This window comes from Bradyrhizobium sp. Cp5.3, assembly GCF_000426265.1.
GTDB classification, from domain to species: Bacteria; Pseudomonadota; Alphaproteobacteria; order Rhizobiales; family Xanthobacteraceae; genus Bradyrhizobium; species Bradyrhizobium neotropicale.
This window is the reverse complement of sequence record NZ_AUFA01000035.1, coordinates 1-56,694: the sequence shown is the minus strand read 5'-3', so window position 1 is coordinate 56,694 and position 56,694 is coordinate 1. Positions and strand designations below refer to the sequence as shown.

Below are 56,694 nucleotides of genomic sequence, written 5' to 3'. Positions count from 1 at the left end.
TTGTCTTCCCACTTAGAGGTCTGTCTTCTCGCCAGATGGCTCTGGTCCCACTGGCGGTTGTGGCCGCTACTCCCGCAATCGTGAGCAGAGGCGCGCCTCCGGAGCGGAGCGCGCCATCTGGCTTTTGTCATGATCGCCACGTAAGGATGGGGTCCAGTCCCACGCCACAAAGGCCATGAGTGCCGTCCCCATGAGTTTTGATCGAAAGGCCGTCTGGTCCCGTGCCCGGGGCTGGCTCGCCGCAGTTCTCCTTGTCACCTCCTTTGTGGTCGTGAACGCACCGGTCCGTGCCGCCAGCTTCCAGTCGCTTGAGATCGTCACCAAGAATGGTGTCCAGGTGTTCTCGGTGGAGATGGCGACCACCGAGGAGGAGAAGCAGACCGGCCTGATGTACCGCAAGGAATTGGCCGACGGCAAAGGCATGCTGTTCGACTTCAATCCCGAGCAGGAAGTGTCGATGTGGATGAAGAACACCTACATCTCGCTCGACATGATCTTCATCCGCGCCGACGGCCGTATCCTGAGGATTGCCGAAAACACTGAGCCGTTCTCGACGAAGATCATCTCTTCCCAGGGGCTTGCGAGGGCGGTCCTGGAGGTGCCGGCGGGCACGGCACAGAAATACGGCATCCGGCCCGGCGACCGCGTCGGCCACCCGCTGTTCGGCAGCAAATAGAGCCCTTTGGCGGGCCAAAGCCAGCCTTGCTGGCGCCCCTGGAAGCGTGTATCGACGGGGCTCGCTGGACATTCGGGGTATAGCGCAGCCTGGTAGCGCGGCAGTTTTGGGTACTGCAGGTCGTTGGTTCGAATCCAGCTGCCCCGACCAGCAATTTCAGGCAAATGTGCCGCTGCATCGAATCCGGCGGTTCCAGCCCGGGTCTCGATGGCTCACGCTGCGATGTCAGATTTTTCCCGCGTCTGACGCCTGATCCGGCCGCGTGCCGCGTTGGAGGGAGAGGGCGGACCGCGCAATCGCTGCCAGCCTCCTCAGCGGCGGCGTCGACATCATCGACGTCCGAGACATCATCGACCTCCGCGACGTCGCAATCCGCCGGCGGCAGCCAGCGCAGATCGCAGGCGCCAAATGCCCGCTGCGGAGCGTCCTAAAACCGCTGGTGCGTGTTCTCTGCGCAGCGCGACTTCTGCGCGATTTTCCAGCGTGTTGGCGCAGACTTGCGGCACAAAATTCGCGGTCTTTCATCGAACCTTTGAAAGTCGCCGCAGACATATTGGTGTTGGGGATTTCAGCGCCCAATGCCTAAACGGACGCCGCCGAGCGAGGATACTCCGTTTGTGCGGCGTCGCGCTTTTGGGGCAGCGCAAGGTCAGCTCGAGGCGTACCAGCCGGCAGGAAACGGGATCAGCGGCCAGGCCGGATGATTGTCGTTGGCGGCTTTCGGCAGTTGACCAGGATTCCGCCCGACGGTCGCGGCCGGCGATGGCGGTGCGACCGCCAGATGCAAACATGCACACTGCAAATTCATCGTGATCGATCCGGGCAATATGCAGCCTCGGGAAATTCGGTCAGCTCAAATACGTCACGCCCTCAAAACGGCGCGCCTCGTCTCAAATTGCGCACGCATCTTAGGAAGGATGCGTCCGCGTTTCAACGGGCGGGGATTGGCTATTCCGGATAAGTAAGGTTGACCGGTTAGGTTAAGGACGAGCCGTAGTTGCGGCGGCTCTCGCGCGCGTTATCAGTCGTCACGGTTCGCGACGATGGGTGCCAACCCGGCTCACTCGAGATCACATTCGTCGCGGCGTTTCGTTTCGCGCGAGTTGTCAGCTATGGTTTTCGATCCGAACTCTGGAAAGCTCCGTCCCCGGTCCGGCTGGAGCGAGATCTGGCACCTCTGGACCGTGATCGTGCCGAGGCGCTCGATCAACGGGCAGCTGGTGTTCGGCAAGGTCTGGCGCCGGCACGACGGTCGCGACTGGATCTACAAGAAGTTCACCGAGTACAGCGACGAAGAGGCCGCCTGAACCGCTACGGCCGTTCGGCTGTTCGCGGGCGATTGGACCGGCGCGGCCGCGCCGGTTCGGCAGCTCAGCCGGCCTTTGCTGGCGTCGGCTTGGGGGCGGGCGGCTTCAGCGGCTTGTCCTGCCGCTTCGACCAGGAGATGTAGTAGGCGACCGTCGTCATGATCGCGATGCCGGCGACGCTGACGAAGATCTGCGCAAACAGCGAGCCCGAGCTCATCGACAGCTCGAAATGGCCGACGAAGGACAGGAACACGCCGACGCAGAACACGGCGAGCGACTGCTGGCCGCACACGATCAAGGGATCGAACACCTTCCACTCCAGGCCTGGCCAGTCCTTCGGCACGAAGCGGATCACTAGGATCACGATCACGGCGAAATGGATGAAGCGGTAGGGCGCGAGGTTGGTCTTGTCGTTCGGATTGAACGCCGAGAACAGCCATTCGGGGAACATGGCGCCGAGGCTCGGGAAGCGACCGGCCATGGTCATGATCAGCGCGAACAGGAGATAGGCAAGGCAGAGCCAGAGCGTGATCTGCGAATTGATCAGCCCCATCGAGCGCCGCGCGCCGCCCATCGCGCACCAGGCGCCGAACACGAACAGCACCTGCCAGCAATAGGGGTTGAAGTACCATTGGCCGGCCGGATAGGCGGTCAGATTCCAGCCGAAATGACGCGCGCTCAGCCACAGCACGATGGACAGCGCCATCGTCAGGTCCGGCTTGCGCAGCATGAACCAGAGCACGGGCGGAAACAGGCCCATCAGCACGATGTAGAGGGGCAGCACGTCGAGATTGAGCGGCTTGAAGCGCAGGAACAGGCCCTGCCGCAAGGTCTCGGTGGCGTTGTCGACGAGACCGGCCACGTTGAATTCGTTGATCATGTCCGAATCGCCGAAGCGCAGCGCCAGGTAGCTGATCGAGGCGATGTAGATCACGAACAGGATGATGTGGGCGACGTAGAGCTGCCAGACGCGTTTGGTGAGACGGGTGGCGCCGACGATGAAGCCGCGCTCCAGCATCATCCGTGCGTAGACGAAGGACGCGGTGTAACCGGAAATGAAGACGAACAGGTCGGCGGCGTCGCTGAAGCCATAATTGCGCGTCGTGATCCAGTTCACGACGTTGTCGGGGATGTGGTCGAGGAAGATCGCCCAGTTCGCGACGCCGCGAAACAGGTCGAGGCGCAGGTCGCGTCCCTTTTCCGGGAGCGTTGCACTGATGTTCAGGAAGGCCATGCGACGGGAGCTTTCGAAAAGGGCAGATACGCAGGCGTCGGCGGGGCGCTGATGCCGGGCGGGACCCCGACGAAGGCGGGTACGCAATTGTCACGGCGCAGCATAATGACTATACCCGTCGGCTAGGGTACCCAGGGGCGGAATCACCAATCAGTTCCCGATAGGTGTCTCTATATTATCCCCGCGGTTTCCACCAATTGCTACCGTGACGGATCGAAATCGAACGAAAATGACGCAAGGGACCCGGCCGACCAATGACCGCACGCATTTTTAAGCCTGCCAAAAACGCGATGCAATCGGGCAAGTCCAAGACCCGGGAATGGCAGCTCGACTACGAGCCGGAGCAGCCGCGGGCGGTCGAGCCGCTGATGGGCTGGACCTCGTCGGCCGACATGAAGCAGCAGATCACGCTGCGCTTCCTCACCAGGGAGGAGGCGATCGCCTATTGCGAGCGCAAGGGCATCGCCTACCAGGTGATCGAGCCCAAGGAGTCCCAGCGCCGGCCGGTCGCCTACGCCGACAACTTCTCCTTCCGCCGCGGCGAGCCCTGGACCCACTGACCTGGACCCATTAGGCCGCGTCCACCTCGGCCCGAGCTCCCTCGACAGCCCTTGGCAGCTATTTCGCCCCGTGCTTCGCTCTTGCGAGGCATGACGGGACCATGACGAGGTGGGTATGGCCGGGCGACACCAGCTCGACGGCGTCGATCTGAAGATATTATCCGAGCTGCAGCAGGACGGGCGTGTCCGCAACAACGAGCTCGCGCTTCGCGTCGGCGTGTCCGCGCCCAACTGCCTGCGGCGGTTGAAGGCCCTGTTCGGCAGCGGCGTCATTCGGGCGATCCGCGCCGTCATCGACGAGCGGCTGCTTGGCTACGAGGTCGTGTCGTTCGTCGCCATCCAGCTCGGCAGCCAGGCCCAGCCGGTGCTGGAGGCCTTCGAAGGCTCGATCGCAGCGATCCCGCGCATCCAGCAGTGCTGGCGGATTTCGGGTGACACCGACTATCTCCTGAAATGCGTCGCGCCCAGCGTCGAGAGCATGCGCCAGCAGCTGCTGCATGTCGCGGCGATGCCGAACGTGAAGACCGTCCGCAGCTTTCCGGTGCTGGGAGTGGCGAAGGATGTGCCGTTGCCGGTGCTGGAGGCCGCCGAGTTTGCGCCGGCGGGCTAGACCCAGCAGAACCCAAGGAATGGATCACCTCGTTATCGTTTACCATCGTTTACCCCGCGGCCATGTGATGTAATTACATGAGTCAGTCACCTAACTGTGACATGTGATTTGGGAAGTGCTGCAATGCAGCGCTCCCTGATTGTCGACCCTGATCGTGTCCCTACATCCGCGGTGTGAAGCTCGGCGTGCGCCGCACGCCGAGGACGCTTTGTGGGACCCTGACTCAGGAAAGACAACATGACCTCGACCTCGAAGATGTTTCTCGCCTCTGCGGCGACGCTGTTTGCGTCCGCGTTTCTCATGGTGACGGCGCCCGCCGCCCGTGCAGACGATTTCTGCATCACGAATGGCGCCCAGGCCGCTCATGGCTGCGGCTATCCGACGATGGAAGCCTGCAAGTCTGCAGCCGCCGGCATCGGCGGATCGTGTTCGCAGAGCGGCGGCGCGAAGAGCACGAACGACTCTCTCGCATATCAGCCGAAGCAGTCGCAGTCGCGCACCAAGCTTCGGTCCAACGCGAACTAACACTCGGATCGAGATCGGTTTCGAAACATTGCGGCCTCCGAGTTTGCGCTCGGAGGCCGCAAAAGCATGACGACTGCAACAATTGCCAGCGTGCGCGCGGCTCAACGATATCTGTCGCGAAACTCACGCGGCGAAGCGCCGGTCCAGGTTCGGAAGGCGCGGGAAAAGCTCTTTTCATTGCGGAAGCCGGCAAGCTCGGCGATCCGCTTGATCGGCACCCGGCCGCGCATCAACTCCTGCTTGGCGAGCTCGAGCTTGGCCTCTTCCTTCAAGTCGCGCAGCGAGGTCGATTCCTCGCGCAGGCGGCGATGCATGGTGCGGGTCGAGAGCGCCAGCTCGCTCGCGACGTCCTCCGCGCCGAGAATGCGGCCGCGCGCGTTGCGGAGAACGCGACGGACGCGTTCCACCAGGAGCCGGTCGCGCCGATAAGGCAGCACCGTCAGCCGCAGCGCGCCCTTCAGCATTGTGTCGAGGTCGCCGGCGCTGCGGGTGAGCGGCAGCGAAAGATAGTGCTTGTCGAACACGATGCTGGCGCAGTCCACGCCGAAGCGGACCGTCTTGCAGAAGATGGTCGGATAGACCGAGACGTGGAGCGGCTCGGGAAAGGGAAACTCCGCTTCGCGGAGCGCGATCGCGGAATCGACGGCCCAGCACGAAAAACCAAGCACGTAGCGCAGCAGGGTGACGAGGCAGAACTCGCGGCAGGCGCCGAGGTCGCGCAGTTCGCGTATTGAGACGGTTGCGGTCTCGGGTCCGATCAAGAGTTCGAACAGCACGTCTTCGGTCAGCAGGCGGTGATGACGGCACCAGCGCTTGAGCGCGACCTCGAGATTGGGCGCGGTGATCGAGGCGCGGCACAGCATGCCGTAGCTGCCCCAGGGCAGGCGGCGCGAGAACCAGCCGAGCGCTTCGTCGTTGAGTTCGCGCATGGCATGGCCCGCCAGCGTCTCGAACTGGGCGGCCGTCACCCTCCCATCCGCCGATTTGACGAGATCTGCCGTGACCTGGCCCTTGCCGAGGGCATCGGTTGGATCGCGTCCGTAGCGGTCGTAGGCCGCGACGACGCCGCGGACGAAGGCGGCGGGCGTCATGGCGCGGCGGGGCGTCGCGGTCGCGGCTTGAAAAGGCATGGAAAATCCTCGCCAAACTTGGCGGAAAATGCAACCTTTTAGACCGAAGCGGCGCCCGGTCGGGGGTAGGGTCGGGCCGATAAGAACGGAGGAATCGCCTTGAATATCCCGAGCATCGACTTCGATCTGGGCGAAGATGTCTCCATGCTGCGCGACACGGTGCGCGCTTTCGTGGAAGCGGAGGTCGCGCCCCGCGCCGCTGAGATCGAGAAGGCCAATCTGTTCCCGGCAGACCTCTGGAAGCGCCTGGGCGACCTCGGCCTGCTCGGCATGACGGCACCCGAGCAATATGGCGGCTCGAACATGGGCTATCTCGCCCACATCGTCGCCATGGAGGAGATTTCGCGGGGCTCGGCCGCGGTGGGGCTCTCCTACGGCGCCCATTCCAACCTCTGCGTCAACCAGATCCGCCGCAACGGCAGCGAGGCACAGCGGCAGCGCTATCTGCCGAAACTGATCTCCGGCGAGTATGTCGGCGCGCTGGCGATGTCCGAGCCCGGCGCCGGATCGGACGTGGTCTCGATGAAGCTGCGTGGCGACAAGCGCGGCGACCGCTACGTACTGAACGGCTCGAAGATGTGGATCACCAATGGCGGTGATGCCGACGTGCTCGTCGTCTACGCCAAGACCGATCCCGACGCCGGCCCGCGCGGGATGACCGCGTTTCTCATCGAGAAGGGCTTCAAAGGCTTCACCCACGGCCAGCATCTCGACAAGCTCGGCATGCGCGGCTCCAACACCTATCCGCTGTTCTTCGACGAGTGCGAGGTGCCGGAAGAGAACGTGATCGGCGGCGTGGGCGAGGGCGTCAAGGTGCTGATGTCGGGCCTCGACTATGAGCGGGCGGTGCTCTCCGGCGGCCCGCTCGGCATCATGGCGGCCTGCATGGACGCGGTCGTGCCCTACATGCACGAGCGCAAGCAGTTCGGCCAGCCGATCGGCGACTTCCAGCTCATGCAGGGCAAGCTCGCCGACATGTATTCGACCTGGCAGGCCACGCGCGCCTATGTCTACGCCGTGGGGCGCGCCTGCGATCGTGCCGAGCACGCCCGCAGTTTACGCAAGGACGCGGCTGCCGCGATCCTCTATTCCGCCGAGAAGGCAACGTGGATGGCGGGCGAGGCGATCCAGGCGCTCGGCGGCGTCGGCTATACCAGCGAATTCCCCACGGGACGGCTGTGGCGCGATGCCAAGCTCTATGAGATCGGCGCCGGCACCTCGGAGATCCGCCGCATGCTGATCGGCCGCGAGCTGATGGCGGAGACGGCTTAGGCTCCACGCAATTGGAATTGCCGCGAAACTGGTTCAACCTGTCGCGGCCTCTCACCACGTCACCAGAAGCGCGGGACCACATGCCGCTCCATTCCAGCATCGATCCATCGTCATCCGATTTCGCCCGCAATGCCGAAGCCATGCGCACGCTTGTCGCCGATCTGCGCGAAAAGCTGAGCCAAGTGGCCGGCGGCGGCGGCGAGGCCTCGCGCAACCGCCACACCGCGCGCGGCAAGATGCTGGCGCGCCAGCGCGTCGACCTGCTGGTCGACCCCGGCACATCGTTCCTGGAGCTGTCGCCGCTTGCGGCCTACGGCCTCTATGGCGGCGACGTGCATTCGGCGAGCATCGTGACCGGCGTCGGGCGTATCTCGGGCCGCGAATGCGTGATCGTCGCCAACGACGCCACCATCAAGGGCGGCACCTACTACCCGATGACCGTGAAGAAGCATCTGCGCGCGCAGGACATTGCGCGGCAGAACAATCTGCCCTGCGTCTACATGGTCGATTCCGGCGGCGCTTTCCTGCCGCTTCAGGACGAGATCTTCCCGGACGAGCGGCATTTCGGCCGCATTTTCTATAACCAGGCGCAGATGTCCTCGCAGGGCATCCCGCAGATCGCAATCGTGATGGGTTCCTGCACCGCCGGCGGTGCCTATGTGCCGGCAATGTCGGACGAGAGCATCATCGTGCGCAACCAGGGCACCATCTTCCTCGGCGGCCCGCCGCTGGTGAAGGCCGCAACCGGCGAGGTGGTGAGCGCGGAAGAACTCGGCGGCGCCGACGTGCATTCGCGCCAGTCCGGCGTGACCGATCACTACGCGCAGAACGATGCCCATGCGATCGGCATTGCCCGGCGCATCGTCGGGACGCTGAAACCGTCGACGCGCCCGAACCTCAACATGCATCCGCCGCGCGAACCGTTGTTTGCGGCCGAGGAGATTTACGGTGTCGTGCCGGTCGATGGCAGAAAGCCGTTCGATGTGCGCGACATCATCGCCCGCATCGTCGACGGCTCCGAGTTCGACGAGTTCAAGAAGCTCTACGGCACGACGCTGGTCTGCGGTTTCGCCCATATCTGGGGTTTCCCGGTCGGAATCATCGCCAACAACGGCATCCTGTTCAGCGAGAGCTCGCTGAAGGGCGCGCATTTCATCGAGCTGTGCTGCCAGCGCGGCATTCCACTGGTGTTCTTGCAGAACATCACCGGCTTCATGGTCGGCAAGAAATACGAGGCCGGCGGCATCGCGCGCGATGGCGCCAAGCTCGTCACGGCGGTTGCAACCGCATCGGTACCGAAATTCACCGTCGTGATCGGCGGCTCCTACGGCGCCGGCAATTACGGCATGTGCGGGCGCGCCTACAGCCCGCGCTTCCTCTGGATGTGGCCGAACGCGCGCATTTCCGTGATGGGCGGCGAGCAGGCGTCCATGGTGCTGAGCCAGGTCCGGCGCGACAACATCGAGGCCAAGGGCGATAGCTGGTCGAAGGAAGAGGAAGAGAAATTCCGCAGCCCCATCCGCGCGCAATATGAGAGCCAGGGCCATCCCTATTATGCCACCGCGCGGCTGTGGGACGACGGCGTGATCGATCCGGCCGATACCCGGCTCGTGCTCGGCCTCGGCCTCTCGGCGGCGTCGAACGCGCCGATCGAACCGACGAAATTTGGCCTGTTCAGGATGTGATGCGATGGACCGCTCAAACCTCTATCGGCGCTTTCGCACGCTCCTGATCGCCAATCGCGGCGAGATCGCCTGCCGCGTGATCCGCACCGCCCGGGCCATGGGGCTGCGGACCGTGGCCGTCTATTCCGAGGCCGACCGCGACGCGATGCATGTCGCGCTCGCCGACGAGGCCGTGCTGCTCGGGCCCGCGCGGGCGCGCGACAGCTATCTCAATGTCGAGCGGCTGATCGAAGCCGCGCGGAAGACCGGCGCCGAGGCCGTGCATCCCGGCTACGGCTTCCTGTCGGAAAATGCCGAGTTCGCGCGGGCCTGCCTGGACGCCGGATTGGTCTTCGTCGGCCCGACCGCCGGGATGATGACGGCGATGGGCTCGAAGTCGGGCTCCAAGGCGCTGATGGAGAAGGCCGGCGTGCCGCTGGTGCCGGGCTATCACGGCGAGGCCCAGGACGAGGCGACGCTGGCGAAGGCGGCCGAGAAGATCGGGTTCCCCGTGCTGGTCAAGGCTTCGGCCGGCGGCGGCGGCCGAGGCATGCGCATCGTGCGCTCGGCGGCTGAACTCGGCCCCGCGATCGTCAGCGCCAAGCGCGAGGCGAAAGCCGCGTTCGGCGATGACACCATGCTGATCGAGAAATATGTCGACAATCCCCGGCACATCGAGGTGCAGGTGATCGGCGACAGCCACGGTAATCTCTTGTCGCTGTTCGAGCGCGAATGCACGCTGCAGCGCCGGCACCAGAAGGTGATCGAGGAGGCTCCGTCGCCGACGCTCAACGCCGCCCAGCGCGAGACCGTCTGCGCGGCCGCGCGCAAGGCGGCCGGGGCTGTGAACTATGTCGGTGCTGGCACCATCGAATTCGTCTCCGACGGCAAGGACGTGTTCTTCATCGAGATGAACACCCGCCTCCAGGTCGAGCATCCCGTGACGGAATTGATCACCGGGATCGACCTCGTCGAGTGGCAGTTGCGCGTCGCCTTCGGCGAGGCGTTGCCGCTCAAGCAGGACGAGATCCGGCTCAACGGCCACGCCATCGAGGCGCGTGTCTACGCTGAAAACCCGACCAAGAACTTCATGCCGTCGGTCGGCAGGATCTCGACCTGGCGTTTGCCGAAAGAGACCGGGGGCCTGCGTATCGACGCCGGCTATCGGGAGGGCGACAGCGTCTCGCCCTATTACGACGCGATGCTGGCCAAGATGATCGCGTGGGCCCCGACCCGGGATGTCGCGATCGAGCGGCTGAACCGCGGGCTCGAAGATTCCGATGTCCGCGGCATCGTCACCAACATTCCGTTCCTGTCGGCGCTGATGACGCATCCGAAGGTGCGGACCAACGCGGTCGACACCGGCTTCATCGAACGCGAGCTGGCGGTTTTGACGCCGGCCGCCACCGTGCCCGGCGAGCTCGAGCTCTGTGCCGCCGTGGCCGCGATCGTCAATGAGGAACGCCAGGCCGCGCAGGCGGATGCGAGTTCGCCCTGGCAGACCTTTGGCTGGATGCCGGTCGGCCGGCGTCAGCGCAGTTTCGCCTTCCGCGTCGGCCATGGGGCCGAGCAGAAGATCGCGCTGAACTACGGCGGCGGCCCGTCGACCCTCGTCATCGGCGAGCGCGAGCTCGCCTTCGCGATCACGCCGAGAGAGGGGGGCTTCGATCTCACGCTCGACGGTGTCAAATCGCTGGTCGCGGCCGTGATCGACGGTCACGAGCTCTATTTGCGCACCCGCAACGGCCGCTTCGACCTGCACTGGGTCGACCCGTTCGGCGGCGAGAGCGAGGAGCATGTTGGCGAGGACAAGATCGCGGCGCCGTTGCCGGGCACGGTCGTTGCCGTACTCGCGGAAGAGGGGGCGAAGCTCGAGAAGGGTGCGCCGATCCTCACCCTGGAAGTGATGAAGATGGAGCAGACGCTGCGCGCGCCGTTCGCGGGCGTCTTGAAGGCGATCAAGTGCAAGGTCGGCGACATCGTGCAGGAAGGTGTCGAACTGGCCGTGGTCGAGCCGTCGGGCGAGGAAGAATGATGAGCGATCCGGTCCGCATCATCGAAATGGGGCCGCGCGACGGCCTCCAGAACGAGAAAACGCCGGTCAGCGTCGAGGCCCGCATCGCCTTTGTCGAGGCGCTGGTTGCTGCCGGGCTCACCGCCATCGAGGTTGGCGCTTTCGTCTCGCCGAAGGCCATCCCGCAGATGGCGAGCTCCGATGCCGTGCTGCGCGGCGTAAGCCACGTCGATGGCGCCGAATTCCACGTGCTGGTGCCGAACGAGAAAGGCTACGAGGCCGCGCGCGCCGCCGGCGCCAAGGTGGTCTCCGTGTTCGCGGCAGCGTCGGAGGGCTTCTCGCATGCCAACATCAACTGCTCGGTCGCCGAGTCCATCGAGCGGTTCAAGCCAGTGATGGCGCGTGCCAGGGCCGATGGCGTCAAGGTGCGCGGTTATATTTCCTGTGTTCTGGGCTGCCCGTTCGACGGCGAGATCAAGCCGAAGGCGGTCGCCGATCTCGCTGGCACGCTATGGGACCTCGGCTGCTACGAGATCTCGCTCGGCGACACCATCGGCGTCGGCACGCCGACCAAGGCGAAGGAGATGTTGCGCGCAGTCAGCGCGAGCATTCCCGCAGCCCATCTCGCAATGCATTTCCACGACACCTACGGCCAGGCGCTCGCAAATCTCTATGCCGGCATGGAGGAGGGCGTCCGCGTCATCGATTCCGCCGCCGGCGGGCTCGGCGGCTGTCCCTACGCCCCCGGCGCCACCGGCAATGTCGCCACCGAGGATGTCGTCTACATGCTCGAGGGCATGGGCATCAGCACCGGCATCGACATGGAGAAGCTGCTGGCGGCGACGAACGAGATCAGCGGGTTGCTCGGGCGGCCGCCGGCGAGCCGCGTGGCGACAGCGCTGAACGCAAAGAAGGGACGTGCAGCTTCGTAGGGTGGGCAAAGGCGCGTAGCGCCGTGCCCACCATCTCTCCACAATCGCACCGGTAAGCGGTGGGCACGCTTCGCTTTGCCGACCCTACGATACTACGCTCAAGTCACCTGCTCCCGTCTGCCCCCATCACCAGATCCGGCAGCCAGGTCGATATCTCCGGCACGAAGCAGAGCAGCAGCACTGCCGCCATCATCAAAAGCACGAAGGGCAGCGTGCCCCAGATCACCTCGCTCAAGGAGATGTCGGGCGCGACGTTGCGGATGACGAAGATGTTGAGGCCGACAGGCGGGTGGATCAGCCCCATCTCCATCACGATGGTCATGACGACGCCGAACCAGATGATGTCGAAATTGGCGGCGCGTAGCGGCGGCAGGATGATCGGTGCCGTCATCAGGATGATCGACACCGGCGGCAGGAAGAAGCCGAGCACGATCACCATGGCGAGGATGGCGAACAACAGGCCCCAGCGCGGCAGGTGCATCGCGACGATGGATTCGGCTGCCGATTGCGAGATGTGCAGGTAGCTCATCACATAGGAATAGAGCAGGGACATGCCGATAATCATCATCAGCATGGTCGATTCCCGGATCGTCGACCGCATGATGGGGCCGAGATCGCTCGGCCGCCACACGCCGTAAATCATCGCGATCAACGCGAGCGCCAGGAGGCCGCCGAGACCTGCGGTTTCCGAGGGCGTGGCGTAGCCGCCATAGAGCGCGATCATGACACCGGTGAGCAGCAGCACGAAGGGGATGACGCGCGGCAGCACGCTGAAGCGTTCGGCGAGCGTGTACTCGTCGCGGGTCAGGATCGGCGCCTCGGGCCCGCCGTTCTTGTAGATCGCTTCGGCTGCGGCATATTCCCGGCGGAATCGGATCACGGCATAGGCGCCGAACAGGCTGACCAGCAGCAGGCCCGGACCGATGCCGGCGAGGAACAGGCGGCCGAGCGATTTCTCCGCCGCCACCGCGAACAGGATCATGGTGATCGAGGGCGGCAGCAGAATGCCGAGCGTGCCGCCGGCGGCAATGATGCCGGCCGCAAACCCGCCGGAATAGCCGCGCTTGCGCATCTCGGGGATGCCAGCCGAGCCGATCGCCGAGCAGGTCGCGGGCGAGGAGCCCGCCATCGCCGCGAACAGCGCGCAGGCGAACACGTTGGCGACGCCGAGGCCACCCGGCACGCGATGCAGCCAGGCGTGCAGCGCCGAGTAGAGGTCCTGGCCGGCGCGCGACTTGCCGATCGCGGCGCCCTTCAGGATGAAGAGCGGGATCGACAAAAGCGTGATCGAGGCCATTTCCTCGTAGACGTTCTGCGTCACCGTATCGAGGGAGGCGGTCGGCATGTAGATGCCCATGAACACGACCGCGACCGCGCCGAGCGCGAACGCGATCGGCATGCCCGAGAACATCACGACCAGCGTCGCGATCCCGTAGGCGAGACCGATACCGAAAACGCTCATGTCCGCCTGGCTCCAGTGAAGGGCAGCGCAAGCTGCACGATGATCTGCACGCAGAGCAGGCTCATGCCGAGCGCCATCAGCGCGTAGGGAATGGCGAGCGGCGGCGACCACATCGAGTTCGAGACCTGGCCGTCGACATAGGCCTCGTGCGCCAGCGTCCAGGATTTCCAGGTGAAAAATGCGCAGAACAGGAATGTCGCGGCATCGACGAGCCAGAGCCGGATCCTGTTTGCCAGCGGCGACAACAGGCCGACGAAGGCTTCGATGCCGATATGGCCGCGATTCTGCTGTACATAGGCGGCCGTCATGAAGGTCGCGCCGACCAGCAGGAACACGGCGGCCTCGTCCTGCCAGTAATTGGCGGCCTTGAAGAGGGCGCGGCTCAGGACGCTGTAGCTCAGGATCGCGCAGGCCGCGACCAGTGCGACCGCCGCGGTCACCACGATGATGTTGTTGAGGATGGCGAGAGCGCGATCGAGCGCGGCCGCAGGGCTGTTGCCGGCGGCAGCGCTCGTCGGGTCGTCACGATCCGGCAGCGGACCGTGGATCATGCTGAGACGTCGGAGGCGAGCTTGAGCAGCTTCGCCGCGGTCGCGGTCTTGGCGCCGTAATCCTTCCACGCGGTATCGCGGGCGATGTCGCGCCACTTGCCGACGGTCGCGGCGTCGAGCGCGCTGACCTTGGCACCGGCCTTCTCATAGACCTTGGCGACCTCGACGTCGTCGTCCTGCGCGCCCTTGCGGCCGAAGGCCTCGAGCTCGGTGCCGACGGCGAGCAGGATGTCCTGATGGTTCTTCGGCAGCTTGTCGAAGATCGCCTTCGACATCATCAGCGGCTCGAGCATGAACCAGTAGGAGGCGCCGGCGCCGGAGGTCAGCGATTTCGCCACCTCTTCGAGGCGGAACGAGATCAGGCTGGTGGAGGAGGTGATGCCGGCATCGCACGCGCCGGTCTGCATCGCCGCGTAGATCTCGTTCGAGGGCACCGACAGCACCGAGGCGCCGGCAGTCTGGAGCACCATGTCCATCTCGCGCGAGCCGCCACGCACCTTCATGCCCTTGGCGTCCTCGGGCGCAACGATCGGCTTGGAGCGGCTGGCGACGCCGCCGGCCTGCCAGACCCAGGAGAGCAAAATGATGCCCTTGTCGGCGAGGAAGTCGGTCAGTGCCTTGCCGACCGGCTCCTTCTTCCAGCGCAGACCCTGGTCGTAGGTGGTCACGAGGCCCGGCATCAGACCGATGTTGGTCTCCGGCAGCTCGCCGCCGGCGTAAGGCATCGGATAGAGGCTGATGTCGAGCGCGCCCTTGCGCATCGCGGAGAACTGCGCATTGGTCTTGATCAGCGAGGAGTTCGGATAGATCTCGGCGGCGATGTCGCCATTGCTGCGCTTGGCCACTTCGGCTGCGAACATGCGGCAGAGCCGGTCGCGGAAATCGCCCTTGTCGATCGTGCCACCCGGGAATTGATGCGAGATCTTCAGCGTGGTCGCGGCATGCGCGGTGCCGATGCCGAAGCGGAGAATGGCGGGTGCCGCGACGGCGGTCGCGAGCAGGTGACGACGCGTGAACATGGATAAATCCCTTTGAACGGTTCTTGCTTGAATTGGTGGGTCATGAGACCGGCGCGGCCCATCCTAGCCGGTCTTTCACCCGATATTCTCTAGTCTGATAGTTCCAGATCGAATGCGGCGGCAAGTCGCGGGCAATGCTGCGCTGCACACTCACCCTTCGGTCCGGGCGGCACTAGCGCGGCTGAGCCGGGCAAAATTGTGTCAAACCGCGCGCCGAAAGCACATTCGGAAACACCGGCGCGAAAAATTCCGCGCCTTAGCGTAACACGCGCGGCCTTCGATCCGTCGAGCAGGGATAGCGGCATCCGTCGCTGGCAAACACCATCTCGAAGGGAAGTTGAACCATGACCATTCGCACCCGCATCGCGCTCGGCGCCGCCACTCTCTCGCTCAGCCTGGCCTTCGCACCCGCCTTCGCCATGGACGACATGAAGAAGGACACGATGAAGAAGGAGACGATGTCCAAGGACGGCATGAAGAAGGACACCATGTCCAAGGACGACGGTATGAAGAAGGATACGATGTCGAAGGATGGCATGAAGAAAGACGACGGCGGGATGATGAAGAAGAACTGATCCTCATTCAGTCATCCCGGGGCGATGCGACGGGACTGCGTCAGCGCAGCCCGAGCACCGAACTCCGGTGCGCGATTGCGCACCAGAGAATCCCATGATTCCGGGATCGGGCCCGTCATCGGGCCGCGCTTTCGCGTGGGCCCGGTGGGACCGTCCCGGAGCAACCGGCGCGTGAGCTGAAGCGGCGCTTCAGTTCAATTCCAGTTGAAGACTACTTCCGCTTGCCCTTGGCCTTGCGGGCAGCGTAGCGCGCGTCGCGCTTGGCCTTCTGCTCGGCTTCGAGCTCGGCCAGCTTTGCTGCGGTTTCCTCAGCCTCGCGGGCAATCCGTGCCGCTTCCGCGGCCGCGGCTTCTTCCTCGCGACGCTTCTGGTCGGCCTTTTCCGCCTCGCGCGTCGCCTTCACCTCGGCGCGCTTGGCGGCAATCGCCTCGCGCTCGGCGCGTCGTGCCGCGACCGCGGGATCGTCGGGCCCCGGCTGAGACTTGAACTTGTTCAAAAGATTTTTGCGGGCGTCCTGTGCCGCCTTTTGCCGGTCTGCGAACCCGGGTTCTCTGAATCCACTCATCGAACGAGCCTTGTCTTCCTCGCTTTCAATCCTACATCACTGACTGTGGGTACGCGGGCAAGCGCGAAGCGCTGCGTCGCGTGACGCACATGCGTGTACATCCACGCGCGCCGCGAAGCCACCCATAATCGCAGCCGATCAGGTAGACGAAAAATCGCTGGACCAGTCGATCATTCGTAGCCCGGAAAAACTGCCGAATTGTGATGTCCCGCATAGAGGGCACGGAGGCGGGTCCCTTAGCGTCCCGTCCCGCAACGAGACGGAGCACGGGCATGACTTTCTTTCGGCTGAGCCTGAAGGCGCTCGCAATCACCTTTACCGCGGTGGCGGTCGCGGGGGCCGCGCTGCTGCTGGCCCGTCCACAGCCGATCGAGAGTGCCGTTCTGGGCGGCAATTGGGAGTGCACCCAGACCGCGTACGTCCTGACCACCTGCGCGCTGCGGGCAGCCCCGGCCATCGAAACCTCGCGCAAGGATGCCGTGCGGACCAGAGGCTGACCGGGCTGTGACGCGAGGTCGCAGCGGTGATGAGCCCGTTAAACTGCGCGACAAGATAGCCATGTCCAAGCCCGAACCAGGCGAAAAGCCCAAATCCCCAGCCAAGCCCCAATCCCGGCCCCAGTCCGGTGACAGCCGCCGCGCGGCACTTGCCGGCCTGATCATTGCCGCCGTGATCCTCGGCGTCGGCCTGTGGCTCGCCCGCAGCCTCACGGCTGCGAGCAAGATGCAGGACTGCCTGATGTCGGGCCGCACCAACTGCAATGTGATCGAGCCCGCCCGCTGAGGCGGTCCCAGGCGGACCGCGCGGACGAAAAATTGCCGTGATCCTAACCATTTGTAACGAGACTTCGCCGTTCAGGCAGGTCAGCTATGTCGGCCGGCATCACCCTTGTCGCGGAAGAATCGTCTATCGCGCAGGGACCACGGCCATCGAGAAGTAGGGGTTCAAGCACCAATGAGTGCGTCCAGCCGTATGAAGATCATCATTCCCTTGGTTTCGGCCATGTCTTTGCTCGCGTTTTCGGCGCAGGCACAGGACGCGGGACCGGGGAAGGGCGCCGGCCAGCCACCGGCCGCGCCGGGCGCGGGCGCGCCGCCGACCCAGAACAATCCGCAGAACACCCGCAAGGGCCCGCCGCCGCAGCAGGCTACACGGCCGGCCCCTCAACCTGGCGGCCAAGCACATGCCGGCCCCGGTCCGCATGGCGCCGGCGGTCCGCCGCCGGGACGCTATGCCCGTGGGCCCGCGCCGGCGCGCGATTGGGGCGGGCACAGCTATCGCGGCAATCTCGCCTGGGAAGGCGGGCGCTGGCGCCATGAAGTCCACAACGGCCGCTCCGGCTGGTGGTGGGACGTCGGCGGCGTCTGGTATTATTATCCGCAGCCCATGGAGGGGCCGCCCGCCTACATCTCTGAGGATTACATCGACAACGTGCCGGTGGCCTATGCGCCGCCGCCACCTCCGGTCGCCTATGCACCCCCGCCGCCTCCGCCGCCGCCGGCTGATCCCGGCGCGAGCGCTCTTGGCGGCGCCATCGTTGGCGGCGTGCTTGGCGGTCTGATCTCGGGCAACGCAACGGGTGCGGCGGCCGGCGCCGTTCTCGGCGGCGCAACTGGCGCGATCGCGGGTGCGACGGCCGCCTCGCGTCCCGGGTACTATCTGGCCGAGGGCAATTGCTACTACCGCTACCCGAGCGGCCAGTACGTGCTCGCCGATCCCCGGGCATGCTACTGAGCGTTTGATCGAGATTTGATCCGAATGAGGCGGGCCCGTGCCCGCCTCATTTGTTTTTGCAGACGTGGCCGCTTGATGTTGTCTCGTCCCGGACGTGCCGCGTCCCGGGACGCGACAAAGTTCAGAATCGTCATTGCAAGCCAGATCAGCCCGCCGATCCAGACGGTCCATCACGATGGCGACAGTTGCGAGAAAGGTGAGGCCGAGCGGTTGTGTCTTGTATCGCGCTGTGCGGAGCGTTGCGGCGTCGCGGGCCGTGACGCAATTCACAAATCCGCCCGAACGAGATGGCTTCACCTCTTTGTGCGTGAGAACATTGAGAACTATCGCAAGCCTCGGCGCTTACTCCCTGTCACGAAGCGATCAGAAGGAGTGACTTCATGAAGCTGGCCGCGATCACTTTAGGCTTGGCGCTGGCAATCTCGTCGACGGCCGCTTTCGCACAAAGCGCAGGCGGCTCGACCGGAGGCGGCGCATCGACCGGAGCTTCACCCGGCGTCGGCACGTCGAGCGGCGTGTCCCCCGGTTCGACCGGCACCACCACCGGCACCGGCACGGGAGGATTCACTGGCGCGAGCGGAGCAAACGGCGGGATGAACACCACGATCAACCCGTCAGGCAATACGCTGTTGCCGGGCAGCCCAAACCCGTCGCAACCCGCAGCGCCTCCGAATTCGACGACGGGCCGCTGAGCTCGTCGTTCACCCCAAATGACGAAAAAGCGAAGACCGGCGGCGCGACCATCGCGCCGATCTCGTGCGACGCGAGTCATGTGGCGACGACGCATCCCGTGAAACCCTCTCCGCATTCATACGGACGAAGTTGCCACGCGCTTGTCCAGATCAAGCGGATAAACTTGGCGCCATGTGTACCAAGTACGATCCACAGCGTGAGGCTGAGGCCGCGATGAAGCGGGCCGCCGCGGCATCTGAAGGCGACGACCGGCAGAGGTTGATTCAGCTTGCCGTGGCCTGGCACCAGCTCGCGCGAGACCGACGTGACGAGCAGGCGGACTGACCGCTCCATTCGGGGCCATGCAACCAGGGGCAATCCCTCGGCGGGCCTCGCGCCGTCGGTTTCGCGTCCGAGACCTACTCCGGCACCGGCCGCATCCGTTACATCTGGTGAGACAACGGCCCGACGGCTGTTCACGAGAAAAACCCCGCGCTCGGGGGGATGAGCACGGGGTTCTTCAAAGCCGACCGGGGCTGGCGAGTCGGCATCACTCAATTTCTGGTGGTACAACGCGCTGGTCGCAGGTTCGTTCCTCGAATCTCACAAAGGGATCCTGCGTCGCGCAGGTGGCGTTTCATGCCGTTCGCAACCTCCAGCAAGGCATTGGAATTACGAGGACTTCTTCCTCTTTTTCTTCAGAACTTTGGCCTGGGCGCGGAAGGCGGAGGCTAACGTCTTCATCTGGTTGGCCACAAATTCGTCCGCCGCCTCCTGCGCGGCCTTCTCTGCAACGCGCGCCTGCTGCTTGAGCGACTTGGTCGGCTTCATGGACGTCACATTTCGGTTGAGTTGCCTGCTTTCTCCTGTCGGACTACCTGCAGCCCCCTGGAGTTGTTCCCTTGCGTTGCCGGAACATTTCCATGCGCGGCCACGTTGTGCGCCCATGACCGATCCTGAACTGCGCGCACAGTCCTTCGAGATTGCCTGGAATTTCCTCGATCAATCCGGCTTGCTCACAGGTGAGCCCAGGGACTCCGCCCGATTCATCCTGAACAGGATCGACCGCATGATGTTGCGCGGCGAAAGACGCAGGCTGCTGTTGTCGAATGCCGCGATCGATGCCTATCGGCTTCGGCCCTTCCTCGTGCTGCTCGATGCATGATCAATCCGACGGCGACGCAAACCGGGAGCACCGCCGCAGGGAGGACCCAAGCCAATCGCCAAACGTTGGTCTTCTGCCACATCCGTCAACTTCACCCACGGCCTCTATGTCACGCTCGGCGCGACACGCCCCCTCGATGAGGCAACAGCGCGACGCGCAGCCGAAGCGATGAGCGACGATCTCAGCCAGAAGGGTTTTCCCATTCGCCACGCCGGCAGCTTCGGTTTCGACTTCGCCGCGATCGAGTGGTTTCACAATTCGGCGACTGACCAGTACAGCGTTCGCGTGGCCGTCCCGGACCTGCCGACTGCGCTGTGGGACGATCTCACCGCGGCCATCGCCGGTTGGTGGGCAACGCATCAGTTGGAGCTTGTTGAGGGGTGAATGGCAAGAACCGTGCTGGACATTGTCCAGACGGTCTAGAGAGGCAACGTTGACGTAAATCCGAAGGGGTACCTCGCCATTGAAGGGTACAACACCGTGAGCTGCGGGTAAGCTCACCCTCGCTTGGCCTTCCCAAAGCGGCCAGGCCTACGGCCCCGGCCCCTCTTAGAGCCCCTAAGCCCCAAGGCCGGGGCCGACCAAACCAGAGTGCTTCTTTGCCGGCAACAATTGCCATGTATCAAAGCTACCACGTTTTGCCCAAGTCGCCAGACAAGGCCCGGTTTTCCATCGGGCGGGCGGTCGAGTCGATTGCGTATGGCATCCTGATCATTCCCTTCGCCGTCGTGGTCTGCGCGATTGTCGCATTCGCCATCCTCCCGCTGCACTCGGATTCCCGGTACAACGACGGCGACGAATACTAAAACCAAAGAGGCCGTCGAGAGCGAAATCCGCGCAATCGAAACGCAGATTAAGACAGTCGGAATAATCCGAATTAGGCGCTGGATAAGATCGGGAAACGATGGCAGCGTTTCCCGGCCCCTCGAGTGGAAAGAGGGGCAGAGTGCGAGGGCCCTGATCACGAAGCCAGCCCCCCGATCGGGGCCCTTGTCCTGTTCGGAAGTCAAAAAACGTCGCCCGCTTGAATGAGCACAGTCGGCGTTTTTCCAGCCCGAGACGCAATGCAAAATCCCGATTGCATGACCGCCGGTTCGGCACTGGCAGGGCCTGTTGCGCATACTCGCAACACCCGCGAAGAGCAGATAATGTGGGGCGTGGACGGCGACTGAACGTCTTGACAGTCACATTTGGGAGGAAATGCAAATGAAAAGGACTGCGGGTGTTTTAGCTGCTGCCGCCATCGTTGGACTCGCCGCAACATCAGGATCGGCTCTGGCCGACGGGGCACGGAGTGGGTGGGGGCTCTGGTATGGGTCTTACGGCGATGGTCCGGCCTATTACGGTGAACACGCTCTCCCGGCATATGACAGCTACGCTTTTGCCTACGAGTATCCTGTCTACACCGGCAGCAACGTGACGGCGATCGCGGTCGACCTGGTCAACTCTCGCTTTCGACATCGGCGGGTCGTGGGCCCGGGCGTTGTCTATCATCGCGGCGAGTACCCGCGCCCATATCGTATCAATCCGTACTGGTGAGAGGACGGGCAGCGGCAGGCCGCAAATTTGCCACGTCGCATTGAAGATTGGCGATCCCGGCACGGCTCAAACCTGAAGTCCACCGAGTAGAAACATTCCGGGCGTACGCGCAATTTGCGCGGCGCTACAACGGCTTAAGCCGCGTCCTCGCCGCGCTCCCGGGTTTTTCTCCGGGGATCTCGCAAGCGCGATGAACTCGCGCGCCGCCGTAATGCCGCGCGCCTGGTCGTCGCGATCGAGGAGCGCCAATGCGCGCCGCGCCCATGCGGTCGCCCGGCGTGCACGTATCAACCGACACGCCTCAAAGCAGCCATAGGCTAGCTCGATGGCCTCGCGCTCATCGCGCAGCGCGGCAGGACGCGGGCGCGATCAACGTTCGCGTTGCGTGGTGTGACTACGTCATGGCGGGCTGATCGACAGAAAGTCAGGTTGATGGTCGGTCCAATGCGCGGCGGCAAGGATGGCGAGCTCAACCTGTCCGAGCGGCTTGACCGCGAGAACGGAGTGTGGCAGGATTTTGTTTGGTTTGTGAATATACCATTAATCTTTTTTTATTGAATGGCGTGCCGCAATGCTTGCAACGAGTGCTGCGAAGGCGACCGAGGGCTTTGTACAACATCAAGAGCAGCTGGCCCATTTGGACCAAGACGGCTTTGCAGTTGTCGAAAGCATAACCGATCTTGATGATCTTGCGGTAATCAGAAACGAGATTGACGAGCTTCTCCGGCGCGGTCATGTGCCGACAAAGGAGCTCGGAGAACGAGGCGGCACACCTCAGATCATCGAGATTATGTGGCCTATGAAGTTATCGGAACGAATTGCGAGGTCTCGCTTCGTCCGGAACGCCTGCGCTGTTTCCGAGGCCTATTTTGGCCATAGAGTCACATACAACTTCGACCACGCTATTATTAAGCCCGCTTTCAATTTTAGGGAAACGGCTTGGCATCAGGATTTCGCCTATTCCACCTGGTTCAATCTTTCTGCACGAGAACGATTGCATTGGTGGTTGCCTCTTCATGATGTCTCGACCGACCAAGGATGCATGCATTTCGTGCGCGGCAGCCATCGCATCGGCCTACTCCCACACGTCCGCGTAGCGCCAACGTCTGACGCTTTGAAGACCACCCTCCCTGAGAAAGCCGACGTCGTTTCGTGCCCGTTAAAGGCCGGAAGCGCCACCGTGCATACAGAGGCCACATTGCACTATACAGGGCCCAACAAGACGAACTCGCCTCGGTATGCGTTCATTCTGCAGTTCGAACGGTCAACCTGGGCAACAGGGTTACGCACCTCGGTCAAGAGCTTGCTATGGAGATTTGGCCGTGGAGGCCACTGACCGCGCCGGCGAGTGCCTCGTGCTTGCTGGACTTTTCGGGGCAGGGCGTTCTAGAGGCGAAGACGACTGATTTCGTTTTCTGCGGCAGGGTGGACAACCGGACCGGCGAACTGGGTGGTCGCCTCCCGGCTGAAAGAGCTGGCGATCCCGGCAGGGCTCGAACCTGCAACCCGCGGAGTAGAAATCCGCTACTCTATCCAGTTGAGCTACGGGACCATGCTAGGCCGGCCTCGGTGAGGCTTGGCCGCCTTCTACCATGGCAAATATGAAAAATCCGCACGTTCGCCAAGTCTGAATCGAACCGCTTTCCTCCGGGACGCGACAAAGCGGAGCGGCGGAGTGTGTTGCGACCGGGTCGCGCGATCCGGCGGCAGCCGCCGTGTCGCGCCCGGGACATGCGCTGCCGCTACAGTTTTCACTGCCGCCTGTGTCCGCCGGCGGTTTCTTGGCGGCTTTGGGCTTGCCGTGCCATGGCGCATGCAACGTATTGCACTTCTGGTTCCATCGCCTTGAGTCCGTCACCTTTCCGCGCACTTCATCCTACCGCGGCGTTCGTCCGCGATCCCGGGAGTCCTACATGATCGGTTTGGTTCGCGCCGTCACAATCTGCGCAACGCTCGCGTTCGGCCTTACCGTGGCGCAGGCCGCGGACAAGGCCTTCAAGCGCGACGATCTCGCCGATTCCGCGATCAAGCTGGAGGCCCAGATCAAGAGCGAGGCGGGGCCGGTCGCCAAGAGCAACGCGACGCTACGCACGGATGCGGACGCGGCCTTCCGGCGCAACGATGTCCGCAGCGGCCTCTCCGTCCTCGGCCAGATCGCCGCGACGACGCCGGAGGATGCCGGCAACTGGCTGCGGCTTGCCAAGGTCATCTTGCAGATATGGCCGAAGAGCTCGAGCGAGCAGACGTTCCTCCTGGAGCGCGCCTCGACCGCCGCCTACATCGCCTATCAGCGCGCCGGCAATCCGGGAGAGGAAGCCGACGCGCTCGCAGTGCTCGGCAAATCGTTCGCCGAGCGCAAGCTCTGGCGTCCGGCCCTGGATGCGCTGCGGCTGTCGCTCGACTTGCGCGAGGTCGCCGACGTGCGCGGCCAGTATGAGAAGCTGCGCGACGAGCACGGCTTCCGGCTGCTCGACTATACCGTGGACTCGGATTCGGCGAGCCCGCGCGCCTGCTTCCAGTTCTCCGAGGAGCTTGCCAAGCGCACCGATTTCGCGCCGTTCCTGGCGCTCGCAGGGCAGGACAAGCCGGCGCTGTCAGCCGACGGCACGCAGCTCTGCGTCGACGGGCTGAAGCACGGCGAGCGCTACAACATCAACTTGCGCGCCGGCCTGCCGTCGACCGTGAAGGAAGGCCTGCCGAAATCGGCCGAGTTCAACGTCTATGTGCGCGATCGAAAACCCTTCGTGCGCTTCACCAGCCGCGCCTATGTGCTGCCGAAGACCGGCCAGCGCGGCATTCCCGTGGTCAGCGTCAACACATCCACGGTCGACATCAACGTGTTCCGGATCGGTGATCGCAACCTGATCAACACGGTCGTCGACAGCGACTTCCAGAAGACGCTGTCGAAATACCAGCTCACGGATCTCGGCGGCGAGCGCGGCGTCAAGGTCTGGTCCGGCGAGCTTGCGACTGCGATGACGCTGAACCAGGACGTCACCACCGCATTCCCGGTCGATCAGGCACTCGGCGACCTTCAGCCCGGCGTCTATGTGATGACTGCCGCGGCCAAGGGGCCGGGCTCCGACGACGGCTACCAGCTCGCCACGCAATGGTTCATCGTCTCCGATCTCGGCGTGTCGGCCTATTCCGGCAATGACGGCATCCACGTCTTCGTCAACTCGCTGGCCTCGACTGATCCGGTTGGGAAGGCCGAGGTGCGGTTGGTCGCGCGCAACAACGAAATCCTGGCGACCCGCAAGACCGACGAGAGCGGTCACGTGGTGTTCGAGGCGGGGCTTGCGCGCGGCGAGGGCGGTTTGTCGCCGGCGCTGCTGACGGTCACGGGCGAGAAGAGCGATTATGCCTTCCTCAGCCTGAAGACCTCTGCCTTCGACCTGTCGGATCGCGGCGTCGCCGGACGCGCGGTGCCGGCCGGCGCCGATGCCTTCGTCTATGCCGAGCGCGGCGTCTACCGTTCCAATGAGACCGTTTATCTCACCGCGCTCTTGCGCGACGGGCAGGGCAATGCCGTCACTGGCGGCCCGCTGACACTGGTGATCGAGCGTCCCGACGGCGTCGAATTCCGCCGCGCCGTGCTATCCGACCAGGGCGCCGGTGGTCGTACGCTCTCCGTGCCGCTGAACTCGGCCGTCCCGACCGGCACCTGGCGGGTGCGCGCCTTTACCGATCCGAAGGGCTCCTCGGTCGGCGAGACTACCTTCTTGGTCGAGGACTATGTCCCGGACCGGATCGAATTCGATTTGTCCGCCAAGGACAAGCTAATCAAAGCTAATGCTCCTGTGGAGCTCAAGGTCGACGGCCATTTCCTCTACGGCGCGCCGGCCTCCGGCCTGCAGCTCGAAGGCGACATGCTGGTCGCGCCCGCTGCCGAGCGGCCGGGCTTCGCCGGCTACCAGTTCGGCGTCGCCGACGAGGAAACCACCTCGAACGAGCGCACGCCGCTGGAGAACCTGCCCGAGGCCGACGCCAATGGCGTTGCGACCTTCCCGGTGACGCTCGACAAGCAGCCAGCCTCGACGCGCCCGCAGGAGGCGCAGATCTTCGTCCGCATGGCCGAGACGGGCGGGCGCGCCGTCGAGCGCAAACTCGTGCTGCCGGTCGCGCCCGCGACCGCCATGATCGGCGTCAAGCCGCTGTTCGGCGACAGAAGCGTCGCCGAGGGCGACAAGGCCGAGTTCGACGTCGTGTTCGTCTCGCCCGAGGGCAAGACGCTTCGCCGCGATGGCTTGCGCTACGAGCTCCTGAAGATGGAGTCGCGCTACCAGTGGTATCGCCAGAACAATTACTGGGAGTACGAGCCGGTCAAGTCGACCTCGCGCGTCGCCGACGGCGATCTCGTCATCGCCGCCGACAAGCCGTCGCGCATCTCACTCAACCCGCAGCCCGGCCGCTACCGGCTTGAGGTGAAGTCCAACGACGCAGACGGTCCGGTCACGTCGGTGCAGTTCGATGTCGGCTGGTATTCCGAGGGCGGCGCCGACACGCCGGACCTCCTGGAGACCTCGATCGACAAGCCGCAATACGCCTCCGGCGACACCATGACGGTGTCGGTCAACGTCCGCACCGCCGGCAAGCTCACGATCAACGTGCTTGGCGACCGCCTATTGACCACGCAGACCGTGGACGTCAGGGAAGGCACCGCGCAGGTGAAGATCCCCGTCGGGAAGGACTGGGGCACCGGCGCCTATGTCGTGGCGACGCTGCGCCGTCCGCTGGATGCCGCCGCCCAGCGCATGCCCGGCCGCGCGATCGGCCTGAAATGGTTCGGCATCGACAAGCAGACCCGCACGCTGTCCGTGAAGCTGACGCCGCCGGCGCTGATCCGGCCGAATTCGGTGCTGAGGATTCCGGTCAAGCTCGACGGGCTCAATCCGGGCGAGGACGCCAAGATCGTCATCGCGGCGGTTGATGTCGGCATCCTCAATCTCACCAACTACAAGCCGCCGGCGCCCGACGATTACTATCTCGGCCAGCACAGCCTGACCGCCGAGATCCGCGATCTCTACGGCCAGCTCATCGACGGCATGCAGGGCACGCGCGGCCAGATCAAGTCCGGCGGGGACGCGGGTGCGGCCGAGCTTCAGGGCTCACCGCCCACGCAAAAGCCGCTCGCGCTCTATTCCGGCATCGTCACGGTCGGTGCTGACGGCACCGCCGAAGTCAGCTTCGAGATTCCGGAGTTCGCCGGCACGACGCGCGTGATGGCCGTGGCCTGGACCGCGACCAAACTTGGCCGCGCCAACACCGACGTCGTGATCCGCGATCCCGTGGTGCTGACCGCGACCTTGCCGCGCTTCCTGCTCAATGGCGACCACGGCACGGTCAATCTCGAGATCGACAATGTCGAGGGACAGGCCGGCGACTACAAGATCAACGTGAAGACGGGCGGTCCGGTGAAGATGACCGGCAATCCCGCCACCACCGTCAAGCTTGCCGCCAAGCAGCGCAACTCGTTCTCGCTCGCGCTCGACGCGACGGCCGCGGGGCAGGCGACCCTCGACGTCGACATCACCGGGCCGAATGGCTTGGCGCTCGCGCGCCACTACGCGCTCGACGTCAAGGCGGCGACGCAGGTGCTGGCACGGCGCTCGATCCGGACGCTGGCCAAGGGCGAGAGCCTGATGCTGACCTCCGACATGTTCTCCGACCTCGTGCCGGGCACCGGCAGCGTCTCGCTCTCGGCGAGCCTGTCGACCGCGCTCGATGCCGCGACGATCCTGAAAGCGCTGGACCGCTATCCCTATGGCTGCTCGGAGCAGATCACGAGCCGGGCCATGCCGCTGCTCTATGTCAACGAGCTCGCGGCCGGCGCGCATCTGGCCATGGACACCGAGGTCGACCAGCGCATCCGCGATGCGATCGAGCGGCTGCTGGCGCGCCAGGGCTCCAACGGCTCGTTCGGCCTGTGGTCGGCCGGCGGTGACGACGCCTGGCTCGACGCGTACGTGACCGACTTCCTGACCCGCGCCCGCGAAAAGGGTTTTGTGGTGCCGGACGTGCTGTTCAAGAACGCGCTCGACCGCGTCCGCAATTCCGTCGTCAACGCCAACGAGCCGGAGAAGGACGGCGGCCGCGATCTCGCCTATGGCCTCTACGTGCTCGCCCGCAACGGCGCAGCACCGATCGGCGATCTCCGCTATCTCGCCGACACCAAGCTCGGCAACCTCGCAACGCCGATCGCGAAGTCGCAGCTCGCGGCAGCGCTCGCGCTGGTCGGCGACCGCAACCGCGCGGAGCGCGTCTACGGCGCTGCGCTCGACAGCCTGGCGCCGAAGCCGGTGCTGGAGTTCGGCCGCAGCGACTATGGCTCGCAGCTCCGCGATGCCGCAGCTCTCGTCTCGCTCGCGAGCGAAGGCAATGCGCCGAAGGCGACGCTGACGCAGGCCGTCTCGCGGGTCGAGACCGCGCGCGGGCTGACGCCCTACACCTCGACGCAGGAGAATGCGTGGCTGGTGCTGGCTGCGCGTGCGCTTGCGAAGGAGAACCTGTCGATCGACGTCGATGGCCAGCCGGTCAAGACCGCGCTCTACCGCAGCTACAAGGCCGCGACGCTGGAGGGCAAGCCGCTGAAGATCACCAACACCGGGGACGCACCGGTGCAGGCGGTGGTTTCGGTGTCGGGTTCGCCGGTGACGCCGGAGCCGGCCGCCTCCAACGGCTTCAAGATCGAGCGCAACTACTTCACGCTCGACGGCAAGCCGGCCGACATCAGCAAGGTCAAACAGAACGATCGCTTCGCTGTGGTGTTGAAGATCACAGAGGCCAAGCCGGAGTACGGCCACATCATGGTCTCCGACTATCTGCCGGCCGGCCTGGAGATCGACAATCCAAAGCTTGTTTCGTCGGGCGAAAGCGGCACGCTCGACTGGATCGAAGACGGAGTGGAGCCGAAAGATAGCGAGTTCCGCGACGATCGCTTCACCGCCGCGATTGACCGCGCCTCGGACGCCAAGTCGGTCTTCACCGTCGCCTATGTCGTGCGCGCGGTCTCGCCCGGCAAATACGTGCTGCCGCAGGCCTATGTCGAGGACATGTACAACCCCTCGCGCTACGGCCGCACGGGAACTGGCACGGTCGAGGTGCGCGCGGCGAAGTGAGTGATTGGGATGACTGACGCGCCGAACGGAGCAAGGGGCAGGGGCCTTCGCGTCCTTTCCGCCCTCGCGCTGACGCTCATCCTCGCGATTGTCGCCTCTGTCGCCTGGGTCTACTCCCTCGGTCCGCTGCCGCTCGAAGAGGCGCGCGCGGTCTCTACCACCATCGTCGACCGCAATGGCAAGCTGCTGCGCGCCTATGCGATGGCGGACGGGCGTTGGCGATTGCCGGTCGAGACAAAAGCGAATGTCGATCCGACCTACCTGAAGCTGCTGCTCGCCTATGAGGACCAGCGCTTCTACGCCCATGACGGCGTCGATCCACTGGCACTCGGCCGCGCCGCGATGCAGCTTGCAACGCGCGGGCACATCGTGTCGGGCGGCTCGACCATCACCATGCAGCTCGCGCGGCTGATGGAGCCGCGGCGCCAGCGCTCGTTCTATGCAAAGCTGCGCCAGATCGTGCGCGCCATCGAGCTGGAGCGGACGCTCGGCAAGGACCAGATCCTCGACCTCTATCTCGCGCTCGCGCCCTATGGCGGCAATCTCGAAGGCATCCGCGCAGCCTCGATCGCCTATCTCGGCAAGGAGCCGAAGCGGCTGTCGCTGGCCGAGGCTGCGCTTCTTGTCGCGCTGCCGCAATCGCCGGAGACACGCCGGCTCGATCGCTATCCCGAGGCGGCACGCATCGCGCGCGACCGCGTGCTCGACCGTATGGTCGAAGACCAGCAGGTCAGTGCCGAGGATGCGAAGCAGGCGAAGGCCGTGGCCGTGCCGAAGCTGCGCAAGCCGATGCCGATCCTGGCGCCGCATGCCTCCGACACGGCGCTTGCAACCATCAAGGATACGCCGGTCATCAAGCTGACGCTGGACGCCAATCTCCAGAAGGTGCTGGAGCCGCTGGCGCGCGACCGCGCCATTGCGCTTGGGCCGAACATCTCGATCGGCATCATCGTGATCGACAATGAGAGCGGCGACGTGCTCGCACGCGTGGGCTCTGCCGATTACTTCGACGAGCGCCGGGCAGGGCAGGTCGACATGACCCGCGCCATCCGCTCGCCAGGCTCGACGCTGAAACCGTTCATCTATGGGCTCGCTTTCGAGGACGGCTTCGTCCATCCCGAGAGCCTGATCGACGACCGGCCGGTCCGCTTCGGCTCCTACGCGCCGGAAAATTTCGACATGACGTTCCAGGGCACGGTGCCCGTGAAGAAGGCGCTGCAGTTGTCGCTGAACGTGCCGGCGATCGTGCTGCTCGACCGCGTCGGCTCAAGCCGGTTGGCGTCGCGGCTGCGGCAGGCCGGCGGCAATCTCGTGCTGCCCAAGGATGAAGCGCCCGGGCTCGCCATGGGCCTCGGTGGTGTCGGCGTGACGCTTCAGGACCTTGCCCAGCTCTACACGGGTCTCGCCCGGCTCGGGACCACCAAGCCGCTGCGTGAGGTCATGGCAGGCAAGGATGATCGCGAGCCGATGCGGCTGCTGGATCAGGTCGCGGCCTGGCAGGTCGGCAACGTGCTCCTGGGCACACCGCCGCCGGAGAACGCGGCCCACAACCGCATCGCCTTCAAGACCGGCACGTCCTACGGCTATCGCGACGCCTGGTCGGTCGGCTTCGACGGTCGCATGACCATCGGCGTCTGGGTTGGCCGGCCCGACGGGGCGCCGGTTCCCGGCCTGATCGGCCGCGTCGCCGCTGCGCCCATTCTCTTCGACGCCTTTGCCCGCACCGGCAAAACGCCGGCGCCGCTGCCGAAGCCGCCGAAGGGAACCCTGGTCGCCAGCAACATCAAGCTGCCCTTGCCACTGAAGCGGTTCCGTCCGGTCGGGGAACTCGTCCGGAGCGGGGGCGAGCAGGCTCTGCACATCCAGTTCCCGCTGAACGGCTCGCGGATCGACGTCGATCGCAGCGGTGGGGCGGAGGCAGCCGCCATGCCGGTCAAGGTCGCCGGAGGGGTCCTGCCGATGACCATCCTGGTCAACGGCACGGCGCTCGGGGAGATCGATGGCCGGCGCCAGCGCCTGATCGATCCGCCCGGCCCGGGCTTTGCCCGCCTGACCGTTATCGACGCCACGGGCGCCGCGGACACAGTTGTCATTCGAATTCAATGATGCGGGCTTAACCGGTTGTGGCGATGGCGGTTTCAGCGTAAGCGGAACCAATGGCCGAGACCCTTAACCGCCCCCGCTTTGGTGAGCCGCGCGAGCCGAAATCCCCGGTGAATCCGGGCAACCGGCTGGTGCGCCTGATCGATGTCGCCACCGCCAGCCACGCCCGGGCCGTCGGCTTCCTGGTGCTGTGCGCGCTGCTGCTTTTCCTGCCCGGCTTCTTCACCATCCCGCCGATCGACCGCGATGAGGCGCGCTTTGCGCAGGCCACCAAGCAGATGGTCGAGAGCGGCGACTACATCGACATCCGCTTCCAGGATGATGTCCGCTACAAGAAACCGGTCGGCATCTACTGGCTGCAAGCGGCCGCCGTTGAAACCGCCACGGCGCTGCGGCTGCCGAAGGCCGAATTGCGCATCTGGGTCTATCGGTTGCCCTCGCTAATTGGCGCGATCGGCGCTGTGCTGATGACCTACTGGACCGCGCTCGGCTTCGTCACGCGGCGCGCCGCAGTGCTGGCGGCGCTGATGATGTGCGCCTCCGTGCTGCTCGGCGTCGAGGCCCGGCTCGCCAAGACCGACGCGATGCTGCTGTTCTGTGTGGTCGCGGCGATGGGGGCGATGGGGCGCGCCTATCTGTCCTGGCAGCGCGCCGAGGACCAGACGCATCCGCCCTGGAGCTGGCCTGCGATCTTCTGGACCGCGCTGGCCGTCGGCATCCTGATCAAGGGCCCGCTGATCCTGATGTTCGCAGGGCTGACCGTGATCGCGCTCGCGATCCAGGACCGCGATTCCTCCTGGCTGTGGCGGCTGCGCCCGGTCTGGGGCCTGATGTGGATGCTGGTGCTCGTGCTGCCCTGGTTCATCGCGATCTTCTGGCGCGCAGGCGATGCCTTCTTCGCCGATTCCGTCGGCGGCGACATGCTGAGCAAGATCGGCGCCCAGGAATCCCATGGCGCGCCGCCCGGGCTGTATTTTGCGCTGTTCTGGATCACCTTCTGGCCCGGCGCGCCGCTCGCCGCGATGGCTGCGCCCGCGGTATGGCGCGCACGCCGGGAGCCCGGCGCGCAATTTCTGCTGGCCTGGCTGATCCCGTCCTGGATCGTGTTCGAGGCGGTGCTGACCAAGCTGCCGCACTACGTGCTGCCGCTCTATCCGGCGATCGCGATCCTCACCGCCGGCGCGCTGGAGCGGCAGGTGCTGTCGCGGTCGTGGTTGATGCGCGGCTCGGCCTGGTGGTTCGTGATCCCTGCCGGCGGCTCGATCATCGCGGTGGTCGGCGCGGTCATGCTGACGCGGCAGCCGGCCTTCGTGGCCTGGCCGTTCATCGCGGCTTCGCTGATCTTCGGGCTGTTCGCCTGGTGGCTCTACGACAACAACCGTGCCGAGCGCTCGCTGCTCAACGCGCTGGTCGCGGCGCTGATGCTGGCGATCGCGGTCTACGGCATCGTGCTGCCGTCTCTGACGCCGCTGTTCCCGAGCATCGAAATCGCGCGGGCCTTGCGCAACGTCACCTGCGTTGGGCCGAAGGCCGCCTCGGCCGGCTATCATGAGCCGAGCCTCGTGTTCCTGACGGGTACCCAGACATTACTGACCGACGGTTCCGGCGCCGCGGATTTCCTCAGGCAGGGCAGCTGCCGCTTCGCCCTGATCGAGCAGCGTTCGGAACGCAGCTTCGTGCAGCGTGCCGAAGCGATAGGGCTGCGCTACAAGGTCGGCGCGCGGATCGACGGCTATAATTTCTCGCAAGGCCGCGCGATCTCGATATCGATCTTCCGTTCGGAAGGCACCGAGTAGGATGTCCACGCCCGCCGAGATCGCGCCGCGCGCGAGCTATCCCGTCCAATTGGCGGCCGTGTCCTGGCACGCGCTGGCGCAGCTCGTGCGCACGCCCTCGCATTCGCGTCGTGCCGAGGCCGCACGAAGGCTGGCGCGGCATTCGCTGTGGCTTAGCCTGGCGGGCGCGGCCGTGATCATCGTCCTGATGGTCGCGTTCGATTCTGCCGAGATCCAGTTGATGCCCGTGCGCGGCACGCCCGGCCTGTGGCCGATCCGCATCCTCACCGATTTCGGCAAGGACGAGTATGTGCTGTCGGTGCTGGCCGTCGCGCTGGTCGCGGTGGCCCTCGTTGCGGCAGGCCTGAACGGCACGCGCCGCGCGCTGTTGCTCGGCCTCGGCACCCGACTGCAATTCATCTTTCTTTCTTTGCTGGTCTCCGTCGCTGCCGCGGAGGTCCTGAAATTCATCATCGGCCGCGGACGGCCCTTCGTCGGCGGCAAGGCCGATGTATTCAACTTCGTTCCCTTCAGCGGGAGCGAGGCCTATTACAGCCTGCCATCCGCACACGCGGTCACGGCGTTCGCGCTGGCGTTCGCGGTCAGTGCACTTTGGCCGCGCCTGCGCGTCTTCATGTTCACCTACGCGATCGTCATCCTGCTGACGCGCCTGGTGTTGCTCGCGCATCACCCGAGCGACGTCGTGGCCGGCGCCCTGGTCGGCATCGTCTGCGCCATGGCGGTCCGCTACTGGTTCGCAGCCCGCCGGCTCGGCTTCGCTATCCGAGCCGACGGCACCATTGTGCCTCTTCCAGGGGCGGCCGGGGGGCGCCTCAAAAGGGTTGCCCGCGGGCCATCCGCCCCATAAAAGCTGCTGCCTGCCGGGGCTGCCCGGTTCCCGGGGCAGGCCAATTCCAACCACGAGCTTTCGATTTGTCGTCCCAGCCTTCGGTTTCCATCGTCGTTCCCGTGCGCAACGAAGCCGACAACATTGCGCCGCTGATCGAGGAGATCACGGCGGCGCTCGACGGCCGGTGGGCCTACGAGATCATCTACGTCAACGACGGCTCGACCGATGCGACCGGCGATCGCCTCGCTGCCCTCATGAAGCAGCGGGACAATCTGCGTCAGCTCCGCCATGCGAGATCGGGCGGCCAGTCGGCGGCGGTGCGCAGCGGCGTGCGCGCGGCGCGTGGCATGATCGTGGCGACGCTCGACGGCGACGGCCAGAACAATCCCGCCTTCCTGCCCGACCTGATCGCTGAGGTCGAGAAGGGAGAACGCGTCGGTCTGGTTGCCGGTCAACGGGTCGGGCGCAAGGATACCGGCTTCAAGAAATTCCAGTCGCGCGTCGCCAACCGTGTGCGCAACGCGATCCTCAAGGACGGCACGCGCGACACCGGCTGCGGGCTGAAGGCGTTCCGGCGCGATGTCTTCCTGATGTTGCCCTATTTCGACGGGCTGCACCGGTTCCTGCCGGCGTTGGTGCGCCGTGAAGGCTACGAGATCGCCTACGTCGATGTGATCGACCGGCCGCGCCATTCCGGCGTGTCCAACTACGGATTCTTCGACCGGCTATGGATCGGGATCATGGACCTCGCCGGCGTGTGGTGGCTGATCCGCCGCAAGAAGCCGACTCCGGAAGTGATTGAGGTGAAGGCATGATCATTCAATACGGTCAGGCGCTGAGCAACTATCTCTACGACGTCTTCGTCGCCAAGTTCGATTTTTGGCTGGCGTTCGGTCTGATCGCGCAGTTGTTCTTCACCGCGCGCTTTCTGGTGCAGTGGATCGCGAGCGAGCGCGCCGGCAACAGCGTGGTGCCGATGGCGTTCTGGTTCTGCTCGATGGGCGGCGGCCTGATGACGCTGGTCTACGGCGTCGTGAAGCGCGAGCCCGTCATCATCCTCGGACAGGCGCTGGCGACCATCATCTATGTTCGCAACATCATGCTGATCTGGAAGAACCGCGGCAGCGCCTCCAAGACGCTCGATCGCTGATTGAAGGCGGCGCGCTGGCGCGGCACGCCGCGCCGGACGCGGGCAGGGAGCGCGCTCGCAAGTGGAATTCGGCAATCCGCGCCATCCAGGTTCCCCGATCGGCATGCGCAAGCTGTCCATCATCATGTTTGCGTCGGTTCTTCTGGTCGGCCTCGTCTCGCTTGGGCTCGGCCTTTTCGAGCTCGGCAGCACCTTCGCATTTCTGGCGCGAGCCGAGCAGACGGAAGCGCGTTTCGCCGGTGCCGTCGCGCGGAGCGGCGGAAATCATGGCGGGACGTTTCTCTATCCCACCTTTCATTTCGTGACGACCGAGGGCCGATCGATGACGTTCACGTCCGCGTCGGGCTCGACGGATCAGCCCTATTCAGAGGGCGAGCGGGTCAAGATCGTCTACGATCCCCGGCGGCCCGAAGATGCGCGCCTGGTGTCGTTCCTGACGTTGTGGATCTCGCCGGTCCTGCTTTGCGGCGCCGGCTTGCTTCTCGCAGGCGGGGCCGTTCTTCTCCGATGGCGGCTAACGGCCGCGCGCTAGCTCTTGCCGGCACGGATAGTCGCGCGGCACGGCAGGCGCGATGCCGCGCCCGCAGCCTCACATTGCCGCTTTGAGGGCTGCAAAGCCCCGATCGAGATCAGCCTTGAGGTCGTCGACATTCTCGAGCCCGATATGGAGGCGCAGCGTCGGTCCGCCCGGCGACCATTTGGTCGCGGTGCGATAGCTGTCGCAATCGAAGGGAATGACGAGGCTCTCGAAGCCGCCCCAGGAATAGCCCATGCCGAACAGTTTGACCGCGTCGAGCATGGCATCGACCGCGTGTTGCGGCGCGGGCTTCAGCACGATGCTGAACAGGCCGGAGGCGCCGGTGAAGTCACGCTTCCAGATCGCATGGCCCGGATCGGTTTCGAGCGCGGGGTGCAGCACGCGCGCGACCTCGGGCCGCGTGGCGAGCCAGCGCGCCATGTCCAGCCCCGAGCGATAATGCTGCGCAAGGCGCACCGACAGGGTGCGCATGCCGCGCAGCGCGAGGAAGACGTCGTCGGGGCCGGCACAGACGCCGAGCAGGCGAATGGTCTCGGCAACCAGCGGCCAGGCCTTCGCGTTGGCAGAGATCGTGCCGAACATGATGTCGGAGTGACCGCCGATATATTTGGTGGCAGCCTGCATGCTGATGTCGACGCCCTGGTCGAGCGAGCGGTGATAGAGCGGCGTTGCCCAGGTGTTGTCGTCGATGACGAGCGCGCCGCGCGCATGCGCGACATCTGCGATGGCGCGGATGTCGGGCATCTCGAAGGATTGCGAGCCCGGCGCCTCCACCAGCACCGCGCGGGTGTTGGACTTGAACAGCGCCGCGATGCCGGCGCCGATCAGCGGATCGAAATAGGTGGTCTCGACGCCGTAGCGGACGAGCAGGCCGTTGCAGAAATTGCGCGAGGGACGATAGACGTTGTCGCAGACCAGAAGGTGATCGCCGGCCTTCAGCACGGAGAGCAGGGTTGTCGAGATCGCCGCCAGGCCGGAAGGCGCAAGGCCGACGCCGGCGCATTGCGGGCCCTCCAGCGCCATCAGCGTCTCCTGCAGCGCCTTGGTGGTCGGGGTGCCGTGGCGGCCGTACTGGAACTCGCCGCGATGGGCATGCAGGTCCTCGGCGGTCGGATAGAGCACCGTCGAGCCGCGGACCACCGGCGGGTTGACGAACCCCTTCTGCGCCTTGGTGTCGCGGCCGGAGGTCACCAGGCGGGTGTCGGCATGCTGCTGAGAGGGGGCATCGCCCTGCGAAGAATCCATGCGTCTGCTTTCAAAAGTTCGTTTCCGCGACGACGCGCGTGTGACGTCGGCGGGCCGGCGGAGGCCGCATCGTTAATAACAGAACACAGAAGAGTCCCGTCAACCCCTTGACCCGGCTCGCCAGTCGTTCTGTGATGCGCAGGTGCTATTCAGTCGCCGCATGTTGAGGGGCCTGCCGCGACCTTCGATCCATCGCCTGACCGGACCCTGCGCCGTAGCCACAACGGCAGCGCTTGCGGCGGGGATTGATTAAGGTGTGGCCCTCCAGGATGGGCGGGTGTTCGGCAATGCTTCCCAGCATGACTCTTGCAAGGACAGCCTTGGCAGAGACGATCCTGAGACAACAATCCTGACCTTGAGAAGACTTTGAAAGGCTTCAGCCCATGAAACGCGTAACTTTGGCTCTTACTGTTGCTCTCGCCGCGGGCCTTTCGGCCCCGGCTGCCGACGCGCAAACGCTCAAGACCGTCAAGGACCGGGGCATGCTGTCCTGCGGCGTGAGCCAGGGTCTGCCGGGATTTTCGTCGCCCGACGACAAGGGCAACTGGACCGGGATCGACGTTGACGTCTGCCGTGCCATCGCGGCTGCGATCTTCAACGATACGACCAAGGTCAAATACGTGCCGCTGTCGGCCAAGGATCGTTTCACCGCGCTGCAATCCGGCGAGATTGATGTGCTGTCGCGCAACACCACCTGGACGATCTCGCGCGACACCTCGCTCGGCGCCAACTTCACCGGCGTGACCTATTATGACGGGCAGGGATTCATGGTGAAGAAGTCGCTCAAGGTCAATTCCGCGCTCGAACTGAACAGCGCCTCGGTCTGCGTTCAGACCGGCACCACGACCGAGCTGAACCTCGCCGACTACTTCAAGGCCAACAACATGAAGTACGAGGTGATCGCGTTCGGCACCATCGATGAAGCGATCAAGGCCTACGAGTCCGGGCGCTGCGATGCCTTCACGGACGATTCGTCCGGGCTCTATGCCAGCCGTTTGAAGCTCGCGAACCCGGCCGATCATATCGTGCTGCCGGAAATCATTTCCAAGGAGCCGTTGGGCCCGATGGTGCGCCACGGCGACGATCAATGGTTCGATCTGGTGAAATGGACGCTGTTCGCGATGATTACCGCGGAAGAAATGGGCATCACCCAGAAGAACGTCGATGAGATGACGAAATCCGATAAGCCGGAGGTGAAGCGGGTGCTCGGCACCGATGGCAATCTCGGCGAACAGCTCGGTGTGACGAAGGACTGGGTCGTGCGGATCGTGAAGTCGGTCGGCAACTACGGCGAAGTGTTCGATCGCAATGTCGGCGCCGGCTCGCCGCTTGGTATTTCCCGTGGCATCAACAATCTCTGGAACAAGGGCGGTATACAGTACGCGCCGCCGATCCGCTGATCGGTTCAGCCGACGGCTGCGGCGATGAGCACCGAGGCCCGCAAACCACCGCCGCAGATCGCGCTGAAGCTGAAGCGCGCGCTCGGGGGCAGGTCCGGCTGGAACGGCGTCGCCGTCCAGCTCGCCTTCGCCGCGATCCTGGCCTGGATCGCCTACGAGATCGTTGCCAATGCGAGCGCGAACCTCGAGACCCAGCACATCGCGGCTGGATTTGGCTTCCTGACCAACAATGCGGGCTTTGACGTCAGCCAGAGCCTGATCTCCTATTCAGGCTCCGACACCTACCTGCGCGTGTTCGTGGTCGGGCTCCTGAACACCCTGCTGGTCTCCGTGATCGGGATCGTCTTCGCCACCGTGATCGGCTTCGTGGTCGCGCTATGCCGGCTCTCGCCGAACTGGCTGTTGTCGCGGGTCGGCGGGATCTATGTCGAGACCATCCGCAACCTGCCACTGCTGTTTCAGATCCTGTTCTGGTACCTGGCGGTGCTTGCGGCATTGCCCAATCCGCGCCAGAGCATCTCACTGTCCGTCCCGGATATCGCTGCGCTCATCCGGGCTATGGCACAGCTTCCGGGCTGGCCTCCTAATGTCGGCATCGCCTTCATCAGCAATCGCGGACTGGTCATCCCCCGGCCGGTCGGCGAGGCGGGCCTCGAGCCGTTCCTTGCCGTCCTTGGCCTCGGCATCGTCGCCTCGCTGGCGCTGCGCCTCTACGCCCGGCGCGCACTGTTCCAGCGCGGCCAGATGATCCACATCTGGCCCTATGTGCTGACCTTCCTCGTCGGCCTGCCGCTGATCACGATGGCGATCTTCGGTCTGCCCTTCACGTTTGAGCTGCCGCAGCTCAAGGGCTTCAATTTCGTCGGCGGCACGCGCGTCATTCCTGAATTCGTGGCGCTGACGGTGGCGCTGTCGACCTATACAGCGGCCTTCATCGCCGAGATCGTGCGCGCCGGCATCCTCTCGGTCCACAAGGGCCAGATGGAGGCTGGCTCGTCGCTGGGCCTCAGCCGCGGGGCGACATTGCGGCTGATCGTGGTGCCGCAGGCCATGCGCGTGATCGTGCCGCCGCTGACCAACCAGTACCTCAATCTCACGAAGAACTCTTCGCTCGCCGTCGCGATCGGCTATCCTGATCTGGTCTCGGTGTGGGCCGGTACGGCGCTTAGCCAGACCGGGCAGGCGATCGAGATCATCGCAACGACGATGGGCGTTTATCTTTTGATTTCGCTCGTCACCAGCGCGATCATGAGCGTCTATGGCTGGCGCCTTAACCGGAGCCTGGGCGCATGACCGATATCACCGCCTCGTCCTTTGTCAGGCAGGATCTGGTTCCGGAACGCCCGGCGCCGGTCAAGACCACGGGCTTCGTCGGTTTCGTGCGCACGCGCCTCCTCAACTCACCGACCAACATCCTGCTCACGATTCTCGGCCTGCTGCTGCTCTGGTACACCGTCATCCCCGCGTTCCAGTTCCTGTTTGTGGACGCGGTCTGGACCGGCAAGGATCGCGCGGCCTGTCTTGCCGAGAAGGCCGGGCATCCGGTCGGTGCCTGCTGGCCCTATATCCAGGCCAAGCTCTTCCAGCTCATCTACGGCTTCTATCCGGAGGCCGCGCGCTGGCGGGTCAACCTGAGCTTCCTGCTTGGCGCGGTGCTGCTGCTGCCGCTGCTCATTCCGCGCCTGCCGGCCAAGGGTGTGAACTCCGGGCTGTTCTTCGTCGCCTTTCCCGTGGTCGCGTTCTTCCTGCTCCACGGCGGCGGCATCAAGGGGTTTGGCGTGACCTGGGCGGCCGGCCTGCTCCAGCTTTTCAATGACAGCATCAGCGGCGCCGGTCAGGTGCTGGTCAATCTCGGCAAGAGCTCGGCCTTTGGTCCATTGCTGTGGGCGCTCGGCAATCTCATCGCCCTGCTGGGCACCGTCATCTACTGGGTCATCTTCCCGCTGACCTGGCTGAGCGATCAGCTGCAGGCCTCCGGCCAGGCGGTCTGGATCGACTTCGTCATGACCGCGATCATCGTGTGCGCGATCCTGTTCGTGCTCGGCGGCGGCATGCGGACAGGGCACCGGGCGCTGATCACGGGGCTCGCCACGTTCGCCGGCATGGCCGCGGTGATCAAGCTGATGGACCTCGATCACGGGGGACTTCCGATCGTCGACACAAGGCTGTGGGGCGGCCTTTTGGTGACGCTCGTCATCGCCATCACCGGCATCGTGGCCTCGTTGCCGATCGGCATCGCGCTGGCGCTCGGCCGCCGCTCGACCATTCCGCTGATCCGGATCTTCTCGATCACCTTCATCGAGTTCTGGCGCGGCGTGCCGCTGATCACGGTGCTGTTCTTCGCGACCTACATGCTGCCGCTGTTCCTGCCCGGCAATTTCACGGTCGATGGTCTCGTGCGCGCGCTGATCGGCGTTGCCCTGTTCACCGGTGCCTATCAGGCCGAGAACGTCCGCGGCGGCCTCGCCGCCGTGCCACGCGGGCAGTCCGAGGCCGCGGCCGCGCTCGGACTGTCCTGGTGGCGGACGACCTCGCTGATCGTGTTGCCGCAGGCGCTGCGCCACGTCATTCCGAGCATCGTCAACAGCTTCATCTCGCTGTTCAAGGACACCTCGCTGGTCTCGATCGTCGCGCTGTTCGACCTGTTGGGCTCGCTGCGTGCATCGTTCGCCGATCCGGTCTGGACCACGCCGTCGACCGCGTTCACGGGCTTTGCCTTCACAGGCATCATCTATTTCATCTTCTGCTTTGGAATGTCGCGCTACTCGCTCTTCGTCGAGCACCGTCTCAACGCCCACCGCCGCAACTGATCGAGATTCCCATGTCAGACAATCAGATCGTCAAGATTTCCGGTCTCAACAAGTGGTACAGCGATTTTCACGTGCTGCGCGACATCGACCTCGAGGTCCAGAAGGGCGAGCGCATCGTGATCTGCGGCCCCTCGGGCTCGGGCAAGTCGACCCTGATCCGCTGCATCAATGCGCTCGAGGAATTCCAGGAAGGCGAGATCGTCGTCGACGGCATCGAGCTCGGGCCGAACCTCAAGCACATCGACGCGGTCCGCCGCGAGGTCGGCATGGTGTTCCAGAGCTTCAATCTGTTCCCGCACCTGACCGTGCTGGACAATTGCACGCTGGCGCCGATCTGGGTGCGCAACATCCCCAAGAAGGACGCCGAGATGACCGCGATGAAATTCCTGGAGCGGGTCAAGATTCCGCACCAGGCCAACAAGTTTCCGGGGCAGATGTCCGGCGGCCAGCAGCAGCGCGTCGCGATCGCGCGGGCGCTGACGATGAATCCGAAGGTGATGCTGTTCGACGAGCCGACCTCGGCGCTCGACCCCGAAATGGTCAAGGAGGTGCTCGACACCATGGTCGACCTCGCCAAGGAGGGCATGACCATGCTGGTCGTCACCCACGAGATGGGCTTCGCAAAGGAGGTCGCCAACCGCGTCGTGTTCATGGACGCCGGCCAGATCATCGAAGCCAACACGCCGAACGAGTTCTTCGCCAACCCGCAGCACGCGCGCTCGAAACTGTTTTTGAGCCAGATTCTGCGCTGATGTCGTAGGGTGGGCAAAGGCGCACTGCGCCGTGCCCACCAACTCTTCAGTACAACAGCGGCGTGGTGGGCACGCTTCGCTTTGCCCACCCTACAAATCTAAAATTCGAACTATCTTCTCGCCCAGCCGGAAACTACATCGACGCGGCGCGCCCGCCGCTTCACGGCTCCGAAACCGCCTGGCACGCATCTCACAAGGCGCGTCGCGCCCAACTTGGGGCTAAACGAACGGCGGCTTGATGTTGCTGCGCTTCTCCAGCCATTCCGGCACCGGCAGGTTCTTGGCGCGCATGAAGTCGGCATTGAACAGCTTCGACTGATAGCGGCTGCCGGAATCGCAGAGCACGGTGACGATCGTCTTGCCCGGTCCGAGCTGCTTGGCGAGGCGCATCGCGCCGACGATGTTGATGCCGGTCGAGCCGCCGAGGCAGAGGCCCTCGTGCTGGAGCAGCTCGTAGATCACCTTCACGGCTTCATCGTCCGGAATCAGGAAGGCATCATCGACCCTGGCGGTCTCGATGACGGACGTGACGCGGCCGAGCCCGATTCCCTCGGTGATGGAATCGCCGGGCGTCGATTTGGCCTGACCGTGCTTGAACAGCTCGTACATCGCAAAACCGTGCGGGTCGGCGCAGGCGTTGACGATGCCCGGGTGCTTCTCCTTGAGATAGCGGCTGGTGCCGGCTAGCGTGCCGCCGGTGCCGACCGAGCAGATAAAGCCGTCGATCTTGCCGCCGGTCTGTTCCCAGATCTCGGGTCCCGTGGATTCGTAATGCGCCTTGGCATTGTCGAGGTTGTTCCACTGGTCGGCGAACAGGACGCCGTTCGGCTCCTTCTTGCGCAACTCGTCGGCAAGCCGCCGGCCGACATGCTGGTAGTTGTTTGGATTGGCATAGGGCAGGGCCGGCACTTCGATCAGCTCGGCGCCGCACAGCTTCAGGAAATCCTTCTTCTCCTGGCTCTGCGTCTCCGGAATCACGATCAGCGTGCGATAGCCGCGGGCGCTCGCCACGACGGCGAGGCCGATGCCGGTGTTGCCGGCGGTCGCTTCCACCACGAGACCGCCCGGCCGCAACTCGCCGCGCTTCTCCGCCTCCAGAATCATCCATTTGCCGGCGCGGTCTTTCACCGACTGGCCGGGATTCATGAATTCGGCCTTGCCCAGAATGGTGCAGCCGGTCAATTCCGAGGCCTGCTTGAGCTTGATGAGCGGGGTGTTGCCGATGGCTTCAACAACGTCGTTTCGAATGGTCATGTCAGGCATTTACCGATCGGTTTCGCAATTCGTGATCGACCCTAAAGGAGGGCTGCCGGGCAGACAAGCCGAGGCTTGAACTGTCATTGCTGCTTTGCGAAGATGACCTGCCGGACGTCGATATTCCCGGACAGGAATCCCGCCTCGCAATAAGAGAGATAATACTCCCACAGCCGCCGGAACCGGTCGTCGAAGCCGAGCGGGATGAGGTTGGGCCACGCCGCGCGGAAGTTATTTCGCCAGGTGGCAAGCGTCTTGGCATAATCTTGCCCAAAGATGCGTTCGCGGATGACGGGAACGCCGAACCTGTCGCCGAACGACTTGAGCACGGCGGGCGAGGGCAGCATGCCGCCGGGAAACACGTAGCGCTGGATGAAATCGACCTCGCGCCGGTAGCTCTGGAAGAACTTGTCCTGAATGGTGATGGCCTGGATGCCGGCGAGGCCGCCCGGCAGCAGCAGATCACGCAACTGTGCGAAATATTTCGGCCAGAATTGCTCGCCGACGGCCTCGATCATCTCGATCGAGGCGATCCGGTCATAGCGGTCGCGCTCGTCGCGATAATCCTGCAGACGGATCTCGACCTTCTCGGCAAGGCCGGCTTCGTGAATGCGCTTCTGCGCGAAATCGCGCTGCTCGGTCGAGATGGTCAGTCCCACCACGCGCGCTCCAAACGTCTTTGCGGCAAATTCGGCGAAACCGCCCCAGCCGCAGCCGATCTCGAGCAGCTTCTGGCCCGGACGCAGATCGAGTGCCTCGGCGAGCCTGCGGTACTTGTTGGTCTGCGCGGTTGTGAGATCGGTGGTGCTCTCCTCGAACAGCGCCGAGGAATAGGTCATGCTGGGATCTAGCCAGGCCGAGTAGAATGCGTTGCCGATATCGTAATGGGCGTGGATGTTGCGCCGCGCCTGGCGGCGGGTGTTGCGGTTGAACCAGTGCCGGACCATCTGCACGAGGCGCATCAGCGGCTTGTCGCGCAGCATGGCCTGGATCAGGTCGTGGTTGACGCAGAACACCAGAAGGAATTGCGTGAGGTCCGGCGTGTCCCAGTCGCCGGCCACATAGGCCTCTGCAATCCCGATGTCGCCGCCATTGATGAGCCGCGAAGCGAAGCCGTAATTGTGCAGCCGCATGATTGCGTTCGGGCCAGGCTCCAGCCCGCCAAGCCGGATCGCCCGGCCATCGGGCAGAACGACGTCGAGTGTGCCGCGCCTCAGGCGCGAGCCGAAGGCGAGCGCGAGGCGAACAATGCGGGGAAGATCGGCGAGCACCGTCTCCACATTGTCGGGGGTCACCGAGATGGCGTTGGACATTGGCGGATCCATCACCTGAACGGGTTCAGGCTGACCGCGAGCCAGGCGCGCCCATCCCGGCTTCTGTCGCTGGACCCAAGCGCGCCCCCACGGTCAGCGACCAATAATATAGGCGCGCGTTTTGCCTGCCGCCAAGGTGGTTTCGCCGTGATACTGCCCTGCGACATTCAGTCGTGGTACAGGCGTGTGCCCTTGGGCAATGCGCGCAGCGCTTCCCGATGGATCGGCGCAATCACTCAGCAAGCCAGGGCGGCAGCCCGAGGAGCAATCGCAGCGGCGAGGAAGGTCGGGGCTTGCCTTAAGGCTGCGCAGGCCACGCTGACGTCCGCGACCGGCGGAGCCGGCAAACCTCATGCAGCTTGCGACGGTTGCCTCGCCGACCCGAACAGGTACCGCCGGCGATGCCAGTTCGGATGACGCGCTTGCACATGCGCCAGCATTCCTGCTCGGGGGGCGGACGGACTACGCTGCGCTGCGGATTTCAGTGACGGGCGAAGCCGGCTTCGGCGTTCGGGGGCCGGAGCAGCGGCGATATCACATGAAATCTTGGTAAGCTGATCGAGGCTGCGTGACGTCGCGAAAATGCAAAAGACCATTGCAACACAGGCACAATTTGCATTTTCGTGACCCCGGGATCGCGTCATGCATATGAGCGTTTCGCAGCTGCGGGACTGTCCCGCGGTTCCGCGCCCGGGTAGTATGGGGTTAAGGTTCCAGGAAAGCATCACTGCTGTGAGCGAGTTACGCAAAGGCCCCCGACCGTCCCGCTGCGAATCGGTTACTCCGGTTGCGCGATGGCGGCTCGATCCGCCCGGCAGGGGGTTGATGTGACACAGGAAGTCCCGGCGGTCGCCATGCGGCGATCCCTTGGTTCGGCTTCCCGGACGCTGCGTGCGGCGCGCTGGCTCGCGGTCGCGTGCGTTGCGGCCAGTTCGGGTGCTTGCGTGCTGACCCAGGATCTGCCCGATCCCGCGCTCGACGTTCCCGCAAAATACAAATACGCCGGCAAGCCCGATGCGCCGCCGACGCTCGATTGGTGGCGCGGCTTCCGTTCGACGGAGCTGACGCAGTTGATGGAGGAGGCACAGACCGTCAATCTCGACATCGCCGCCGCGGTCTCGCGCATCGTCGAGGCCGACGCCCAGGCACGGCAGGCGGGCGCGGCGCTGCTGCCGAGCCTGTCGGGCAGCGGATCGGAAACCTATTCACGCACGTCCGGTTCGAGCGCGTCGGGTCTGACCAATGGCGGCCGCGAGGTCGTGAATTATTCAGCCTCGTTGAGCGCGAGCTATCAGCTCGACTTCTGGGGCCAGAACCGCGACGCGCTCCAGACGGCGGAGGAAACCGCCCATGCCAACCGCTTCGACCGCGACGTCGTCGCGCTGACGACGCTCGCCAGCGTCGCTAACGCCTATTTCCAGGTGCTGGCGTCGCAGGACCGCCTGCGGACCGCGCAGAACAACATCGCGAGCGCGCAGCGCATCCTTGATGCCATCAAGGAACGCCGCAAGGCCGGCACCGGCACCGATCTCGACGTCGCGCAGCAGGAGAGCGTGCTGGGCAACCAGAAGGTGACGGTGCCGCCGCTGCGCCAGACGCTCGACCAGAACGTCAACGCGCTCGCCGTGCTGGTGTCACGACCGCCGGAGAGCGTGCGTGTGATGGGCGGCTCGCTGAACCGGATCGCGATCCCCAAGGTAACCCCGGGCCTGCCATCCGAACTGCTGACGCAGCGGCCCGACATCCGCCGGCAGGAGGCCCAGCTCGCTTCCGCCACGGCCAATGTCGGCAATGCCCGCGCGCAGTTCTTCCCGAGCATCCAGCTGACCGGCAATGGCGGCTATCAGAGCTCGGCGCTGGTCTCGCTGTTCCAGCCGCACGCGGCGTTCTTCCAGCTCGTCGGCAGTGCCACACAGCCGATCTTCGACGGCGGCAAGATCCTCGGCAATTTCGAATTCGCCAAGGCGCGGCAGGACGAGTTGCTGCAGACCTACCGCAAGACCATCGTCCAGGCCTTTGCCGATGTCGACAATGCGCTCTATTCGATCAAGCAGACGACGATCAGGTTGCAATTGGAGCGCGAGGTGGTTGCGTCGTCGCGTCGCGCCTTCGATCTTGCCGAGCAACAGTTGCGCGCTGGAACGGCCGACATCGTGGCCGTGCTGAACGTCCAGCAGACACTATTTCAGGCGGAAGATGCGTTATGGCAGGCGCAGCTCGCGCGGCTGCTGGCGATCGTCAGCCTGTACCAGGCTCTAGGCGGCGGCTGGGAGCCGAGGATGGAGAAACCGGTCAATGCTCTTTAAGCCGGATACGAAGGAAGGCGCGAAGGCGGCGCCCGCAAAAAAGGCCTCGCGCGGCCGCGGCTTCGTCATGACGCTGATTACGCTCGCGATCCTCGGCGGCCTCTTCTATGTCGGCTGGACCGCGATGCATCAGCAGCAACAGGCCAATGGCCGCAACCAGCGGCCCGATCTGCCGGTGCCGGTGCTGGCGGCGACGCCGCGCATCCAGGACGTGCCGGTCTATCTCGACGGTGTCGGCGCGATCCGCGCACTCAATACCGTGACCGTGCGCTCGCAGGTCGACGGCAAGCTGATCGCGGTCAACTTCACCGAGGGGCAGGACGTCAAGAAAGGCGATGTGCTCGCCGAGATCGATCCGGCCATCTACCAGGCGCAGTACGATCAGGCGGTTGCCAAGAAGGCACAGGACCAGGCCCAGCTTGCCAACCAGCGCATCGACCTGACGCGCTACGAACAACTTGCCGCCTCCAATGCCGGCTCCAAGCAGCAGGCGGACACGCAGCGCGCGCTGGTCGCGCAGACCGAAGCGCTGGTCAAGGCGGACCAGGCCGCGATCGACAATGCGGCGGCGACACTGAGCTATACCAAGATCGTGGCGCCGCTCTCGGGCCGCGCCGGCCTGCGCCAGGTCGACCAGGGCAACATCATTCACGCTGCCGACACGACCGGCCTCGTCGTGATCACGCAGATTCAACCGATCGCCGTGTGGTTCAGTCTGCCGCAGCAGCAGATCACGCGGGTCAACGCCGCCGCGGCCAAGGGCCCGCTCGCCGTCGACGTGTTCGGCAATGATGGTGTCACCGTGATCGACACCGGCAAGCTCACCGGCATCGACAACCAGGTCGATCCGACCACCGGAACGCTCAGGCTGAAGGCCGAGTTTCCCAACGCCAATTACCAGCTCTGGCCGGGCCAGTTCGTCAATGTCCGCCTCAAGGTCGAGACGCTGCCGCAGGCGCTGGTGGTGCCGACATCGGCCGTGCAGCGCGGTCCGATCGGGACCTTCAGCTACGTGATCGGTGAGGGCGATATCGTTTCGGCCAAGCCGGTGACGGTCACGCAGCAGAACGAACATGACGCGGTGATCGCGAGCGGACTGGCGCCGAACGACCGGGTCGTCACCACGGGCTTCGCCAATCTGTCCGATGGTTCCAAGGTGGTCGTCGGCCGCGACGACCAGACCCCGTCGGCCGATCTCGCCCCGCGCAAGCGCTCGCGCGGATCGCAGGGCAACGACGGCAAGGGCGGTCAGGCCAAGGATGGGCAGAAGGATGGCCAGAAGGATGGTCAGGATCATCCGACCAAGGACGGCTCCAAGGATTGGCAGGAGCGGCGTGCCAAGCGGATGAACGGCGAGGGCGACCAGAAGGGGCAGACCGGGCCGGCACAGGGGGCTGAATCATCGGGAGGTGGAGCGAAGCAGCCATGATCCCGACAACAGCCGCTTGAGCGGCAGGCGCGTCTCATGGGCGTCTCCGAACCATTCATTCGCCGGCCGATCGCGACCTCGCTGCTCGGCATCGCGCTGCTGATCGGCGGCGCGCTCGGCTATTTCGCTTTGCCGGTGTCCGCGCTGCCGCAGGTCGACTTTCCGACGGTGCAGGTGACGACGCAGTTGCCGGGCGCGAGCCCCGACGTGATCGCCTCGCTGATCACCGCGCCCCTGGAGCGGCAGCTCGGGCAGATCCCGTCGCTGTCGGCGATGAACTCGACGAGCTCATTCGGCGTCAGCCAGATTTCGCTGCAGTTCGATCTCAACCGCGACATCGACGGCGCGACCCAGGACGTGCAGGCCGCGATCAACGCCGCCGCGGGCGTGCTGCCCAAAACGCTGCCTTATCCGCCGACCTACGCCAAGGTGAACCCGGCCGACGCGCCGGTCATGACCCTGGCGCTGCGCTCCGAGACGATCTCGCTGAGAGTGATGAGCGACATCGCCGACACCATCCTGGCGCAGCGGCTGAGCCAGATTTCCGGCGTCGGCCGGGTCTCGGTGCTCGGCGGCTTGAAGCCGGCCGTCCGCATCCAGGCGGATCTGGCCCGGCTTGCCGCTTATGGCATTGCCATGGAGGATCTGCGCACCGCGATCGCCAATGCCAACGTGTCGGGTCCGAAGGGTTCGCTCGACGGCGCGCAGCAATCCTACATCATCGCGGCAAACGACCAGATCGCCGCGGCCGATGCCTACAAGCCGATCATCATCGCCTACCGCAACGGCTCGCCGGTCACGATCGGCGACGTCGCGCAGATCGTCGATGGCCTGGAGAACGACCGCACCGGCGGCTGGTACCAGGGCACGCCCGCGGTCATCATCGACATCCAGCGTCAGCCCGGCGCCAATGTCATCGACGTCGTGCGCCAGATCCGCGCCGAAATACCCAAGGTCCAGCGCGCCATTCCGGCCGGCGTCAACCTGACCGTCGTTTCCGACCGCACCGAGACCATCCGCGCCTCCGTCCGCGACGTGCAGTTCACGTTGATCCTCAGCGTCGTGCTGGTGACGCTGGTGGTGCTGCTGTTCCTGCGTTCGCTGCGGGCGACGCTGATCGCGGGCGTGGCGCTGCCGCTGTCGCTGATAACCAGCTTCGGCATCATGTATTTTGCCGGGTTCAGCCTCGACAATCTGTCGCTGATGGCGCTCACCATCGGCACCGGCTTCGTCGTCGACGACGCCATCGTGATGATCGAGAACATCGTCCGCCACATGGAGAACGGCGAGAGCGCAATGGAGGCCTCGCTCAAGGGCGCCAGCGAGATCGGCTTCACCGTGATCTCGCTGACGGTGTCGCTGATCGCGGTCTTCATCCCGCTTCTGTTCATGTCGGGTCTGGTCGGTCGGATGTTCCGTGAGTTCGCGCTGACATTGACGATCGCGGTCGTGACCTCGGCCGTGGTCTCGCTGACGCTGACGCCGATGATGTGCTCGCGGTTGCTCAAGGCTGCTCATGAGGAGCTGGCGGTGCCTGGGCTGGCGGCGATCAGCCGCTTCATCGACCGCACCGTCGAAGTCTACCATTCGACGCTGCTCTGGGTGCTGGAGCGCCAGCGCGCGACGCTGGTGGTGACCTTCGTGACGCTGATTGCGACCCTGGTGCTCTACGTGGTCGCGCCAAAAGGCTTCCTGCCGCTGCAGGATACCGCCTCGATCACGGCGGTGACTGAGGCGGGACCGGACGTGTCTTTCGCGGAGATGCAGAAGCGCCAGAGCGAGGCCGCCGACGCCATCAAGGCCGATCCCGATGTGACCGGCGTCGTCTCGGTGATCGGTGCGGGCTCGGTCAACCCGACCACCAATGTCGGGCGTCTCGTCATGACGCTGAAGCCGCGCGGCGAGCGGCGCGACGATGTCGGCGTGGTCGTGACCCGGCTGAAGCAGAGGGTGGCCGGCATCCCCGGCATGACCGTGTATTTCCAGCCGGTGCAGGACGTGCAGATCTCGACCCAGTCGAGCCGTTCGCAGTACCAGTACACCCTGACCGGCACCGACGCGACGCTGGTGTCGGAATGGGCGCGCAAGCTGGTTGCGGAGATGCGGCGTGATCCCTTGTTCCGGGACGTGTCCTCAGAGGCGCAGGAAGGCGGCCTGCGGGCACAGCTCGATGTCGACCGCACCCGCGCCGGCCAACTCGGCGTCAGCCTCCAGGGGATTACCGACACACTGAACGACGCCTTCGCGCAGCGGCAGATCTCGACCATCTACGGACAGGCCAACCAGTACCGCGTGGTGCTGGAGGCGCTGCCGATGTACCAGCGCGATCCCTCGATCCTGTCAAAACTCTATCTGCCGGGCGGCGCGAGCGCCACCGTCGGCGCCCCCAACGCCCAGGTGCCGCTGTCGGCCGTGGCGACGCTGAAGCGCACCACCGCGCCGCTGGCGATCTCGCACCAGGCGCAATTCCCGGCGATCTCGCTCAGCTTCAACCTCGCGCCGGGCGCGGCGCTCGGCGATGCGGTCGAGGCGGTGAAGACGATCGAGACCCGGATCGGCATGCCCAACAGCATCGTCGGCGTCTATGCGGGCGATGCCGCCGAATTCGCCAAGGCACTGGCCGGCCAGCCCTGGCTGCTGCTCGCCGCCGTGATCACGATCTACATCGTGCTGGGCGTGCTCTATGAGAGCTACATCCACCCGATCACGATTCTCTCAACGCTGCCCTCGGCCGGCGTCGGCGCGATCCTGGCGCTGGTCTTGTGCGGGCAGGACCTCTCGGTGATCGGCCTGATCGGCATCATCCTGTTGATGGGCATCGTCAAGAAGAACGCGATCATGATGATCGACTTCGCGCTCGAGGCCGAGCGCGGGCAGGGGATGTCGGCCAACGAGGCGATCGTGCAGGCCTGCCTGTTGCGCTTCCGTCCGATCATGATGACGACGCTGGCGGCGCTGTTCGGCGCGTTGCCGCTCGCGATCGAAAGCGGCACGGGCTCGGAGCTGCGTTTTCCCTTGGGCATCTCCATCATCGGCGGCCTGCTGCTCAGCCAGCTCCTGACGCTTTACACCACACCCGTGATCTACCTCGCGCTCGACCGCATTAACCGCCGCCTCGAGCAGGCGCTGCCGCCGGCTGAGTCCGGCGGCCCGCCGGTCGCCGGCGCCACCGAGGGGATGCAGTGATGGCATCGATCTCGGAGCCGTTCATCCGCCGTCCGGTCGCGACCACGCTGCTCTCGATCGGGCTGTTCCTGCTGGGCGTCGTCGCCTACGAGTTCCTGCCGGTCGCTTCGGTCCCGAACGTCGACTTTCCCGCCATCTTCGTCACGGCAAGCCGGCCGGGCGCTGATCCGTCCGTAATGGCCGCAACAGTTGCCTCACCGCTGGAGCGGCGGCTGGGCGAAATCGCAGGCATCAACCAGATCACCTCGACGAGCTCGCTGGGGACGACCAATATCCAGCTCCAGTTCGACATCGGCCGCAACATCGACAAGGCCGCACGCGACGTGCAGGCCGCCATCAACGCATCGCTCGTCGACCTGCCGAGCGACCTGCCGACGCTGCCGCGCTTCCGCAAGGCGAATACGGCCGGCGCGCCGGTCTTCGTGCTGGCGCTGACCTCGAAGACGCTGTCCGCGAGCGCAATCTACGACGTCGCCGATACCGTGCTCGCGCAGCGCATCTCGCAGGTGCCGGGCGTGGGCGATGTGACCGTGAGCGGCGCCGATCAGCCGGCGGTGCGGATCCAGCTCAATCCGGTGGCGCTGTCGAACGCCGGCATCGCCACCGACGACGTGCGCACCGCGATCATCAACGCCAATCCGCTCGGCCCGGTCGGCATCTTCAACGGCGACCGCCAGAGCGAGACGCTGTCGCTCAACCGCCAGATGCGTACGGCCAAGGAGTTCCGCGACATCGTCATCAAGAGCTCGAACGGCAATTTCGTGCGGCTCTCCGACATCGCCGACATCGAGGACTCCGTCCGAAATGCCCGTTCCATTGCCTGGTTCAACAAGCAGCCGGCGGTGCTGATCCAGATCACCAAGCAGGGCGATGCCAACGTCATCGACACCGTCGACCGCGTCAAGGCGCTGATCCCCGATCTCAAGCAATGGATTCCGGCCGGCGTCGAGGTCTCCACCCTGGTCGATCGCACCAGCACGATCCGCGCCAGCGTGCTGGACATGCAGTGGACGTTGCTTGCGACCGCCGCGCTGGTGATGGTTGTGGTGTTCGTGTTCCTGCGCCGCCTCACGCCGACGATCGCGGCCGGCATCTCGGTGCCGCTCGCGCTCGCCGGCACCTGCGCCGGCATGTGGCTGGCCGGCTTCTCCATCGACAATCTGTCGCTGATGGCGCTTGCCATCTCCGTCGGCTTCGTGGTCGACGATGCTATCGTCATGATCGAGAACATGTTCCGGAATCTCGAGCATGGCATGCGCCCATTCCAGGCGGCACAGGAGGGGGCCCGGCAGATCGGCTTCACCGTGGTATCGATCAGCCTGTCGCTGATCGCCGCCTTCACGCCACTGATCTTCATGGACGGCATCGTCGGCCGCCTGCTGCGCGAATTCTCGCTGACGCTCACCTTCGCAATCCTGGTCTCGACGCTGGTGTCGCTGACGGTGACGCCGATGATCTGTGCCCATTACGTCCGGCAGACCACGTCCGGCACCGCGACGCTGTTCGACCGGATCATCGAGGGATCGCTGTCGCGCATCGTCGCCTTCTACACCCGGACCTTGCGCGTAGTGCTGGAATATCCGCTGCTGACGCTGCTGGTGTTCTTCGCCACCATCGGTCTCACGGTGACGCTCTACATCAAGGTGCCCAAGGGCTATTTCCCGACCGATGATTCCGGCTTCGTCATCGGCGCGACGCGCGCCTCGGCCGATATCTCGTTCCAGTCGATGCTTGGCCTGCAGCAGCGCCTCGCCGACATCGTGATGCAGGATCCGGCCGTGGCCGGAATCGGCTCCACGGTCGGCAGTGGCGGCGGACCTGGCGGGGCGACCTCGAACCGCGGCGTCATGTATATCAGCCTGAAGCCGCCGGAGGAACGCGGCTACGTCTCGACGGCGCTCGTGATCGACCGCTTGCGGCGCGCGCTGTTCCCGGTACCCGGCATCCGCCTCTTCATGTTCGCCGCCCAAGACGTGCGCACTGGCGGACGGCAGAGCGATTCCGACTATCAGTACACGCTCTCCAGCACCGATCTCGATCTGTTGCAGAAATGGGCGCCGATCGTGGCCAAGCGCATGGAGACGGTTGAGGGCATCACCGACATCTCCAGCGACCGCGATCCCGGCGGCCTGCAGCTCACGCTGAACATCGACCGCCAGAAGGCCGCGTCGCTCGGCGTCAAGGTCCAGGACATCGACAACGCGCTGAACAACGCGTTCTCGCAGCGGCAAATCTCGATCATCTACACCCAGCGCAACCAGTACATGGTCGTGCTGGAGATCGATCCGAAATTCCAGGTCGATCCCTCCAACCTCGACCGCATCTATGTCGCTGGCGCGGGCGACGTGCAGGTACCGCTGTCGGCCGTGGTGCATGCGACGCGCGGGCTCGCCGCGCTCGCGGTCTATCACTCGCAGTCGTTCCCCTCGACCACGGTGTCGTTCAACCTGCTGCCGAACGTGCCGCTGCAGGCCGCTACGCAAAACATCCAGCGCGCGGTCGAGGAATTGCACATGCCCGAGGGCATCCGCGGCAGCTTTGACGGCAATGCCGGCGACTTCGCCAGGACCAGCGGCCGCCAGCCGCTGCTCATCCTCGGTGCGCTGGTCGCGATGTATATCGTGCTCGGCGTGCTCTATGAGAGCCTCGCCCATCCGCTGACCATCATCTCGACGCTGCCCTCGGCGGGACTCGGCGCGCTGCTCGCCTTGCAGGTCACCAACACGCCGCTGACGGTGATCGCCTTCGTCGGCATCATTCTGTTGATTGGCATCGTCAAGAAGAACGGCATCATGATGGTCGACTTTGCCCTCGACGCCGAGCGCCAGCGCGGCCTGTCCTCGGCGGAGGCGATCTTCGAGGCCTGCCAGGCCCGCTTCCGTCCCATCCTGATGACGACGATGGCGGCGTTGTTCGCAGGCCTTCCGCTCGTGATCGCGACGGGCCCGGGTACGGAGCTCCGGCGACCGCTCGGCATCACCATCATCGGCGGCCTGTTCGTCTCGCAGATCCTGACGCTCTATACGACGCCCGTGATCTACCTCTTGATCGACCGTCTGCGTCGGCGATCCGAGCCGCGCGCGGTTACCGCACCGGCGGAATAGGCGGTTGTTGGAGCGCCGCGCGCAGCGTATAGCGGCGGCCATGTCGAACCCGCCAGATATGACGGCCGCGCCGCCCGAGCCGATTCCCGAATGCCCGCACTGCCAGAAGCCGATGCCGCTGTGCATCTGCGACAGCGTCACGCCGCTTCAGAACCGCCTCGGGCTCCTGATCCTCCAGCATCCGCAGGAGCAGGACAGGGCGCTTGGCACCGCGCGCCTGACCGCGAAGCATTTTGCCAATGCGACCGTGCGGGTCGGTCTGTCCTGGCCGAGCCTGTCCAAGGCGCTGGGACGGCCGGTCGAGAATGCGGCGCGCTGGGCCGTGCTCTATCTCGGTTCGGCGCGCGCGGCCGATATCGAGGCCGAAGGCGAGATCGTCGCGCTCACCCGCAAGGGCGAGGTTGCCGAGAACCAGCGCGCCATCCTCGGCAAGCTCGAAGGCGTGGTGCTGCTCGACGGCACCTGGAGCCAGGCCAAGGCGCTGTGGTGGCGCAATCCCTGGATGCTGAAATGCCAGCGCGTGATCCTCAACCCGGCGCACCCCTCGCGCTACGGACGCCTGCGGCGCGAGCCGCGCCGCGACGGGCTCTCGACCATCGAGGCCGCCGCCATGATGCTGGCCGGCCTGGAGCGGCGTCCCGACATCGCCGAGACGCTGCATGCCAGTTTTGAGCGGATGCTGGCGCGTTATCGCGAAGTGCAGGCGGAGATGCCGGAGTTGGCGCCGAAGCCAGCGCCCAAGGGCCGACGGCGCGCCTTCCGCCGCGGCAAACGGCAGTGAAGGTGCGGCCGGTCGGGGTTGCCTAAATCCCCGATCCTCTATATTGGTCCGCCCTTACGGGGCCACGTGGCGGAGTGGTTACGCAACGGTCTGCAAAACCGTGTACACCAGTTCAATTCTGGTCGTGGCCTCCATCACAAGCTTCTGATCCTCAACGACAATTCGAAATCGCGACGGGTTCCGCCGAACCCGCACATAGCTGCTTCCGTGGCTGCCACCGGGTTTGCCGGCGCTTGCCGGAACCGGCGATTCAGGCGCGCTGGCATGGAGTTCGCATCACGCCGTGATGCATCCCCGACCAACGAGCGCTGGAGAGCACGTGGGCGACGTCGTCCGATTTGTCTCGAAATCCGAGCTGGAGCGAGCCCGCCTCATTCGCGAGGCTCGCGCGATCTACGACAGCATCTTCCCGCCGGCCGTCCCCGATCGGGCGCCGCAGGAAGGCGAGGAGCCGCCGGGAATCAAGAATTGATGGCTGTCGCGCCGCGTCGTTTGAGCAGGCGCGCCGCCATTCAGCAGGCCGCGTACCAGCCGTCCGGAAACGGCAGGAGGGGCCAGGCCCCCTCATTGTCATTGGCGGCCTTGGGAGCTTCCTTGGGCGTTGCGTCGTAGGTCCACGAGCGGGGCACGAATTCCTCCTCCGGCACGGGCGCCAAATCTTCAAGCACCATGGCGTCCCGGACGACATCCAGCAGCAAATTGAATTCGGCTTCGCTCATCACACCCTCCGGAACGCGGATGGCGCAATGTCGCAAAGCCGGTTTGTTTCCCGATTGAGCCGATCGTTCGCATTTTAACGATCCGGCGATCGAGGCCCGATTGGTTAGCGATTCCTGAAAATCCCGCGCGAGCCTAGGGCGGGGCCGCGGGCGACGAGTGTGAAAGAGATCACATCCCCGCAGGTTTATTTCCCGCAAGCTTTCCACGACACCGGCCAGTGCGGGTCGGGGGCGGGCAGGGCAGACGGGAGACTTGTCATGAAGGCGAGGTTCTTGCGGTTTGCAGGTGTAAGGAGCCGGGCGCGTCGGGCTTCCACGATCGGGCTGTTTCTCACCTTGTTCGCGTCCGCCGCCCAGGCGCAGCAGGGAACGCCGGAGCAGCGCCGGGCCTGCACGCCGGACGTCTATCGTCTTTGCGCCGGCGAGATCCCCAATGTCCGCGCCATCACCGCCTGCCTCAGGCGCAACCGGGCGAACTTGAGCGAAGCTTGCCGCTCGGTGTTCGATCAGGCTGGTGGATAGAGACGGCCTGTGGATTTGTGCGCAGCAAGTGGTTTGGCTGCTTGCGCAAATCCGCCGAAGCGATGCTGTGGATATGCTGCGGATAGGCTGTTGAGCGAAGAAGGTCTGACGCAAATCTGTAAAGAATCGAAATCATGTCGGCCGGTACTGCGCGCGATCGCGACTCCTTCGAATATCAGTTGATTTTGTAGCAGTGGATTAATGTGACGGTCAGTCGTGCCTCTCGGGCGAAACAGGCCCCCGAGAATGCGATCTATACGTCCGCGATTTCGGATGCGCGTTGGTGAGCGCCGCAATGCGGCTTACTCCGTCATTGCGAGCGGAGCGAAGCAATCCAGAAATGCATCCGCGGAACGATTCTGGATTGCTTCGTTGCAAGAGCTCCCCGCAATGACAGCTTGGAGAGAGTGGAGCCTCGCAACTCCTGTGCGGTGCCTCGGATGCCGCGCATTCTCCAAGCAGTGCGGCGACGCACCGTTTTGATGAAAATTGCAACCGTCGCGTGCAAGAAGTCTTGATCGGCGATGATCTATCGGTGAGCTGCCGGCCTTGAACGACGCGACCACCGGCAGCGACTAACCACCCGAGTGCATAAGGATCAGTGGAACGTGATCGACCTTCTCCCTTGTAAAGCACCAAAATGGTGCTTTAGTGCTTTCCATGAGCCCGCCGCCCCGAAATGCTCCGTCCGCGCTGCGCTACAGGCTCGCCCCTGAGCCGGCCGCCAGGGCCGCGCTGGAGGCGACGTTCGAGGCTTATGACCGGATGATGGAAATCCTGGAGGAGGTGAGCTATCGCTGAAACTTGGTGACGGCGGGAATCGGGAAGGCGGCATATCGTGGGGGTGCTTGACGCCTCCACTTCTCCACCGAAGGAGCGATATGCCGTGTCCAAAGATAACATCATCAAGCTGATTCAGCCAGGAAACGTCGACGATCAACTCACCGAAATCTTGCGCAATGGGGCGCGTGCTCTGTTGGCCCAGGCGGTCGAGGCCGAGGTCGCGGACTTTCTCGGCAAGCATGCCGATTTGAAGACTGCGGACGGCCACCAGCGCGTCGTGCGCCACGGTCACCTGCCGGAACGCGAGGTGATGACCGGTATCGGTCCGGTCGCCGTCCGCCAGCCGCGTG

48 protein-coding genes, 3 tRNA genes and 2 pseudogenes are annotated in these 56,694 nt (G+C 64.8%); 40 read left to right on the top strand and 13 right to left on the bottom strand.

Annotated features, from left to right (window positions below; translation table 11 throughout):
* Positions 1-190: 190 nt before the first annotated feature.
* The 3 genes from K289_RS0132090 (at position 191) to K289_RS0132070 (ending at position 1,983) form a co-directional block, all read left to right on the top strand.
* A complete protein-coding gene (locus K289_RS0132090; RefSeq protein ID WP_027555223.1) occupies positions 191-676 on the top strand; it encodes a DUF192 domain-containing protein in 486 nt (161 codons plus the stop codon).
* Between the two features lie 73 nt (positions 677-749).
* A tRNA-Pro gene (locus K289_RS0132085) sits at positions 750-826 on the top strand.
* A gap of 962 nt (positions 827-1,788) precedes the next feature.
* A complete protein-coding gene (locus K289_RS0132070) occupies positions 1,789-1,983 on the top strand; it encodes a hypothetical protein (RefSeq protein WP_027555221.1) in 195 nt (64 codons plus the stop codon).
* A 64-nt stretch (positions 1,984-2,047) separates the two neighbouring features.
* On the opposite strand, the gene K289_RS0132065 is transcribed toward K289_RS0132070, so the two are convergent.
* The gene (locus K289_RS0132065) at positions 2,048-3,217 is read right to left on the bottom strand and encodes an OpgC domain-containing protein (RefSeq protein WP_027555220.1); all 1,170 of its coding nucleotides are present in this window, start codon (positions 3,215-3,217) and stop codon (positions 2,048-2,050) included.
* 254 nt (positions 3,218-3,471) lie between these two features.
* Here K289_RS0132065 and K289_RS0132060 point away from each other — a divergent pair, with 254 nt between their 5' ends.
* The 3 genes from K289_RS0132060 to K289_RS0132050 all read left to right on the top strand — a co-directional run bounded on the left by K289_RS0132060 (position 3,472) and on the right by K289_RS0132050 (position 4,912).
* Positions 3,472-3,777, top strand: coding sequence for an ETC complex I subunit (locus K289_RS0132060; protein ID WP_027555219.1), 306 nt, complete (start codon positions 3,472-3,474; stop codon positions 3,775-3,777).
* A 115-nt stretch (positions 3,778-3,892) separates the two neighbouring features.
* Positions 3,893-4,387 carry an Lrp/AsnC family transcriptional regulator gene (locus K289_RS0132055; RefSeq protein WP_027555218.1) on the top strand — a complete coding sequence of 165 codons (495 nt, stop codon included), beginning with the start codon at positions 3,893-3,895 and terminating at the stop codon, positions 4,385-4,387.
* A 237-nt stretch (positions 4,388-4,624) separates the two neighbouring features.
* Positions 4,625-4,912: a DUF3551 domain-containing protein gene (locus K289_RS0132050; protein ID WP_027555217.1), complete on the top strand. Its 288-nt coding sequence runs from the start codon at positions 4,625-4,627 to the stop codon at positions 4,910-4,912.
* 101 nt (positions 4,913-5,013) lie between these two features.
* Here the strand turns inward: K289_RS0132050 and K289_RS0132045 are convergent, their stop codons facing one another.
* Positions 5,014-6,042 (bottom strand): AraC family transcriptional regulator, encoded by a 1,029-nt coding sequence (locus tag K289_RS0132045; RefSeq protein WP_027555216.1) that lies wholly within the window; start codon positions 6,040-6,042, stop codon positions 5,014-5,016.
* Between the two features lie 99 nt (positions 6,043-6,141).
* On the opposite strand from K289_RS0132045, the gene K289_RS0132040 reads away from it, so the two are divergent.
* The 4 genes from K289_RS0132040 to K289_RS0132025 all read left to right on the top strand — a co-directional run bounded on the left by K289_RS0132040 (position 6,142) and on the right by K289_RS0132025 (position 11,924).
* Entirely contained in the window at positions 6,142-7,314 is a 1,173-nt protein-coding gene (locus tag K289_RS0132040) for an isovaleryl-CoA dehydrogenase (protein WP_027555215.1), read from the top strand.
* 80 nt (positions 7,315-7,394) lie between these two features.
* The gene (locus K289_RS0132035; RefSeq protein ID WP_027555214.1) at positions 7,395-8,999 is read left to right on the top strand and encodes a carboxyl transferase domain-containing protein; all 1,605 of its coding nucleotides are present in this window, start codon (positions 7,395-7,397) and stop codon (positions 8,997-8,999) included.
* Between the two features lie 4 nt (positions 9,000-9,003).
* Complete coding sequence (locus K289_RS0132030; protein WP_027555213.1) at positions 9,004-11,013, top strand: acetyl/propionyl/methylcrotonyl-CoA carboxylase subunit alpha; 2,010 nt, start codon at positions 9,004-9,006, stop codon at positions 11,011-11,013.
* Positions 11,013-11,924 carry a hydroxymethylglutaryl-CoA lyase gene (locus tag K289_RS0132025; protein WP_027555212.1) on the top strand — a complete coding sequence of 304 codons (912 nt, stop codon included), beginning with the start codon at positions 11,013-11,015 and terminating at the stop codon, positions 11,922-11,924. Before K289_RS0132030 ends, K289_RS0132025 begins: the two co-directional genes overlap by 1 nt.
* Positions 11,925-12,027: 103 nt before the next feature.
* Here K289_RS0132025 and K289_RS0132020 read toward each other — a convergent pair whose 3' ends face one another.
* The 3 genes from K289_RS0132020 to dctP are packed head-to-tail and all read right to left on the bottom strand — an operon-like array spanning position 12,028 to position 14,956.
* Positions 12,028-13,386, bottom strand: coding sequence for a TRAP transporter large permease (locus tag K289_RS0132020; RefSeq protein WP_027555211.1), 1,359 nt, complete (start codon positions 13,384-13,386; stop codon positions 12,028-12,030).
* Entirely contained in the window at positions 13,383-13,937 is a 555-nt protein-coding gene (locus tag K289_RS0132015; protein ID WP_027555210.1) for a TRAP transporter small permease, read from the bottom strand. Before K289_RS0132015 ends, K289_RS0132020 begins: the two co-directional genes overlap by 4 nt.
* Positions 13,934-14,956, bottom strand: a complete 1,023-nt coding sequence (dctP, locus tag K289_RS0132010) for a TRAP transporter substrate-binding protein DctP (RefSeq protein WP_027555209.1) — start codon at positions 14,954-14,956, stop codon at positions 13,934-13,936. The genes K289_RS0132015 and dctP overlap by 4 nt, the downstream gene beginning before the upstream one ends.
* Before the next feature lie 344 nt (positions 14,957-15,300).
* Here dctP and K289_RS0132005 point away from each other — a divergent pair, with 344 nt between their 5' ends.
* Positions 15,301-15,531 carry a pentapeptide MXKDX repeat protein gene (locus K289_RS0132005; protein ID WP_027555208.1) on the top strand — a complete coding sequence of 77 codons (231 nt, stop codon included), beginning with the start codon at positions 15,301-15,303 and terminating at the stop codon, positions 15,529-15,531.
* A 211-nt stretch (positions 15,532-15,742) separates the two neighbouring features.
* Here K289_RS0132005 and K289_RS0132000 read toward each other — a convergent pair whose 3' ends face one another.
* Positions 15,743-16,096, bottom strand: coding sequence for a DUF6481 family protein (locus K289_RS0132000; protein WP_027555207.1), 354 nt, complete (start codon positions 16,094-16,096; stop codon positions 15,743-15,745).
* Between the two features lie 272 nt (positions 16,097-16,368).
* Between K289_RS0132000 and K289_RS0131995 the strand changes: the two genes are divergently transcribed.
* From K289_RS0131995 to K289_RS0131985, 3 genes are all read left to right on the top strand, one after another.
* On the top strand, positions 16,369-16,593 hold the full coding sequence (locus K289_RS0131995; protein WP_027555206.1) for a hypothetical protein: 225 nt from the start codon (positions 16,369-16,371) through the stop codon (positions 16,591-16,593).
* Between the two features lie 61 nt (positions 16,594-16,654).
* A complete protein-coding gene (locus tag K289_RS0131990) occupies positions 16,655-16,879 on the top strand; it encodes a hypothetical protein (protein WP_035686544.1) in 225 nt (74 codons plus the stop codon).
* A 171-nt stretch (positions 16,880-17,050) separates the two neighbouring features.
* Positions 17,051-17,830 (top strand): hypothetical protein, encoded by a 780-nt coding sequence (locus tag K289_RS0131985; RefSeq protein ID WP_027555204.1) that lies wholly within the window; start codon positions 17,051-17,053, stop codon positions 17,828-17,830.
* A 352-nt stretch (positions 17,831-18,182) separates the two neighbouring features.
* Here the strand turns inward: K289_RS0131985 and K289_RS50865 are convergent, their stop codons facing one another.
* Both K289_RS50865 and K289_RS51830 read right to left on the bottom strand, forming a co-directional pair.
* Entirely contained in the window at positions 18,183-18,602 is a 420-nt protein-coding gene (locus K289_RS50865) for a hypothetical protein (RefSeq protein ID WP_156918304.1), read from the bottom strand.
* 572 nt (positions 18,603-19,174) lie between these two features.
* Positions 19,175-19,333, bottom strand: coding sequence for a hypothetical protein (locus K289_RS51830; RefSeq protein ID WP_198024813.1), 159 nt, complete (start codon positions 19,331-19,333; stop codon positions 19,175-19,177).
* Positions 19,334-19,448: 115 nt separating this feature from the next.
* Between K289_RS51830 and K289_RS0131965 the strand changes: the two genes are divergently transcribed.
* The 5 genes and pseudogenes from K289_RS0131965 to K289_RS47940 all read left to right on the top strand — a co-directional run bounded on the left by K289_RS0131965 (position 19,449) and on the right by K289_RS47940 (position 22,542).
* The gene (locus K289_RS0131965; protein WP_027555202.1) at positions 19,449-19,667 is read left to right on the top strand and encodes a hypothetical protein; all 219 of its coding nucleotides are present in this window, start codon (positions 19,449-19,451) and stop codon (positions 19,665-19,667) included.
* An 84-nt stretch (positions 19,668-19,751) separates the two neighbouring features.
* Positions 19,752-20,051: pseudogene (locus K289_RS0131960) on the top strand (hypothetical protein); the annotation flags it as partial.
* A 233-nt stretch (positions 20,052-20,284) separates the two neighbouring features.
* Positions 20,285-20,473, top strand: coding sequence for a hypothetical protein (locus tag K289_RS0131955; protein ID WP_027555200.1), 189 nt, complete (start codon positions 20,285-20,287; stop codon positions 20,471-20,473).
* A gap of 400 nt (positions 20,474-20,873) precedes the next feature.
* Complete coding sequence (locus K289_RS50860) at positions 20,874-21,206, top strand: hypothetical protein (RefSeq protein WP_156918303.1); 333 nt, start codon at positions 20,874-20,876, stop codon at positions 21,204-21,206.
* A gap of 571 nt (positions 21,207-21,777) precedes the next feature.
* Positions 21,778-22,542: a phytanoyl-CoA dioxygenase family protein gene (locus K289_RS47940; protein ID WP_051311015.1), complete on the top strand. Its 765-nt coding sequence runs from the start codon at positions 21,778-21,780 to the stop codon at positions 22,540-22,542.
* Between the two features lie 139 nt (positions 22,543-22,681).
* Here the strand turns inward: K289_RS47940 and K289_RS0131940 are convergent.
* Positions 22,682-22,758: transfer RNA gene (locus K289_RS0131940), tRNA-Arg, on the bottom strand.
* 361 nt (positions 22,759-23,119) lie between these two features.
* Here K289_RS0131940 and K289_RS0131935 point away from each other — a divergent pair.
* The 7 genes from K289_RS0131935 to K289_RS47935 all read left to right on the top strand — a co-directional run bounded on the left by K289_RS0131935 (position 23,120) and on the right by K289_RS47935 (position 34,734).
* Positions 23,120-28,324 (top strand): alpha-2-macroglobulin, encoded by a 5,205-nt coding sequence (locus K289_RS0131935; RefSeq protein ID WP_027555199.1) that lies wholly within the window; start codon positions 23,120-23,122, stop codon positions 28,322-28,324.
* Positions 28,325-28,333: 9 nt separating this feature from the next.
* Positions 28,334-30,430, top strand: a complete 2,097-nt coding sequence (gene pbpC, locus K289_RS0131930) for a penicillin-binding protein 1C (RefSeq protein WP_035686542.1) — start codon at positions 28,334-28,336, stop codon at positions 30,428-30,430.
* A gap of 50 nt (positions 30,431-30,480) precedes the next feature.
* Positions 30,481-32,223 carry a glycosyltransferase family 39 protein gene (locus K289_RS0131925; protein WP_027555197.1) on the top strand — a complete coding sequence of 581 codons (1,743 nt, stop codon included), beginning with the start codon at positions 30,481-30,483 and terminating at the stop codon, positions 32,221-32,223.
* 1 nt (position 32,224) lies between these two features.
* Positions 32,225-33,070 (top strand): phosphatase PAP2 family protein, encoded by an 846-nt coding sequence (locus K289_RS0131920; protein WP_027555196.1) that lies wholly within the window; start codon positions 32,225-32,227, stop codon positions 33,068-33,070.
* A 65-nt stretch (positions 33,071-33,135) separates the two neighbouring features.
* On the top strand, positions 33,136-33,867 hold the full coding sequence (locus K289_RS0131915) for a glycosyltransferase family 2 protein (RefSeq protein ID WP_027555195.1): 732 nt from the start codon (positions 33,136-33,138) through the stop codon (positions 33,865-33,867).
* A complete protein-coding gene (locus K289_RS0131910; protein WP_027555194.1) occupies positions 33,864-34,202 on the top strand; it encodes a lipid-A-disaccharide synthase N-terminal domain-containing protein in 339 nt (112 codons plus the stop codon). Before K289_RS0131915 ends, K289_RS0131910 begins: the two co-directional genes overlap by 4 nt.
* 103 nt (positions 34,203-34,305) lie before the next feature.
* Positions 34,306-34,734 carry a DUF3592 domain-containing protein gene (locus K289_RS47935; protein WP_051311013.1) on the top strand — a complete coding sequence of 143 codons (429 nt, stop codon included), beginning with the start codon at positions 34,306-34,308 and terminating at the stop codon, positions 34,732-34,734.
* Between the two features lie 57 nt (positions 34,735-34,791).
* Here K289_RS47935 and metC read toward each other — a convergent pair whose 3' ends face one another.
* Positions 34,792-35,985 (bottom strand): cystathionine beta-lyase, encoded by a 1,194-nt coding sequence (gene metC / locus K289_RS0131900; protein WP_027555192.1) that lies wholly within the window; start codon positions 35,983-35,985, stop codon positions 34,792-34,794.
* Between the two features lie 383 nt (positions 35,986-36,368).
* Between metC and K289_RS0131895 the strand changes: the two genes are divergently transcribed.
* The 4 genes from K289_RS0131895 to K289_RS0131880 are packed head-to-tail and all read left to right on the top strand — an operon-like array spanning position 36,369 to position 40,947.
* Positions 36,369-37,385 (top strand): amino acid ABC transporter substrate-binding protein, encoded by a 1,017-nt coding sequence (locus tag K289_RS0131895; protein WP_027555191.1) that lies wholly within the window; start codon positions 36,369-36,371, stop codon positions 37,383-37,385.
* 24 nt (positions 37,386-37,409) lie between these two features.
* On the top strand, positions 37,410-38,678 hold the full coding sequence (locus K289_RS0131890; RefSeq protein ID WP_027555190.1) for an amino acid ABC transporter permease: 1,269 nt from the start codon (positions 37,410-37,412) through the stop codon (positions 38,676-38,678).
* Positions 38,675-40,195, top strand: coding sequence for an amino acid ABC transporter permease (locus K289_RS0131885; protein WP_027555189.1), 1,521 nt, complete (start codon positions 38,675-38,677; stop codon positions 40,193-40,195). Before K289_RS0131890 ends, K289_RS0131885 begins: the two co-directional genes overlap by 4 nt.
* An 11-nt stretch (positions 40,196-40,206) precedes the next feature.
* The gene (locus K289_RS0131880; RefSeq protein WP_027555188.1) at positions 40,207-40,947 is read left to right on the top strand and encodes an amino acid ABC transporter ATP-binding protein; all 741 of its coding nucleotides are present in this window, start codon (positions 40,207-40,209) and stop codon (positions 40,945-40,947) included.
* Positions 40,948-41,166: 219 nt separating this feature from the next.
* Here the strand turns inward: K289_RS0131880 and K289_RS0131875 are convergent, their stop codons facing one another.
* Both K289_RS0131875 and K289_RS0131870 read right to left on the bottom strand, forming a co-directional pair.
* Positions 41,167-42,201, bottom strand: a complete 1,035-nt coding sequence (locus K289_RS0131875) for a cysteine synthase A (RefSeq protein ID WP_027555187.1) — start codon at positions 42,199-42,201, stop codon at positions 41,167-41,169.
* A gap of 83 nt (positions 42,202-42,284) precedes the next feature.
* Positions 42,285-43,514 (bottom strand): cyclopropane-fatty-acyl-phospholipid synthase family protein, encoded by a 1,230-nt coding sequence (locus tag K289_RS0131870; protein ID WP_027555186.1) that lies wholly within the window; start codon positions 43,512-43,514, stop codon positions 42,285-42,287.
* 854 nt (positions 43,515-44,368) lie between these two features.
* On the opposite strand from K289_RS0131870, the gene K289_RS0131865 reads away from it, so the two are divergent.
* The 7 genes from K289_RS0131865 (at position 44,369) to K289_RS51825 (ending at position 54,792) form a co-directional block, all read left to right on the top strand.
* Positions 44,369-45,820: an efflux transporter outer membrane subunit gene (locus K289_RS0131865; RefSeq protein WP_198024814.1), complete on the top strand. Its 1,452-nt coding sequence runs from the start codon at positions 44,369-44,371 to the stop codon at positions 45,818-45,820.
* Positions 45,810-47,249 carry an efflux RND transporter periplasmic adaptor subunit gene (locus tag K289_RS0131860; protein ID WP_027555184.1) on the top strand — a complete coding sequence of 480 codons (1,440 nt, stop codon included), beginning with the start codon at positions 45,810-45,812 and terminating at the stop codon, positions 47,247-47,249. The genes K289_RS0131865 and K289_RS0131860 overlap by 11 nt, the downstream gene beginning before the upstream one ends.
* Positions 47,250-47,285: 36 nt before the next feature.
* Positions 47,286-50,435 (top strand): efflux RND transporter permease subunit, encoded by a 3,150-nt coding sequence (locus tag K289_RS0131855; protein WP_027555183.1) that lies wholly within the window; start codon positions 47,286-47,288, stop codon positions 50,433-50,435.
* Entirely contained in the window at positions 50,435-53,539 is a 3,105-nt protein-coding gene (locus K289_RS0131850) for an efflux RND transporter permease subunit (RefSeq protein WP_027555182.1), read from the top strand. Before K289_RS0131855 ends, K289_RS0131850 begins: the two co-directional genes overlap by 1 nt.
* 40 nt (positions 53,540-53,579) lie before the next feature.
* Positions 53,580-54,320 carry a tRNA-uridine aminocarboxypropyltransferase gene (locus K289_RS0131845; RefSeq protein WP_027555181.1) on the top strand — a complete coding sequence of 247 codons (741 nt, stop codon included), beginning with the start codon at positions 53,580-53,582 and terminating at the stop codon, positions 54,318-54,320.
* A gap of 60 nt (positions 54,321-54,380) precedes the next feature.
* Positions 54,381-54,454: transfer RNA gene (locus tag K289_RS0131840), tRNA-Cys, on the top strand.
* Between the two features lie 185 nt (positions 54,455-54,639).
* Positions 54,640-54,792, top strand: coding sequence for a hypothetical protein (locus K289_RS51825; RefSeq protein ID WP_198024812.1), 153 nt, complete (start codon positions 54,640-54,642; stop codon positions 54,790-54,792).
* 40 nt (positions 54,793-54,832) lie between these two features.
* On the opposite strand, the gene K289_RS0131830 is transcribed toward K289_RS51825, so the two are convergent.
* A complete protein-coding gene (locus tag K289_RS0131830) occupies positions 54,833-55,039 on the bottom strand; it encodes a hypothetical protein (protein WP_027555180.1) in 207 nt (68 codons plus the stop codon).
* A 258-nt stretch (positions 55,040-55,297) separates the two neighbouring features.
* On the opposite strand from K289_RS0131830, the gene K289_RS0131825 reads away from it, so the two are divergent.
* From K289_RS0131825 to K289_RS0131815, 3 genes and pseudogenes are all read left to right on the top strand, one after another.
* Entirely contained in the window at positions 55,298-55,561 is a 264-nt protein-coding gene (locus tag K289_RS0131825; RefSeq protein WP_027555179.1) for a hypothetical protein, read from the top strand.
* Between the two features lie 660 nt (positions 55,562-56,221).
* Positions 56,222-56,362, top strand: coding sequence for a hypothetical protein (locus tag K289_RS50855; protein WP_245284054.1), 141 nt, complete (start codon positions 56,222-56,224; stop codon positions 56,360-56,362).
* Positions 56,363-56,399: 37 nt separating this feature from the next.
* A pseudogene (locus K289_RS0131815) lies at positions 56,400-56,694 on the top strand (IS256 family transposase); the annotation flags it as partial.

What these genes read in the sequence shown, in the direction of transcription:
- K289_RS50855 (WP_245284054.1), top strand. Translation starts at nt 56,222, where the DNA reads ATGAGCCCGCCGCCCCGAAATGCTCCGTCCGCGCTGCGCTACAGGCTC.
- K289_RS0132070 (WP_027555221.1), top strand. Translation starts at nt 1,789, where the DNA reads ATGGTTTTCGATCCGAACTCTGGAAAGCTCCGTCCCCGGTCCGGCTGG.
- K289_RS0131865 (WP_198024814.1), top strand. Translation starts at nt 44,369, where the DNA reads ATGCGGCGATCCCTTGGTTCGGCTTCCCGGACGCTGCGTGCGGCGCGC.
- dctP (WP_027555209.1), bottom strand. Translation starts at nt 14,956, where the DNA reads ATGTTCACGCGTCGTCACCTGCTCGCGACCGCCGTCGCGGCACCCGCC.
- K289_RS51830 (WP_198024813.1), bottom strand. Translation starts at nt 19,333, where the DNA reads ATGAAGCCGACCAAGTCGCTCAAGCAGCAGGCGCGCGTTGCAGAGAAG.
- K289_RS0132035 (WP_027555214.1), top strand. Translation starts at nt 7,395, where the DNA reads ATGCCGCTCCATTCCAGCATCGATCCATCGTCATCCGATTTCGCCCGC.
- K289_RS0131855 (WP_027555183.1), top strand. Translation starts at nt 47,286, where the DNA reads ATGGGCGTCTCCGAACCATTCATTCGCCGGCCGATCGCGACCTCGCTG.
- K289_RS0131995 (WP_027555206.1), top strand. Translation starts at nt 16,369, where the DNA reads ATGACTTTCTTTCGGCTGAGCCTGAAGGCGCTCGCAATCACCTTTACC.
- K289_RS0131925 (WP_027555197.1), top strand. Translation starts at nt 30,481, where the DNA reads ATGGCCGAGACCCTTAACCGCCCCCGCTTTGGTGAGCCGCGCGAGCCG.
- K289_RS0132045 (WP_027555216.1), bottom strand. Translation starts at nt 6,042, where the DNA reads ATGCCTTTTCAAGCCGCGACCGCGACGCCCCGCCGCGCCATGACGCCC.
- K289_RS0131830 (WP_027555180.1), bottom strand. Translation starts at nt 55,039, where the DNA reads ATGAGCGAAGCCGAATTCAATTTGCTGCTGGATGTCGTCCGGGACGCC.
- K289_RS0132015 (WP_027555210.1), bottom strand. Translation starts at nt 13,937, where the DNA reads ATGATCCACGGTCCGCTGCCGGATCGTGACGACCCGACGAGCGCTGCC.
- K289_RS0132055 (WP_027555218.1), top strand. Translation starts at nt 3,893, where the DNA reads ATGGCCGGGCGACACCAGCTCGACGGCGTCGATCTGAAGATATTATCC.
- K289_RS47940 (WP_051311015.1), top strand. Translation starts at nt 21,778, where the DNA reads ATGCTTGCAACGAGTGCTGCGAAGGCGACCGAGGGCTTTGTACAACAT.
- K289_RS0131845 (WP_027555181.1), top strand. Translation starts at nt 53,580, where the DNA reads ATGTCGAACCCGCCAGATATGACGGCCGCGCCGCCCGAGCCGATTCCC.
- K289_RS0132030 (WP_027555213.1), top strand. Translation starts at nt 9,004, where the DNA reads ATGGACCGCTCAAACCTCTATCGGCGCTTTCGCACGCTCCTGATCGCC.
- K289_RS0132000 (WP_027555207.1), bottom strand. Translation starts at nt 16,096, where the DNA reads ATGAGTGGATTCAGAGAACCCGGGTTCGCAGACCGGCAAAAGGCGGCA.
- K289_RS0132005 (WP_027555208.1), top strand. Translation starts at nt 15,301, where the DNA reads ATGACCATTCGCACCCGCATCGCGCTCGGCGCCGCCACTCTCTCGCTC.
- pbpC (WP_035686542.1), top strand. Translation starts at nt 28,334, where the DNA reads ATGACTGACGCGCCGAACGGAGCAAGGGGCAGGGGCCTTCGCGTCCTT.
- K289_RS50865 (WP_156918304.1), bottom strand. Translation starts at nt 18,602, where the DNA reads ATGACTCGCGTCGCACGAGATCGGCGCGATGGTCGCGCCGCCGGTCTT.
- K289_RS0131825 (WP_027555179.1), top strand. Translation starts at nt 55,298, where the DNA reads ATGAAGGCGAGGTTCTTGCGGTTTGCAGGTGTAAGGAGCCGGGCGCGT.
- K289_RS0131895 (WP_027555191.1), top strand. Translation starts at nt 36,369, where the DNA reads ATGAAACGCGTAACTTTGGCTCTTACTGTTGCTCTCGCCGCGGGCCTT.
- K289_RS50860 (WP_156918303.1), top strand. Translation starts at nt 20,874, where the DNA reads ATGAAAAGGACTGCGGGTGTTTTAGCTGCTGCCGCCATCGTTGGACTC.
- K289_RS0132025 (WP_027555212.1), top strand. Translation starts at nt 11,013, where the DNA reads ATGAGCGATCCGGTCCGCATCATCGAAATGGGGCCGCGCGACGGCCTC.
- K289_RS0132050 (WP_027555217.1), top strand. Translation starts at nt 4,625, where the DNA reads ATGACCTCGACCTCGAAGATGTTTCTCGCCTCTGCGGCGACGCTGTTT.
- K289_RS0131870 (WP_027555186.1), bottom strand. Translation starts at nt 43,514, where the DNA reads ATGTCCAACGCCATCTCGGTGACCCCCGACAATGTGGAGACGGTGCTC.
- K289_RS0131860 (WP_027555184.1), top strand. Translation starts at nt 45,810, where the DNA reads ATGCTCTTTAAGCCGGATACGAAGGAAGGCGCGAAGGCGGCGCCCGCA.
- K289_RS47935 (WP_051311013.1), top strand. Translation starts at nt 34,306, where the DNA reads ATGCGCAAGCTGTCCATCATCATGTTTGCGTCGGTTCTTCTGGTCGGC.
- K289_RS0131985 (WP_027555204.1), top strand. Translation starts at nt 17,051, where the DNA reads ATGAGTGCGTCCAGCCGTATGAAGATCATCATTCCCTTGGTTTCGGCC.
- metC (WP_027555192.1), bottom strand. Translation starts at nt 35,985, where the DNA reads ATGGATTCTTCGCAGGGCGATGCCCCCTCTCAGCAGCATGCCGACACC.
- K289_RS0132090 (WP_027555223.1), top strand. Translation starts at nt 191, where the DNA reads ATGAGTTTTGATCGAAAGGCCGTCTGGTCCCGTGCCCGGGGCTGGCTC.
- K289_RS0131935 (WP_027555199.1), top strand. Translation starts at nt 23,120, where the DNA reads ATGATCGGTTTGGTTCGCGCCGTCACAATCTGCGCAACGCTCGCGTTC.
- K289_RS0132060 (WP_027555219.1), top strand. Translation starts at nt 3,472, where the DNA reads ATGACCGCACGCATTTTTAAGCCTGCCAAAAACGCGATGCAATCGGGC.
- K289_RS0132020 (WP_027555211.1), bottom strand. Translation starts at nt 13,386, where the DNA reads ATGAGCGTTTTCGGTATCGGTCTCGCCTACGGGATCGCGACGCTGGTC.
- K289_RS0131920 (WP_027555196.1), top strand. Translation starts at nt 32,225, where the DNA reads ATGTCCACGCCCGCCGAGATCGCGCCGCGCGCGAGCTATCCCGTCCAA.
- K289_RS0132065 (WP_027555220.1), bottom strand. Translation starts at nt 3,217, where the DNA reads ATGGCCTTCCTGAACATCAGTGCAACGCTCCCGGAAAAGGGACGCGAC.
- K289_RS0131890 (WP_027555190.1), top strand. Translation starts at nt 37,410, where the DNA reads ATGAGCACCGAGGCCCGCAAACCACCGCCGCAGATCGCGCTGAAGCTG.
- K289_RS0131990 (WP_035686544.1), top strand. Translation starts at nt 16,655, where the DNA reads ATGTCCAAGCCCGAACCAGGCGAAAAGCCCAAATCCCCAGCCAAGCCC.
- K289_RS0131910 (WP_027555194.1), top strand. Translation starts at nt 33,864, where the DNA reads ATGATCATTCAATACGGTCAGGCGCTGAGCAACTATCTCTACGACGTC.
- K289_RS0131880 (WP_027555188.1), top strand. Translation starts at nt 40,207, where the DNA reads ATGTCAGACAATCAGATCGTCAAGATTTCCGGTCTCAACAAGTGGTAC.
- K289_RS0131850 (WP_027555182.1), top strand. Translation starts at nt 50,435, where the DNA reads ATGGCATCGATCTCGGAGCCGTTCATCCGCCGTCCGGTCGCGACCACG.
- K289_RS0131875 (WP_027555187.1), bottom strand. Translation starts at nt 42,201, where the DNA reads ATGACCATTCGAAACGACGTTGTTGAAGCCATCGGCAACACCCCGCTC.
- K289_RS0131885 (WP_027555189.1), top strand. Translation starts at nt 38,675, where the DNA reads ATGACCGATATCACCGCCTCGTCCTTTGTCAGGCAGGATCTGGTTCCG.
- K289_RS0131965 (WP_027555202.1), top strand. Translation starts at nt 19,449, where the DNA reads ATGACCGATCCTGAACTGCGCGCACAGTCCTTCGAGATTGCCTGGAAT.
- K289_RS0131955 (WP_027555200.1), top strand. Translation starts at nt 20,285, where the DNA reads ATGTATCAAAGCTACCACGTTTTGCCCAAGTCGCCAGACAAGGCCCGG.